This window comes from Pseudoalteromonas sp. J2K-J031 (assembly GCF_058197095.2).
Genome location: NZ_CM200280.1, coordinates 1 through 57671, shown reverse-complemented (window position 1 = coordinate 57671; position 57671 = coordinate 1). Strand labels below are relative to the sequence as shown.

The following is a 57671-nucleotide window of genomic DNA, read 5'->3' as shown; positions in this document are numbered from 1 at the left end:
TTGAAAATTTAAAAGCCGAAATCCCCGAGTGGAACTTCGCTCACGTTCGCAAACAAGCTGAACAAAAGTGGGATGGCTACTTAAGTAAATTTGAAGCGCAAGGCACAACTGCTCAAAAGCGTCAGTTTTACACTTCGCTGTATCATACGCTACAAGCACCATCGATTTATCAAGACGTGAATGGTGAATATCGTGGTGTTGATGGTGAAATACATCAAGGAAAAGATCACACCCACTATACCTTGTTTTCACTTTGGGATACTTATCGCGCGCTACACCCGCTACTGACTTATATTGCCCCAGATCGTGTTGGCGATATGGTTCAATCTATGCTTGATCACTACCAACAAAGTTACGATAAAATGCTGCCAATTTGGTCGTTTCATGGTCATGAAACATGGACCATGATTGGTTACCATGCGGTATCGGTTATTGCTGATGCCTACCTTAAAGGCATTCGTAACTTTGATACAAAACTTGCGCTTGAAGCGGTGCTTGCAACGGCCAATAGTCCAATTTATGACGCAACAACTGAGTACAAGCAATTTGGTTATGTACCAATGGATATTTTGCCTGAATCGGTATCAATTACGTTAGAGTATGCCTACGACGATTTTACCATTGCCCGATTACTCGATGCGATGGGCAAACCTAATGAAGCGAAAATTTATTACCAACGCGCACTGTCGTACAAAAATGTATTTGATAAAAATGTAGGTTACATGCGTGGGCGTGACAGTAAAGGTAATTGGGATCCCGATTTTACCCCTGAAGAAGCTAAATACATGGGGCCATTTACCGAAGGTAATGCCAATCAATATACTTTTTATGTGCCACATGATGTAAAAGGGCTTATTGATTTAATAGGCGGCGACCAAAAATTTGAGCAACGTCTTGATGCTTTATTTGATACTCATTTATCGGATGAAATGATTAAAGAGCATGAAGATATAGCAGGGCTAATCGGTAACTATGCGCATGGAAATGAACCAAGCCATCATATCGCCTATTTATACAACTACGCAGGTAAACCTTGGCGTACGCAAGAGCGCATTCGTCAAATTATGGATACTTTATCATCAGATAAACCCGATGGGTTAGCCGGAAATGACGATGTTGGCCAGATGTCAGCGTGGTATGTATTCTCAGCAATGGGATTTTATCCTGTCGCCCCTGGAGATTTAAGCTATGTCATTGGTGCTCCACAACTGCCAAGCATTGCGTTGAACCTGCCTAACGGCAAGGTGTTTAGCGTTAAAGCAAACAAGCTTAGCCAAAGCCATAAATATATTAAGGTTGCTCAGTTAAATGGGCAGGTGCTTAAGCAAAGCTTTATTACCCATGAACAAATTATGGCTGGTGGCACCTTGGTATTTGAAATGAGTGATAAACCCAATAAACAATGGGGCGAAGCACATGCACACCGTCCTCCTTCGTTGAGTCACTAACACATGCGATTAAAAATAGCTCAAAAACTAATACTATTAAGCATGCTTGCTTTGCCATGCTTGAGTTATGCGCAGCAACCTTTAAGCCTTAAACCGGTGTCATTTGGATCAGATATCGGCTGGCTTAACTTTAAGTTGCCTAATGTGAAAATTAAAACAGAAGGTCAGGTCAGTCACACAACTTGGGATAAACTCAACGTACCGTTAGTACAACAAATTAGCTTTAATGTTGCACGCTTACTGTATAGCGATGCTTTTAATGCTCCCAAGTTGCCAAGCCTTGATATCGTGTTAAGTTCATTTGATGGTGTTGCGTTTAAAGATGGCGACTTTACGGGGGCAACCATCAAAGTGAGTGTTGATTATCTTACTAAGTTTGAGAAAACCAATGGGAAAGAGGCATTAGCGCAAGAGCTGCTCGGTATTTTGTATCATGAAATTGCTCACGCATATCAACTCGACGATCACAATTATGCTGAAATTGGCCCCGTGATTGAAGGCATTGCTGATGTGGTGCGGATGCAAGCAGGCTATGTTGATTATAGTCATCGTAAAGTTGGTGGTAATTTTGATAGCGGCTATAAAACCACCGCTTTTTATCTGGACTGGTTAATTAAAACTAAGCCAGCAATCTCACTTTCAACCATAAATGCGCAGCTGGATCCCCATGATGAAATTAAATGGTCATGGCAAACGTTTGCGTCATTAAATGCCCTTGAACTGAATCAAAGTTGGCAGCAATACCAAAACAGTTTATAAAATCCTACAAGAGTGTTTGTGTGCACGCTGTAAAATCCAAAACCGCCCAAGGGCGGTTTTTTCATTAAGCTAAATTTGCCCTGTGCTTTAATACGCGCTTACAACCAACTTTGCATCTTATTCAATTACTTAACTAAGATTTTGCTAAATAAATGCTTTTAAAATAAATGCTTTTAAAATAAAAGACTGATTATAGGCATTTTAATTATCTTTAATCAGATCAATTAATTATGATGTTGGGTTATGCATATTTAAATATTAAGGCTATTGCACATGAGTAAACTCACTATTCGCCCTGCAGCTGTTGATGACGCAGCGACCATTTTACGATTTGTTACCGAGTTGGCTATTTATGAAAAAGCACAGCATGAAGTCCTTGCAACGGAGCAAACCATAAAAGACACGATTTTTGCTCCTTCGGGTCATGTTAATGCCTTAATGTGTGAATTAGAGGGGCAGCCTATTGGCATGGCGATTTATTTTTTCAATTATTCTACTTGGCTTGCAAAACCCGGGCTGTATTTAGAAGATTTATATGTCACTGCGGCACAACGTGGCAAAGGGGCAGGTAAATTATTGCTCAAACGGTTGGCGCAAATTGCAATTGAGCAAGGTTGTGGTCGATTTGAATGGAGTTGTTTAGATTGGAATACGCCAGCGCGTGATTTTTATAAATCTATTGGCGCTGTAGCCCAAACCGAGTGGATTGGCTATCGTATGGCTGGCACTACGCTTATCAATTTTGCAAATGAGGACTAATCGTTTAATGCGGTTTAACTGAGCCCCATTGACCCTTGAAACTCAGGTTCTCGAGGGGCTATCTCTGATTTTGAATGTATTTGCTGCGCTATAAGCGATGTTAAAGCAATGAAAGCCCCATCATTCTAGCCCGCTTAAATTTATTAATTTCAATATTTTAAAGCATGCTTGAAGCTCATAAATTGGGTTTTACCACATAAAGAGACTGATATCGCTTTAAATCTTGCTTAACTTGAGGGGCTAATAAATACAGTCCAATGATATTGGCAATCGCCATTGAGAAAAACATGGAGTCTGAAATGGCGATTACCGACTCTAAACTGACTGACGCACCCAGCGCGGTAAAAATACAAAAAATTAATTTATAACATAAGTCCTTAAACCGGCTGTTTCCAACTAAAAATCCCCACGCAATCGAACCATAATAGGCCCACGAAATCATAGTCGATATTGCAAACAGCAAAACCGCAATGCTTAGTAAGTAAGGAAACCACCAAATAACACTGGCAAAAGCCCGCGAGGTAAGGGCGACACCGTCAATCCCCTCAACTGAGGTGTAAGCACCTGTAATTACAATCACTAACGCAGTGATGGTACAAATGACAACCGTATCAATAAAGGGCTCAAGTAAGGCTACGTAACCTTCTCGAATGGGCTCTTTTGTAGCAGCCGTAGCATGTGCAATGGAGGCCGCACCAACGCCAGCTTCACTAGAGAAGGTGGCCCGTTTGAAGCCTTGAATAATCACGCCAATAATGCCACCCATCACGCCTTCAGGGATAAAAGCACTTTTAAAAATAAGTACAATAGCAGCAGGAATGTGATCAACGTGCCAGATTAAGACAAATAGAGCGGCGGCCAAATAAAGGCCGGCCATAATAGGCACCACTTTTTCGGTGACTTTAGCGATACTTTTAATGCCACCGATTATCACAAAGCCGATAATAGCCGCCAAAATACAGCCAAACAGCCAACCTTTATCACTAAAAAAATGCGGTTCAGACCCTAAAGTTAAAGAAAATTGCATAAATGCCTGATTCGACTGCAGCATGTTACTGCCACACAAAGAGGCAATCACGCAACAAATAGCAAAAAACACCGCTAATACCTTACCTGTTTTAGGATGGCCAAGTGCGCCTAAACCATCACGCAAATAATACATCGGGCCGCCTTGTACTTGCCCAGAAGGGCTTATTTGGCGGTATTTTACCCCCAAAGTACATTCTAAAAACTTTGTCGACATACCGAGTAAACCTGCCACTATCATCCAAAAGGTGGCACCAGGCCCTCCGATTGAAATCGCAATGGCAACCCCCGCAATATTACCTAAGCCAACAGTCCCTGAAAGCGCAGTAGTCAATGCTTGAAAGTGTGATACTTCGCCAGGATCATCAGGATGAGAGAAATCACCTTTAATAACTTTAAGCGCATGACCAAAGCCCTTGAAATTTAAGAAGCCAAAATAGGCAGTAAAAATGCATGCTGCCGCAATAAGCCAAATCACAATAAGCGGAATTTGTGTATCGTCAAATGTAACCGAGTAGAAAATAATTCGAGTAAATAAATCAGCCACAGGCGAAAGCATATTGTTAATTGTGTTGTCGATATCAGTCGCAAGAGCGTTAAAGCTTAGCAATCCTATTAGCATTAAAAGCAATTTATGCATTTTTTCACCGTCAATTGTGTGAGTGATTGTGTTGTGATCTGGCATGCAATATAAAAAACATGATCACTTAGGTGAATCGATATTAACATTTTGTAAATATTTATGCAGTTGGAATGAAGAGTTTGATCCCAATTGACTTAAAAAGTCATTATTAACAGTGTGTCGTAATTTTATTGCCACAAAATAATATGGATTACGACAACGTCATATGCATTAATAGAACGGTTAAAGCAAGGTTATTTAATCATCAAACAACGGTTAACTTCACTCATTCTGATTGTCCTCAAACCGCATTATAAATTCACATTACCACTTTTTGATTGACTGTTAGTGTGCTCAAAGTGTCCGATGCGGACACTTTATACTGTCCGCGGTCAGTGTTTAAGAAAAGCTATGTGTAAATTAACCTTGTAATTCAGTGGCTTAGGTTTTTATTTGATGTTGGCATGCATTTCGAATACTGCCTATTAAGAAAGTCATTCAAGGAATGGACATGTTATTAACCACGTTGTTTTTTGCCACGCCAGTCATAGTGATAAGCATTGCGCTCTTTATTGGCTTGATAGAGCAAAAAAGCCAGTTTTTTCGGTAATTAGAGGTCGCAAAGTATGATTAAAAATACCAGTGCGCAAGATGTGATGGTTAAAAAACCAAGACAAGCATTACGTAACAGCCTGATAGCCCTTGTTATTGTGGGTGGTGTTTTAGTTGCTGGTTTAAACATTGCACAAAATAGCCGTCATGCGCTGTCAATTCAAACGAGTAAAGTTCAACTGGCTACAGTCACTCGTGGCGATTTAATTCGAGATGTTGCTGCTAATGGGCGAATTGTTGCGGCCAATGCACCGCATGTGTATAGCCCTGAGCAAGGTTACGTCGATTTATTGGTGCAACCGGGTGATAAAGTGACGTTTGGGCAAGTGATTGCGCAAGTATCAAGCCCTGAGCTTAATAATAAGCTCAAGCAAGAAGAATCTGTTTTACAGCGCTTGAGCGGCGAGCTCGAACGTCAAAAGCTTGATGCGCGTCGACAATCGTTGGCATTAACAAAAACCCTTGATTTAGCCCAAGTCGAGCTAACCGCAGCCGATCGTGAAAGTCGTCGAGCTCATTTATCGATAGCTAAAAGTTTGATCAGCCAAATTGATTTAGAAGCGGCCGATGATAATTTAGCGCGTGCAAGGCTTAGTTTCACCCATGCAGAGCAAGAAGTGCTACTCGCTAAAGATACCCTCGCATTTGAACTAAAAGCAGTACAAAGTGAAGTTGAGCGCCAGCAGCTGGTGGTTGATGAGCTGTCGCGTCAGGTGATGAATCTAGATATTAAAGCCTCTGTTAATGGCATTGTCGGCAATCATTTAGTACAGCAAAAATCAGCTGTTGCACCGAGCCAAGCTTTAATGACATTGGTTGATTTGACTGCGTTTGAAGCAGAGTTGCAAGTGCCTGAAAGTTATGCCAATGAGTTAGGTTTAGGGATGGATGTTGAGCTTAAAATTGGTGCTACTCATATTATTGGCAAGCTGTCAGCCATTTCGCCTGAGGTCAGTGATCGCGAAGTCACAACACGGGTAAGGTTTGATGAGCAGTCAGATTTAAGTTTACGGCAAAACCAACGTGTTTCAGCTCGGATCTTACTCGAAAATCGAGAGAACGTGTTGATGGTAAAGCGGGGTTCATTTATGCAACAAGGCGGATTTGTCGCCTACAAAGTTGAGAATAATGTCGCTACTCGCACAGAAATAGCAACCGGCGCAACGAGCATCGCAGCAGTAGAATTGAGCGAGGGTGTCAAAGAAGGCGATATACTCATCGTCTCTAGTTATGAGCAATTTGCCAATGCCGAGAGCATTTTGTTGCACTAAATACTTCATAAAACCGCAACCAAACAGAATTTTAAAAAGGATTAACACCATGTTAGAAATGAAAAACATCAGCAAAATTTATCAAACCGATTTGGTGCAAACTCATGCGTTACGCGAATTTAACTTGAGTGTCAAAGAAGGCGAGTTTATTGCAGTCACAGGCCCTTCAGGCTCAGGTAAAACAACATTTTTAAATATTGCCGGTATGCTTGAACCCTACACAGGCGGGCAATATTTACTTGATGGCACAGATATCGGCAAATTGAATGACAATGGATTGGCAGCGCTGCGAAATCAAAAAATTGGCTTTATCTTTCAAGGGTTTAATTTAATCCCTGATCTTAATTTATACGAAAATATTGAAGTGCCTTTACGCTATCGTGGCATTAAATCGAGTGAGCGTAAACGTAGAATTGAAGAGTGTTTAGAGCAAGTCGGCTTGGCCGCTCGTGCTAAACATTTGCCACAGCAGTTATCGGGTGGGCAACAACAACGGGTGGCGATTGCCCGAGCGCTGGCGGGCAAACCGCGCTTTTTACTCGCCGATGAACCAACCGGTAACCTCGATAGCTTAATGGCACGTCAAGTGATGGAGTTGCTTGAACAAATTAATCGCGATGGCGCAACAATTATTATGGTGACACATGACCCCGATTTAGCTCGCCGCGCGCCGCGTAATATTCAAGTCGTTGATGGGCAACTGGCTGATTTTAGCTTGTATCAAGGTTCGCCCGAAATTATTACCCACAGCGGCCAAGTGGTCGGAGCCTAAGATGTTTATTCATTATTTAGATTTAAGTTGGCGCAGCCTAAAGCGCACACCACTGGTGAGTTTTCTCATGATTTTAGCCATAGCGATAGGCATAGGTGTTACCATGACAAGTTTGTCGGTGTACCACATGATGTCGATGGATCCCATTCCAAGCAAAAGTGACAGTTTATACGCTGTGCAACTGCAAATTATGGATGAAGGCGCGACCTGGCATTCATCCGACAACTTGCCTTATCAATTAACCTATCAAGATGCCGAAAACTTGGCCAACGCCTCTTTGCCTACAAAGAAATCGCCAATGGTACGAACAGGCTTTACGGTCTACTTAGCTGACTCTTCGATTAAACCATTTATCGAAAGTGCAAGACTTGCCACGGCTGATTTTTTTACCTTGTTTGATATAGATTTTTTGTATGGCGCACCGTGGAGCCTGCAACAAGAAGCGGATGCAGTACCTGTCATCGTAATAAATGAATCACTGAATATTCAATTGTTTAATGGTAAAAATTCATTAGGAAAACAGGTGTATTTAGATGATACGCCCTATGAAATTGTCGGTGTCGTCAAAGATTGGCACATCACAACAAAATATTATGATGTCAATAATGGCGCATTTAATGATCCCGAACAGATATTTATGCCATTTAGCTTATTAAAAGCCAAAGAGCTTAACAATTGGGGTAATACCAATGGCTGGAAACATGAAAGTGTGCGTAATTTTCAAGACAAAATTAAATCAGAAAAAGTATGGTTACAGTTTTGGGTGCAATTAAACACTCCACAAGAAAAAACCCAGTACCAAGATTTTTTAATGGCTTATATGCAAGAGCAACAAAAACTAGGACGTTTTAATCGTAAAACACTGCAATATAGCTTACGAGATGTAAATCAGTGGCTTGAATATAATGAGGTGGTAAGCGAAGACAATAAGATTTTAGTGGGGTTGAGTTTTATGTTTTTGGCTGTCTGTTTGGCCAATATTTTAGGCTTGTTATTGGCTAAGTTTTTACGCCGAGCGCCAGAAGTGGGTGTGCGAAGGGCACTTGGTGCGAGTAAACAAGATGTATTTTTACAACATGTAGTTGAAGTCGCGTTTCTTGGCTGTTTAGGAGGATTACTGGGTATCATGCTTGCGCAATTGGGGTTATGGGGAGTGAGAGAAAGTTACGGCTATTACCAATCGCTTGCCTTTATGGACTGGAAAATGTTGTTAAGTGCGCCAATTATTGCCATCGCTACGTGTGTGTTTACAGGGCTTTACCCTGCTTGGGTTGTGTGTAAAACACCGCCAGCCATTTATTTAAAATGCCAATAGGAAAATCAGACATGTTTGAAATTAAACCTATATTTAATGCAATCTGCCGGTCAAAAATTGGTGCTGTTTTATTATTGATCCAAATTGCAATCACACTTGCTATTGTCAGTAATGCTGCCTTTATTATCCACAATCGGATCCAATTTTTAAATCAAGAAACCGGTTATCCAGAAAACGAAATATTTAAATTTGATGTGCTGTCATTTGGTAAAAATCTTGACCTTAAAAAACAAATTGAACGTGATCAAACATTACTTAAATCATTACCCAATGTTGTCGATGCCACGCCAATCAGCGAAATCCCACTATCAGGTGGGGGAAGTTCAACAGATTTTAGTTTGAAACCATCGCAAGAGGAGAGTGTTAGCACTCGAGTCTCATACTTTTTTGTATCAGACAGTGGGTTAAATACCTTGGGGGTTAAATTAATCGCGGGTCGCAACTTTATGCCAAATGAGGTTGACGAAATTACATCATTTAATGAACCTGGAGGGGCAGCCAATGTGGTTATAATGACAAAAACCGCATTAGCAGAACTATTCCCAAATGACGATCCGCTTGGTAAAAAGGTTTATTTTGGCGATACGGCTTTGACCGTGATTGGTGTCATAGACAAAATGAAAGGCCCGTGGCTCAGAGACAGCAAACCGGATAACGTGGCACTTTTACCCATTATTGATGTGGCTAAGTTCACCCGTTATGTGGTCAGAACCACCCCCGACCAGCGCCAAGAAGTGATGAATAACGTTGAAACCTTATTGTTAAATTCAGCGCCTGAACGTGTTATTTCTGACTTAAAGGGACTTGATGAAAAAAAAGCTGATTATGTTGCAAAAGACAGATTAATGATGCGAATGCTTGTCGCGTTGATTTCGATTTTAGTGGTAGTCACCGCGCTGGGTATTTTTGGCCTAACCTTGTTTAATATCAGTAAACGTACCAAACAAATTGGTACCCGCCGTGCACTTGGGGCGAAAAAGTCCGATATTATCCATTACTTTATGATTGAAAATGGCTTGATAAGCAGCGCTGGATTGGTATTAGGAACCATTTTCGCTATCTTACTGGGCAATAAACTGATGACACTGTACTCGTTACCCCAATTAAGCCTTCTTTATGTGTTTGCAACCGCGTTAGGTATTTTTGTGATGAGTTTAATTGCAGTGTATGGGCCGGCTAAACGTGCAGCGAATATTTCGCCAAGTATTGCAACCCGTTCAGTGTAAATGGTGACCCTACCGACTTTGTTTTTGCACTCTTTGAGTGCTTGGTGCAAAGTCGGTATTTAAGGATATAAAAATAATAATGAGCAAAATTTTAATTGTTGATGATAATCCGGCCATTTTAGAGTCGCTGGCACTTTTACTTGAGATTCACGATTATCAGGTGGTGTGTGCCCAAACCCCGTTTGAAGCCGAACAAGTTGTGCGTTATCAGCGTATTAGCCTAGTTTTGCAAGACATGAATTTTAGCGCCGACACCACATCAGGCAAAGAAGGTGTGGCTTTGTTTCATGCACTTCGCGCTATTAATCCTGATTTACCCATTATTTTGATTACCGCTTGGACAGAGCTTGAAACCGCAATTGAATTGGTTAAAGCGGGTGCGGCTGATTATTTAGCCAAACCTTGGGACGATCATAAGCTTTTAGTGAGCGTGGCTAATTTAATTGCGTTGGGCGATGCTAAAAATCAGAACAATATGCTTACGCGTCAGCAGCAAGAACGCGAACAAAATCATCAACAGCACAATTTGGCCGGTTTAGTTTATGCCAGCACAGCGATGCAACGCATTGTTGATATGGCACTGCAATTGGCTAAATCCGATGTCTCGGTGCTCATCACTGGGCCAAATGGCAGTGGTAAAGAACGAATTGCAGAAATTATTCAAGTTAATTCGGCATTAGCACATAAACCTTTTATTAAGGTTAATGCTGGGGCATTGCCACAAGATTTGATAGAAGCCGAACTTTTTGGCGCAGAGGCGGGTGCTTATACTGGCAGTCATGGCCGTCGTATTGGCCGTTTTGAAGCTGCCGATGGTGGCACCTTATTTTTAGATGAAATTGGTAATTTGCCTCTGGCAGGGCAAATGAAATTGCTGCGGGTATTACAAAGCGGTGAGTTTGAACGCTTAGGATCGGTTGAAACACAAAAGGTGAAGGTGCGGGTTATATCTGCCACGAATGCTGCACTGAATGACGATATAAAAGCGGGGCGGTTTCGCGAAGATTTATATTACCGCTTGAATGTGATTGAACTGCAATTGCCAGCTTTAGCAGAACGTAAAGATGATATTTTGGCACTGACACAGCACTTTTTACCTGAGCGTGAGTTAAGTGTTATGGCTGAGCAGGCACTGTTGTCTCATTCATGGCCTGGTAATGTACGAGAACTCGAAAATGCCTGCAAACGTGCAGGTGTGCTTAAACAATCGGGCGTACTTGAAGCCGAAGACTTTGCATTGCATCGTTTCACTAACCCTCATGGTGGGCAAAAATCAGCGCAAGAGCCACAAAAATCTGAACTTGAGCTAGCGATGCGAGAATATCATGGTGTTATTGCTAAAGTAGCACGTCATTTTGGGCTAAGCCGCCAAGCGCTTTACCGCCGTTTACAAAAATTTGAGATTGAGTATTAATGCGCGGCTTTCATTCCATCAAGTCTAAATTACAAGCGATAGTGGTTTGTGTTACAGCCTTGCCCATACTATTACTGGTTTGGCAACAAGACTGGTCGTTTGCTTTAAGTATCTGCGCAGTGATGGGGAGCATGTCTATAATTTTGATACTGACTCATATGCTCTATCGTCCGCTCGATAAAGGCTTGAGCGCGCTAGAATCAGGCTTACTTAACTTCAAAGATGGTGAGTTTTCGACCTTGCTTGGTTACAGTGCAAGCGATGAACTTGGCGTATTGTGTCGTTTATATAACGAAACCGCGCAAAAACTGCGCAAAGAAAAACAATGGATTTACCAGCGCGAACTGATGCTTGATAAAGTATTGCAAAGTTCACCACAGGCCTTATTACTAGTAGATGACAGTCAACATTTAGTTTATTCAAACCACACCGCACGAGAGTTATTTTTAAAAGGACAGCGTCTTGAAGGCTCGCGCTTAAGTGATATTTTGGCCACTGCACCTGCGAGTTTAGCAACCGCAATAGAGCAAGGCCGAGATGGCTTATTTAGCTTTGAAATAGCCGAGAACGAAGCCCAAACTTGGCATTTATCAACAGGGCGTTTTTTACTCAACAATCAGTATCATTACTTATATTTATTTAAACACTTAACCCGCGAGCTTAGCCGTCAAGAAGTGGCGGTATGGAAAAAAGTTATCAGAGTGATAAGTCATGAACTCAATAATTCATTGGCCCCCATTTCGTCTATGCTCCACAGCGGGCAATTACTTGCGAAAAATCTCGATGAACCGCGTTTAGACCGAGTTTTTAAAACCATAGGCTCTCGCATTAGCTACCTCAGTGAGTTTATTCAAGGGTATGGCAAGTTTGCCAAATTACCGACACCACAGCCTGTGAGCATCAATTGGCAAGAGTTACTTTGCAGCTTACAAAGCCAATGGTCGTTTAATTTGCAAGGTGCTTTGCCAAAACAAAATGGTTATGCCGACCGCGCGCAACTAGAACAATTATTGATAAATTTATTAAAAAATGCCCACGAATCAGGCTCAGCTGTAAGCGAGATCCATTTAATTGTTGAGACCGCTAATGAAGGCACACAGCAAGGCCATTTGATAAGCGTTAACGATGGTGGAAAAGGCATGAGCGAAACCGTAATGAATAACGCGCTGCTGCCATTTTATTCCACCAAAAGTAGTGGTACAGGTTTAGGGCTAGCACTGTGCCGTGAAATCGCTGAAGCCCATCAAGGTAAAATTAGTATTTTTAATCGCACCGAAGGCGGCGTTAGCATCAAGGTGTGGTTACCTTTAATCAACCGACAATGAGAAAAGTGATGAAAATCTTGTGCATATATTATTTTATCTTTAGCCATCATTGTCATTTTTAAGGTGCTACTGATTTGAATTAATAACTTATTGTCTATAAATGAGTTATTAATTAATAAAATATTAGCGCAAGTAACTCACTTGTAAGGTGAGTGGTTCGTTTTACGGCCTCAACCTTTTTTAACTTTGTCTGGAGTTACTTTAATAGGATAATTTATGAAAACGTTATTATTATCAATTTGTTTTTTAATCCTCTGTTTGACAGCCTGTCGTGCTAATACATTTTATTCTGTCAATGACGGAGGATCTGGTTGTCATACAGGAATATTTGAAAATGGGGACGGCTTTGTCGTTTTAACAAAAAGAGCCAATGGTTTTGCCTATATGTTTGGAAATGGTGAGAGTGGCATTGTTGGTAAAAACAAGGGATTAAGCTGTGAATCAAATATCCTTAAAATGGCTAATGGTTCAACAATGTCAGCTAAAAAGCTCAGAGTAACAAATACTTATTTTATGGTTGATAACCTTAAGTTTGCCGGCCAACTTATCGAGCCTCAAAATGCAAATTCAAATACCACTTTAATTGTCTATGCACATGGTTCAGAAGAACTCGGTTGGATAGAACAGGCAACCGATCCTTATCAAATGGTTGCACGGGGTATTTCAGTCTTTGTTTATGATAAAAGGGGAACTGGCTTATCTGAGGGACGCTATACACAAAATTTTCCGCAGCTTGCAGAGGATTTAGTCGCAGCTTCTGTTGAAGCTAAACGACTTGCAAAAGATAGGTTCGGTCGTTTTGGTTTGTTTGGACTAAGTCAAGGGGGGTGGATTGCTCCTTTGGCTGCGGAAAAAGCACACGCTGATTTTATTGCAATTGGGTACGGATTGGTCGTCGATATTCTTGAAGAGGATGCTTCACAAGTAGAATTAGAACTTCTACAAGCTGGGTATGGTTCTGAGGTCATTTCAAAGGCTAAGCAAATCACAGATTTAACTGCGCTTGTTGCTACATCAGGATACAGCCAAGGCCTTGATGAATTAGATAGATTACGTGAAAAATTCGGTCAAGAAGCCTGGTTTTCTTCGATAAAGGGTGGTTTTTCTGGTGTGATCCTTGGTATGACATCGCAAGAACTTCGTTTAAATGGTATCCCAATGTTTGATCGTCTTAATATTGATTGGTCGCTTGTACCTTTAGATGTGCTTCGTAAAGTGAAAGTTCCTCAGCTATGGGTATTAGCCGAGCAAGATAGGGAAGCACCCATCACAAAGACACTTCAAAGATTAAAAACGCTTCGCTATGAAGGATTATCAGTCGACATCCAAGTTTTCCCTAAAACAGACCACGGGATGTGGGAATTTAAACAAAAGGCTGATGGGTCAAGAGAATATACAAAAGTGGCTTCAGGATTTCATGAACTTATGGCCGACTGGGCTAAACATGGCCAAATAACAGGCAGGTATGGAAATAGTATTAAGTATTGATGCAGTGGAAGGAGCATTGTTTGTCTAACAATGTCATAGTTTTATGAGTAAAAATAAGTTTTGACGACACGCTAGACACATAAGAAGTGTGTTGTGTATTAGGGAAATACGCAATGAGATACTCATATGCTTATAGTAATAGTGTCAGCAATATTAATAATGTTTGCATCGTATAGAATGCATTATTTTTAAGTTTAGATTAATTTAAATATGGCAAAAAAAAGCCGAGAAATATCTCGGCTTTTTTAAATGGTTAAACTGATTATTAACCAATTATTTTATTGTGCTTAGTCCACATGTACATCATTTCAAGTGCAATTGATGCACCTGCAAGTGCTGTTAATTCAGCATGATCGTATGCAGGCGCTACTTCAACCACATCCATTCCAACGATATTAATACCATCTAATAAACGAATGATCTTTAATACTTTATCAGTTGTTAAACCACCACACACTGGCGTGCCAGTACCTGGAGCAAATGCCGGGTCAATTGCATCGATATCGAACGTGAAATACACAGGTAAATCACCGATAGTTGCTTTGATTTGTTCAACAATTTGCTCTGGTGTTAAGTCATTCGCTTGCATGGCATTAATAACATTAAAACCATGATTATCTTGGGTATATTCAGTACGAATACCAATTTGGACTGACTTATGTTTATCTATGATGCCTTCATTAGGCGCATGGAAAAACATTGTACCGTGATCATAACGGCTGCCGTTACTGTACGTATCGGTATGGGCATCAAAGTGAATAAGCGCCATTTTGCCATGCTTTTTAGCATGAGCACGTAATAGCGGTAATGTCACAAAATGATCGCCACCTAAGCTCAGTAAGGTTTTACCTTGATTAATCAACTGAGTTGCCGCTTCTTCAACGATGGCAGTAAAGCCTTCAGCGTCGCCTGGAGGGTAAATTAAATCGCCCGCATCAATGATTTTTGTGTGATCGGTTAGTGCAAAATTCCACGGGAAACGTTTATGTTCCCACGCTAAATTAACCGATGCACGACGAATCGCGTCAGGGCCCATGCGTGCGCCAGAACGACCTGATGTCGCCATATCAAATGGCAGGCCTAAAACGACAATGTCCGCCTCTACAGCAAGTGGATTCTGCTGTAATGGTTGACGTAAAAAGGTCATTGGATTGCTAAATAATGACGTTTCTTCACGTTGAAATATGTTACTCATTTAACATCACGCTCCTAAGCGTTTATACATCTTCTAAGTAAGTGTAGCCTGTAAGGCCTAAATCTAACTCTTCTAAAATTGACGCGCGCTCGTGCTCTGGCAATTTACTTTCTGCAAGCTCTGCATATGCAGCACGGAACGAGTCTGGATCTAAGTGAACATAACGTAGCATGTCCTCAACAGTGTCACCTTCGTTGATTTCATCGATATGTACTTTACCGTTTTCGTCCATGTTGATAACAGCGCTGTGCGTATCACCAAATAGATTGTGCATGTCACCTAAAATCTCTTGATAAGCACCTACTAAGAAGAAACCTAGCAAATATGGTGAGTCTGCTGACCACTCAGGTACAGGTAATGTTGTTTCAATACCTTGACCGTCTACGTATTGATCAACCGTACCGTCTGAGTCACAGGTAATATCAAGTAAAACCGCACGACGTTGTGGCATTTCTGTTAGACCTGATAATGGTAAAACAGGGAATACCTGATCGATACCCCATGCGTCAGGTAACGATTGAAATAATGAGAAGTTAACAAAAAACTTGTCAGCTAGCTTTTCGTTTAATTCATCAATAATTGGGCGGTGGAAGCGGTTTTTGCTATCCATTAATTTGCTCAATTCATAGCTTACACGCAAGCTGATTTGTTCAGCCCAAGCACGTTGTTCTAGGTTTAATAAACCCATACCAAATTGGCTATGTACTTCTGCCAAATCGCTTAAACAATCGTGGAAGATTTCAATTAATGCACGATCATCAATACGTTTGTTTAATTGCACCCAAGAATGCCACATATTTTTTAATAAAATAGGTGCATTATCAGGAAGTGCAGGCACTTCTTCAGGATTATAAGACTCAGTACCAATTACATTTGAGATTAATACAGCATGGTGTGCAGTTAGAGCACGCCCTGATTCTGAAATGATAGTTGGCATTGGCTGATTGTACTGCTTACAAATATCACCAATGGTGTAAACGATGTTATTGGCGTACTCAGCAAGGCTGTAGTTCATTGAGTTGTGCGATTGGCTACGTGTACCGTCGTAATCGATAGCTAAACCACCACCTACGTCCATACATACAAGCTCTGCACCTAAACGGCGTAATTCACAATAAAAACGCGCAGCTTCGCTTACACCTGTTCTAACGTCACGAATGTTGGCCATTTGTGAACCTAAGTGGAAGTGAACTAATTGCAGCGTATCAGCTTTACCTAAGTCTTTTAATTTTTTAAGAACTGTGAGTACTTGTGATGCTGACAAACCAAATTTTGATTTTTCGCCACCACTAGCTTGCCATTTGCCTTTGCCTTGTGAAGCTAAACGCACACGTAAGCCTAAACGTGGAGAAACGTTTAATTTTTCAGCTTCAGCTAATACCATGTCAAGTTCAGAAAGTTTCTCAAGAACGATATTAACTTTGTGGCCTAATTTTTCACCAATCAATGCTAGGCGAATGTATTCAACGTCTTTGTAACCGTTACAAACGATAACTGAACTTGCTTTTTGAGCCATAGCAAGGACTGCAAGTAGTTCAGCTTTACTTCCGGCTTCTAAGCCTAGTTGTTTTACTTCATTGTTTGCTTGGCTAGCAACGATTTCTTCAACAACTTCACGTTGTTGATTTACTTTGATTGGGTAAACCAATAAGTATTTTTCTGGGTAGTTGTAATTCGCAATTGCTTCATTAAACGCAGCACATAAATTATGAACACGGTTATGTAGAATTTGAGGAAAACGGACTAATGCAGGTAAAGACAAACCTTGCTGTTGAATTTGTTCTGCAATTGACGTTAATGATACGGTTTGTTCAGGTGCATCAGCTTTTGGTGCGACATACACTTCACCGTCATCATTAATACCAAAGTAACCTTGGCTCCAATGGCGTACATTGTAACTTGCGCGAACGAGTTCAATTTCAGTCGTTTTGTTCATTTCGATCCTTATCAATTTATCGCTACACCTAAGGTGGAGCAATAGTAATAATACCAATAGTGGCCTAGAAATTTTGCGCATTAGAATAAATCGAACATTTTGAGTCCAACAAGATAAATTCATGCTTAAGATGAAAGTATCGAATCTAAATTGCAAAAAATGCAATGCTTTATTAGTTGTTTAAAATCAGATGGTTGATAATATAAAAAACGCTTCAATACTGAGCAATTATCAGTGTTGAGCGACATTTTATCTTTTCTAAGTTTTAAGTTAGTCTACCATAAAAGCTTAGCTTGCAAAAAAAATTATAATAATTAGGGTGCCTATGTTTCAACATTTAAAATTCACCACCAAAATCACCGCAGCTGCATCATTGGTATTAATGGTGATCCTTGGTTTATTTACTCTTAACAACTTTATCTCTATGCGAGCACAAACCGAGCAGCAACTAGAGAAAGTCTTACAAGAGATTTCCCAGTCTGTTACGAACAATATAGCCAGTTGGCTCAATGGCAAGTTACAAATAGTTGAATCAATTTCTAATGCTTATCAACCTTCGGATGATTTAACCTTAACTATCTCACAGCTTAAACAAGCCAATGTTGCGGGTGAGTTTAAAAACAGTTATGTCGGCACAGCCCAGGGTACCTTTATTTTAGATGACCCAACCATTAAGCTACCTGCTGATTTTGATGCAAGACAACGCCCGTGGTATCAATTAGTTGAAAATCAAAAAAATACCGCCTTTACAGCTCCTTATATTGATGTAACCACCAATGACTTAATCATATCTGCCGTTGTACCTACATATAAAAATAACCAGTTTGTTGGTGTTGCAGGCGGTGACATACCATTAAATACGATCACTAAAATTGTAAATAATGTCGATTTTTTGGGGTTTGGTTATGCGTTTTTAGTGAATGATAAAAATAATATTTTAATTCACCCTAATACTCAATTTAACAATAAATCTTTGGCTGATTTATTAGGTAAAAATATTCCTCTTAATCAACCGTTTGTTGAGCAAACCGTAGGCGATGCCGATAAGCTTATTTCGTTTGTTAAAATTAATGGTATCAATAATGTAAATTGGTATTTAGGTGTGGTGATTGATAAGGATATCGCCTATTCATCGGTTGACTCATTTCGTAACATGGCGGCAATTTATATGCTTGTTGGTGTTATCGCGATTGTAGTAATGCTGCAGTATTTATTACGTTACTTAATGCGCCCTATGAATAATGTTACCTTAGCGATTAAAGATATTGCAGAAGGTGAGGGTGATTTAACTCAGCGTTTGTTAGTGCAAAGCAACGATGAGTTTGGTGAGTTGTCGCGTTATTTCAACTTGTTTATTGATAAGATCCATACATCTATTATCCAAGTGCGTGATACTACCGTTTCCTTAGAGCATTCTGTGGAAATGTTAATTGGTTCAACGGAATCGACGTTAAATATGTATGGCGAACAAACTAAATCAACGGATAACGTTGCAACGGCTATTAATGAATTAACATCAAGCGCGACTGAAATCGCTGGCAGTGCCGACAACGCATCTAAATTGGCATCTAATGCCAATCAAGAAGCAATTGAAAGCTACAGCACACTCGATGGTAACATTCAGGCCATTGAACAGCTCTCTACTAAAATGCTAAATGCGCAGCAGGCAATTGATTCACTTAATACTCATACCGTCAATATCGGCCAAATTTTATCCGTGATTAAAGGCGTGAGCGAACAAACAAATTTATTAGCATTGAATGCTGCAATTGAAGCTGCCCGAGCCGGAGATGCAGGACGTGGATTTGCTGTAGTTGCGGATGAAGTCAGACAGCTTGCCCAGCGCACGCAGCAATCGGCTCAAGAAATCGAAAATACCATCGTTCAGTTACAACAAGGGTCAAAAGAAACCGTAGAAATTATGACTCAAAGCCAAGCTGACTCCCAATCAAGCGTGATCAAGGCGCAGCAGGCTGGTACGCAAGTGCAAGGCGTCGGTAAGCTTATTCAACAAATCGATGAGGCGAATCATTCTGTAGCTAACGCCACGATAGAGCAAAATCAAGTTATTCAATCGCTTGATAAAGATATTCACTATATCAGTGAGCTCAATACTCAAGGGCAAAATAATCTTAATAGTACCTTACAAGAGTGCACAAATTTAAAACGACAATTTGAACAACTTGAGAAAATGGTGCTTAAATTTAAAGTCTAGCGTTAAATTAGCATTAAAAAATGCCAACATTATGTTGGCATTTTTTAATTGATTTAGAATTCACATCACATCACATCACATCACATTTCGCATTTTAGAATTTTCATTGGTTTATCAGCTGCCATAACACAACCACGTGCATCATCACTGGCAGCTTTACATTGCTCGAGCATTTTTGAAGATGCAGGGGCTTTATCTCCTAAAATTGCTTTAGCATGTGCGACAACTTGGTCGCAGCTGCTAGCGGGAACCGCAGGGGCTTTTGAACAGCTTGATAAAAGAATGAGTGTGATAACTGAGATGCTAGCCAGTATTAATTTCATTTTATGCTCCATTTATTTTATACATTTCAATCTGTTTGAGTGTAGTCAGTTTTTTTAAATGGCTTTAAATCTATTTCAACCCATATTATACCAATCGTAATAAATAACTGATCACCCTAGCTTGTTAAAACACTCGATAACTTCGTTAGATTTTTTGATTGTAGAATAACTACTTATCGAAAAAATCTGCCTTGCTCTCAAGCGTTTTTCCTACGCTATTTTTGATCACTTACTTATCGTGATTGGTATTACTGCTTTGATTGTACGTATGAGCTTTTTGTGTATGAAGTTTAGAGAGGCCGTCTGATTTTATTTTCAGTGGCAGTTAAGTGACTGTGAGGTTTCTTAATTATGACACTTGTAATTAAACTGTAGCTTTACCGCAACATCTATGTAATTAAACGCCTTTAATATCCGCACCAGAAATTATTTTTGCAAACTCGTTGCTAAATTATAGGGTAGATATTATGAAGTGCATAAAGCCACTCCTTCTTGCAAGTGCCATCGCAGCATGTGTATCTGTGCAAGCAGATGAATTAAACAAAGTGATCCAATCGAGCGATAGAATCAATCAACTGGCCGCAGGCTCACAACAAAAAATCGATGGCATGGTTGATACGATGCAAACTCGATTACAGCAATTTAAGACCCTTAATAAAGAAATCGACGGGTTAGAAATCTATAACTCTCAGCTCAACAAACAAGTTAACAATCAATTAGCGGAACTGGATTCACTTGCCCAATCGATGGATCAAGTTGCTGTCATTGAACGTCAAATCACCCCTTTGATGCTTCGTATGATCAACGGCCTTGAGCAGTTTGTAAAATTAGATGTGCCCTTTTTAGCTAAAGAGCGCACTGAGCGTATAGCCACACTTAAAAACATGATGGATCGTGCTGATATCGCATCAAGTGAAAAGTTCCGTCGTGTACTTGAAGCGTACCAAGTTGAAGTTGATTACGGTCGTACCATAGAAGCCTACACGAGTTTGCTTGATGTGAACGGTGTTGAGCGTGAAGTAGATTTCCTTCGTGTTGGTCGCTTAGACCTCATTTATTTAACACGTGATGGTAAATTAGCGGGTATTTGGAATAAACAAACAAACACGTTTGATGCACTTCCTGATTCAAAAATTAGCCAAATCAATAAAGCGCTGCGCATTGCACGCAAACAACTTGCCCCAGATATGTTAACTCTTCCAGTTCAAGCTGCAGAATAAGGAATTAAAATGTTTATTAAAAAAGTATTAGCAACCGCTTTAGCTTCTGTTGCGTTAACAACGTCTGCTTCTGTGTTTAGTGCTGAGCAAGCGCTTGATTTAGATGCGTTACTGAAAACGCTGGCAAACGGTCAAACTGTGCAAACAGCGCAAAATAAGCAACGCGAAGCCGATTTTATCGCCCGTCAAAATGAGCAAGCAGTCATGCTTTCACAGGCGAAAGCTAAACGTGACGGTATGATTGCACAATCTCAAAATTTAGAAGGCCAATTTGAGAAAAATGAAATTGAATTAGCCAACGCCACTGACTTGTTATCAAAACGCATGGGTTCACTTAAAGAATTGTTTGGTGTGTTGCAACAAGTATCCGGTGATACCAAAAATAAATTCGCAACCTCGATAGTGTCTGCTGAGCTGCCAGGTCGTGGTGAGTTTATGGATCAATTAGCACAAAAAATGGGTTCAAGCTCTAAACTTGCATCAATTGAAGACATTGAAACAGTATGGTTCGAATTACAACGTGAAATGACTGAGCAAGGTAAAGTAAAACGTTTTGATACCGAAGTGATTGTTGCTGGTGGCAATAAAGTAAAACAAGAAGTGCTTCGTATTGGTGCGTTTAACTTAATTTCAAATGGTAAATACCTAGAGTACAACTCATACACAGATACCTTATCAGAATTATCACGCCAACCGGTTGACCGTTTTTTAAGTACAGCTGCTGAACTACAAAATACTAAATCGGGTTTTGTTAACTTTGCACTAGACCCAACGGGTGGTTCAATTTTAGGTTTGTTAGTCCAAGCGCCTGATACTACAGAGCAAGTACACCAAGGTGGAACTGTAGGCTACGTGATTTTAGCTGTGGGCTTAGTGGGCTTACTGATTTCAATCGAGCGTTTTATTGCCCTGTTTATTATTGGTGGCAAAATGCGTCGCCAGCTTAAATCCGATGTTGCCCGTGATGACAACCCGCTTGGCCGTGTGATGAAAGTCAAAGATCAGTTCCCTAATGTGGCTTATGACACCTTAGAGCTGAAATTATCAGAAGCGATTTTACGCGAAATGCCAAAAATTACTCGTAACTTAACCTTTATCAAAATCATTTCAGTGGTTGCACCGTTACTGGGCTTACTTGGTACGGTAACCGGTATGATCAATACCTTCCAAGCTATTACCTTGTTTGGAACGGGCGATCCTAAATTGATGGCTGGTGGTATTTCACAAGCACTAGTGACAACAGTCCTTGGTTTAGTTGTGGCCATTCCTACTGTGTTTGTTTACACCATTTTAAATACTCGCTCTAAAAACTTGTTATTGATTTTACAAGAGCAAAGCGCTGGTATTATCGCAGAACGTAGCGAAAAAGGAGCGTAATCATGGTGCTATTGATTGATGCAATCAATGCCATCCGTGAGTTCCTCGACACAGGTGGCCAAGTGTTATTGGTCATCGGTGTCCTCATCTTCGCGATGTGGTTACTGATCTTAGAGCGCTTACTGTACATCTTTGGCGGGTTCCGTCAGTACAAGAAGCTCGTTAAAAAGACATGGTTTGATCGTAATGAGCGTAATAGCTGGAATGCAGAACAAATTCGCCAAGCGTTAGTGTCTCGTGCCAAACAACGTTTAAGTCAAAACTTACCGTTTATTAATGTGATGGTTGCAGTATGTCCGCTGCTCGGTCTACTTGGCACTGTAACTGGGATGATAGAAGTGTTTGATGTGATGGCCATTACAGGCACAGGCAGTGCGCGTTCGATGGCATCTGGAGTCAGTAAAGCGACTATCCCAACTATGGCAGGCATGGTTGGCGCGTTATCTGGCGTATTTGCCTCAACGTATTTACAACGCAAAACCAAACGTGAAGCCGAATTGCTTGAAGATCAAATGGTATTAGATCACTAAATACACGTGCACAGCACACTATGATTGTTGAATGAATTAGGGCTTTGCCCACAGGAGTTAAAAATGAGAGCACCTTTAGCACAAATTTTTCAAGAAGAAGAAGCAGAAGAAATAAACATGACACCGATGCTTGATGTGGTATTCATCATGTTGATTTTCTTCATTGTAACGGCCTCTTTTGTTAAAGAAGCAGGGATTGATGTAAACCGCCCAGAAGCGGCTACCGCAGTGAAAAAAGAGCGCGCCAATATTTTAGTAGCCATCTCCGATAAAGGTGAAATTTGGATCAACAAACGCCAAGTTGATGTCCGTGCTGTTCAAGCCAATATTGAGCGCTTAAAAGCTGAAAATCCACAAGGTAGTGTGGTTATTCAAGCAGATAAAAAAGCCACCACCGATACCTTAATCAAGGTGATGGATGCATCAAGAGCTGCCGGTGTATTTGATGTGTCAATCGCGGCACAAGAAGCATAGCGGAGAGCATAATGCGATATTTACTTGCCTTAGTTATTGCTGCCGCTATCACGTTTGCATTGTTTTTTACTATGCAAGCACTCATTCAAACGGGTGAAGGCGCAATGAGCGAACCAATCAAAGGTAATGTACTTGATTTTGTTCGTTTGAAAAAAGAAGAGTCGGTTCAGAAAAAAGAACGCAAACCTGAAAAACCACCTGCACCTAAAGAGCCACCACCGCCAATGGAGTCACCACAAATGGACAGCGCTCAGGCAAAAAGTGATTCAGCAGGGTTTGATTTTAGTGCCAATGTCGATGCTGATGTCACACTTGCTGGTGGTTTGTCACTTGATTCGAGTGATGGTGAGTATTTACCGATAGTAAAAGTAGCGCCAGTGTATCCACGCAGAGCCTTATCTCGTGGCATTGAAGGGTATGTGATTGTCGAGTTTGTGGTCACTAAAAGCGGCACGGTGCGAGAGCCTGTTGTTGTAAAAGCGGAGCCTGAGAGTTTGTTTGATCAAGCTGCAAAAGATGCAGTATTAAAGTTCAAATATAAGCCTCGAGTTGTTAATGGCGAAGCGGTTGAAGTGGCCGGTGTACAAAACAAAATAACCTTTGAAATTAGTGGTTGATTGATTCAACCACTGCGAATAAACGACGATTGAGTTAGGATTAAATAAATGAAAGCATTTAAATTATCGGCATTTTATTGTGCAGCAGTACTCAGTGCTGTGACTATACCTAGCCTGCTTAGTATGGTGCCTGGCATTGACATCTCAGAGGCTCAAGCTGAAGAAGTGGCTACTAAACGCGTGCCAGCACTGCGTGAAAAAGTATATAGCCAGCTGGCGCGTGCTCAAAAGCTTGCAGATGATGGTGACACTGCCGCAGGACTTGCTGCCCTTGATACCATCAAAGATCGCAGTTCAAGTATGAACGATTACGAAATTGCCATGATGTATAATTTCTATGGTTTCATTTATTACAATAAAAATGATTTACCCAATGCCATCAGCGCATTCGAACAGGTTGTTAACCAAGTGGCTATTCCAGAGTCATTAAAGTTAAATACCTTGTTCAGCTTAGCGCAACTAGCAATGGCCAATGGCGATTATGCCCAAGTCATCACTTATCTTGAGCGTTGGGATGCACTCAATACGGTGCCAAGAAAAGACAGCTACTATGTTTTAAAATCACAAGCGCTGTATCAAGATAAGCAATACCAAGGCGCACTTGAAAACATTAATGTCGCGATAGCACTGGCTGAAAAAGACAATCAAATTCCTAAAGAAAACTGGTTAGTGTTACAGCGTGCACTTTATTATTCGCTTAATCAGCCAAAAGAAGTGGTTAACGTGCTTGAGAAAATGATCACGTATTTTGATAAACCGACTTACTGGGTGCAATTAGGCGGTATGTATGGCGAAGTGGGTGAAGAGAAAAAGCAATTGGCGGTTCTTGAAACGGCCTATCAACGTGGGTTTATTACCTCAAAAAGTGATATTCGTAACTTTGCTCAAGTGTATTTACTTAATGGTTTGGCGTTTAAAGCGGCAGAGCTAATGAATAAAGGGCTGAGTAAACAAGTGATTGAGGATACGGCTGCCAATCGTGCCTTTATTGCCGAATCCTACTTACAAGCAAAAGAAGACCGTAAAGCCATCCCACATTTTATTGCTGCGGCGCAACACGAGCAGCACGGTAAATATGAACAACGCCTGGCAGAGTTGTATATAAACATTGAAATGTTTGAAGAAGCTGCCGATGCCGCGCGGGCAGCACTTAATAAAGGCGGGCTCGATTTAGAATCTAATGCCTACATTGCTTTGGGCATGGCGCAGTATAACTTAACCAATTTTGATGCCTCAATTTTAGCGTTTGAACGCGCAGAAAAATTTAAAAAGTCAGAGAGCTTGGCCAAGCAGTGGATCAAATATGTTAAACGTGAAAAGCAAAATTCTGAACTATTAAAAACAGCTTATCTATAAGTTTTTTTAATGGATAAAACCAACTAACAACAATCGTAACCAAAAGCCACCTTCGGGTGGTTTTTTTTTGCTTTTCTGTCTTGAAAGTTATTCAAGTTACTGTTTTTAAATGTATTGGATTGTCATTTTATGTTTATGAAAGTGTAACTTAGTTGTCATGAATCTACCGTATCTTAGTCGTCGTTCGATAAGTTAAGTGACCTTAACGCAGTACTTAAACTGTTTTAACGTGACTTAAGTTTTTACTTAAAACGCTAACACATAAATAAATATTTTAATGGAGTGGACAATGAAATTATCTGGCTTTTTCAAGGTTAGCCTAGTGGCGACAGCAATTACTCTTGCTGGCTGTGGCGGTGACATCAATATTACACCAACAGTGAATGACAACAGCTCAACCGTGGATAACAGTACTAATAATTCAAACAACACCACTGGCAACACAGGTAAAACAGTCACCTGTTCAAGCTATGAGTCTGATGCAGGGAAAGTTGAAGGTGTATTTGATGGCCTTGATTGCTTATACAATGATTCATTTGCCAGTAAAAATATTCACATTGCGTCAAACATCACGTTTGAGGAGTTACCAGAAGGTGGCGTTCACTTATTTGAAGATGCACTACTGATTGGTGCTGATGGCGACACAACTGCTGGCTTCACAATTCCAGCAAATGGCCCAACAATGACAGTTAAGCCTGGTGCAACACTGGCGTTTAAATCAGGTGAAGCGATTATTCGTATCGGCCGCGGCGCTAAAATTCAAGCGGTAGGTACGTCATCAAAACCAATCGTATTTACATCGGCTAAAGCCTTCCCGCGTTTTGATGATGAAGGTAAAGGCGCGTTATATGCAGATTGGGGTGGCATTATCATCAATGGTAACGGTATTACTGACCAATGTACTGATGCAGAACGTGATGCATCAACGTGTAACGTCCCATCAGAAGGGATCACAAGCTATTTTGGTGGTAATAATAACGCAGATTCAAGCGGTAATATTAAATGGGCTAAAATTTGGTACGCAGGTTCTGGTCCAAAAGTGGGCGGTGAAGGCGATGACTTAAACTCATTGACATTGAATGCTGTTGGTTCTGGTTCTGAGTTTGATTATATCCATATTCATCAAGGTTTTGATGATGGTATCGAGATTTTTGGTGGGGCAACCACACTTAAGCATGTAGTTGTAACCGATACGCAAGATGACTCATTTGATTTTGACGCGGGTTGGCAAGGTAAAGCACAATTCTTATTTATCAAACACGGTACAGTGACCACTCGCGAAGGCGAAACAGTTGCAATGGGTAACGGTGGTTTTGAAGCTGATGGCGTTAAAGGTAAATCAAGTGCGCAAGTGGCACCTTCTAACCCAACGATTGCTAACGTAACCGTTATCACCTCTGATAGCTTGTCAGTACGCGATACGGATCCATCAATTGCCTTTAAGTTTGATGATGAATTCAATGCTAATTTCTATAACGTATTAATGACAAAAGACACCGCTACACAATCGAGCTGTATCAGTTTTTCAAGCGATGGCGAAAAACAAGCCGATAAAATCATGTTCCATAACTCTGTTATGTCATGTGCTGCAGAGTTTAATGATGCAGATGGTACATTTAATAGTGGTAAAGAACCTGCAGCATTAACCGCTACAACGTTAACCGCTTGGTTTGATAAAGAAGGGGCTAACCAACGTATTGGTGAAGGCGCTAACTTATTCGCTGCAAATGGTTTTGCTACAAATACAAAATCAACCGACATTACAATCACGGCTAATAACTTAAACGGCTTAGATTCAAGTTTCTTTGATGCAGCCCCGTACATCGGTGCGGTTTCTGATCAAGATACAACGTCTGCTTGGTACAAATGGGTTGAAGCTGCATTAAACGCAGCGGCTCAAGACTAATCCACAGCAAGTTGTTTCCAGATAGGGGCGCCATTTGCATATCGCATTTTAGGCGCCCGTTTTTTAACTGATTAGGGATCTGCAAAGATGTTAAATCAATATAGACTTCATAAATTGTCTTTGGCAATCAGTCTCGGACTTCTAGCAAGTTCAGTTAATGTGAGCGCCGCACAAGAAGAACAAAGTGAAATTGAAGAAGTGGTTGCGGTAGGCACTCGGTTACAAGGCAGCGCGGCTGCGGTGATAGAAGAGCGGAAAAATCAAGCGTTTGTGGCTGATATTTTAGGTGCTGAACAATTATCACGTACGGGTGATAGTGATGCAGCTTCTGCACTTCGTCGTGTGACTGGGTTGACCTTGGTTGACGGTAAGTTTATTTATGTACGTGGCTTAGGTGAACGCTATTCAAGTGCGCGCTTAAACGGTGCCTATATTCCAAGTCCTGACTTAACGCGTAATGTGGTACCGCTTGATATTTTTCCAGCCAGCATTATCGAAAGTATGGCGGTACAAAAAGCGTATTCACCCAATATGCCTGCCGCGTTTGGCGGTGGCAATATCGACATTCGCACTAAAGCTATTCCGTCAGAATTTACAGCTGGTTTTGAAGTCGGCGCTGCAAAAGATACCTCGGCTGAGAAAGGATTTACTTATAAAGGTGATGATTCGGGTATTTCGGACTCAATCAACGCAGCAATCGTGCAATACCGTGGCGATTTTAGCATCAGTAACATGATTGCGCGTGGTAACTTGGTCGATAACGAAAGCGGCACTCGCTCAGAGCAAGCCATTGCGATGAATAACCACTTACTCAAATCCTTACCCCGTGACTTTGCGTTAAAAGAAGAATCACTTGACCCAAGCTGGGATGTAAAAGGGCATATCGGCAATAGTGTTGAAGAAGGTCTGCTCGGTGGTAAATTGGGCTTTTTATTGTCAGGTGAATACGCAAATAGTTGGGATGCAGCAGAGCGAAAAACAGCCGTTATCGCTCAAGAAATTCAAGACGATTGTGCAACCACGCTTAACTCTGCACAAGATGTAAGCCGTTCTTGCTTTAATACAATTAAACACTCAACCACAACAACTGAAAATGAACGCTATAACGCGACATTAAACCTGGGTTATCAGATTGATACCCATAAAGTCTCGTTAATGAATTTATACTTGCGCGATAATGAAGATGAAACCAAAGTGTCTTCGTCACAAAGCCCTGCAGGCAGTACTGTGTTTACCATAGTCAATGATGGCCGAGCAAATCGTGATCATGAATTTAACTTAGAGCAACGTACACTCACGGTCACTCAGTTATTAGGTCAACATACATTTTTAGATTGGTGGGGCGTTGGTGCGGATTGGCAATATACCCGCTCAAAAGCCGAAACGGATATTCCCACTAATGTTGAGTTTAAATTTCGTGATAACTACGACACGAGTGGAAAATACCTTAATTCGCAAATTACCGGTGACGATAACCGAGCAATTTATTCATACACCAACATGGAAGATCGCGTCAATTCGTATGGCGGTAATATGACATTACCACTGACCTTTGAAGGCCTTGAAATTGAGCTTAAAGGTGGTTTCGATGCATCCGATAGAGCGCGTGTTTACAATACATCGAGTTTTGCGGTTAATAACGGCACAGGGTTAGCGCTGGGTGTGGCGACAGAACCGTTACTTGCGGCGAGTTATTTGACCGATGACTTTATTGATGGTCAGCGTATCTTAGTGGATTTTAATGAACCATCAGCACCCGATGCCGATGACTATTTAGCGGCACAAAAAATCAACGCAGGGTATGCTTCGTTTGATGTAATTTATGACAATTTCATTCGTGTTAGTGGTGGGGTGCGTTATGAAGAGTTCAAACAAAGCTCAATTGGTACTTCAAGCTTAATCTTCGATAAAGATGATTTGGATATTTATTATAATCCAGAGAAAATTGAAAGCGGCAGTATCAATCAGTCCGATTATTTTCCTGCGTTATCGCTTACTTATTTAGGCGGTGAAGATTACCAAGTTCGTTTGGGTTATGGTGAGACCATTGTTCGTCCTGATTTGCGTGAAGTTGTGCCAGTGTCGTATTTTGATCCACTTACGGACATTCGCACCTTTGGTCGTGTCGGTCTCAAAAGTAGCCCAATTAAAAATTATGATTTACGTTTTGAGCATTATGGGCAAAGCGGTGATTCATACTCAATTGCAGCCTTTTACAAAGATATTAATCAACCAATAGAAACCGTGTTAAGGATTGGGGATGAAGATTATTCAGCTTCGTTTATCAATGGTGAAACTGCTAAAGTATACGGTGTTGAAGCTGAATGGTTAAAAGACTTAACGTTTGTGACAGAAGGTCTATTCACCAGTGGTAACATCACCTTAAGTGACTCTGAGGCCACAATAGATCCATCTCTTGCAGGTAATTTAACCAACCCAACGAAGCGTATGACGGGTCATTCTAAGTATGTGGTTAATTTACAACTTAATTATGACTCAGTAGATGGCATGCACAGCAGTTCATTAGTCTATAACGTGTTTGGTGAGCGTATTCTCGCTGCGGGTGTCGGTGGTCCAGATGATGCGTATGAGCAACCATTTCATTCACTTGACTTGGTTTACACTTGGTACCCAGATTTTAATTCAAATGTTAAGTTTAAAGTTAAAAACTTAATGAATGAAGATCAAGAAGTAACGCAATCAGACGTTGTTGTCCGCTCTAAAGAAGTTGGTATGACATTTGATATCAGTTATAGCTACTCGTTTTAAATGTTATCTGTCCATAATGAAAGTAACTTAAACAAACGCACTTTTTAGCCCCGTATTTACGGGGCTTTTTTATGCTTAAATACTATGAATTCATTAATCAACTAAAGCCCAATAAGGTCAAATCGCAATTGGCAGGCTTAGCGCTGATGCACCTTGTTTTATATAAACAAACCCTCTATGAAATATTTTAAAGTTAGATTAAAAACCCTAGTTTTATCGTGCTTGCAATGCTAGATTCAATTACTTGGTTTTACCAATTTACCTAAAAACTCACGCAATTCGGGAATTGGTTTTATATATTTTTGTTTTTAGGGTGTTATATGAAAAAGTTAGGATTAGTCGGTTGGCGCGGCATGGTAGGTTCTGTATTGATGGAACGTATGCAACAAGAAAACGATTTTGCAAAATACGATGTAACCTTTTTTACCACGTCTCAAGCGGGTGAGCTTGGCCCTGATATAGCGGGTGAAGCAACGCCTTTATTAAGTGCAACTGACATGAGTTCGCTTGCGCAAATGGACATCATTATTACTTGCCAAGGCGGCGATTATACCAATGATGTTTATCCGTCGCTGCGTGCATCGGGTTGGGATGGCTACTGGATTGACGCTGCTTCAGCATTACGAATGAAAGAAGACAGCATTATTGTGCTCGATCCGGTTAATCTTGATGTGATCAAACAAGGTTTAGCGTCGGGCGTAAAAACGTTTGTTGGTGGTAACTGTACAGTTTCATTGATGTTGTTAGCCCTTGGCGGTTTATTTGAGCGTGACTTAATTGAATGGGTAAGCCCGATGACCTATCAAGCGGCATCAGGTGCGGGTGCACGCAATATGAAAGAGCTGATTGCACAGATGGGCGCAATTCATCAGTCTGTTGCTGGGCTTGTTGATGACGAACGTGCTGCCATTTTAGAAATTGATAAAATTGTCAGCGAAAAAATCGCCAGTGATGACTTACCGAAAGAACAATTTGGTGTTGCACTTGCAGGTAGTCTCATTCCATGGATTGATGTGCCAATGCCATCAGGCCAATCTAAAGAAGAATGGAAAGCGCAAGTTGAAGCAAACAAAATTTTAGGTACGCAAACTGCACCTATTCCAGTAGACGGTTTATGTGTGCGCATTGGTGCTATGCGTTGTCATTCCCAAGCAATGACCATTAAATTACGTAAAGACATTCCAGTTTCAGAAATTGAAGCAATCTTAGCCAGTCATAATGAGTGGGTTAAAGTGATCCCTAATGACCGAGCTTTGAGTGCGCAAGACCTAACACCAGTAAAAGTAACTGGTACACTCACTATTCCGGTAGGCCGTATTCGTAAATTAAATATGGGTCCAGAATATATCAGTGCATTTACGGTGGGCGATCAATTGTTATGGGGTGCTGCAGAACCACTTCGTCGCATGCTAAATATAATTGAACAACACGCTTAATTCATTACTACTTATTTTTAAACCCTGATTTTGCTCAGGGTTTTTTATTGCTTAAAATAAACCAAAGCAACCAGTGACTATTACATAATTTTACGTAAACTGAAAAAATATCTGTTCGCTAAAAGTGATCGTCAGTGACAAAGTTACAATTAAAACATCTACTGCAAAGTGATGCTTGGTTTAGTCAGTTACCAATAAATTTACAAGATTTTTTAGTTAGCGAAGGGCAGGTGATTGTCTTTGGCGAACAGCAGACTATTTTTTATCGCGACGATGAGCCCAATGGCTTTTATGCAATATTGTCTGGCTCTGTGAATATCCTAGGACTTGATCAATTTGGCAACCAAGCAATGCTTGCTTTGTTAACGTCTATTAGTTGGTTTGGTGAAATATCGCTAATTGATGCCGCACCTCGCACTCATGATGCAATGACACTTGAACAGACACAGTTATTTTTCATAAAACAACAAAAAATCACTGCCTTTTTAGCTGAAAATCCAACATGTTGGCGCTACTTTGCCAAGTTAATGAGTCATAAATTACGCATGATGTTTGTAGCTTATGAAGATTTACGATTATTAAGTGCGAAAAAAAGGATCATCAAACAGCTGTGTTTATTGTCTGAAAATTATACGTTTAGTGAACAGCCAAACTTAACTTTTTCGCTTAATCAATCTCACTTATCTGCCTTAGCTGCGACCTCAAGACAAACATGTAACCAAGTACTAAACGAATTAGTCGCAGATGATATTTTAAAACTGAGTACCTTAAAGATTGAAATTATTGATTTAACAAAATTGAAGTTACTACTGATGATTAAACAATAAGTTGTCGGCTAGCTGACATCATAGGAATAATAAAACTGCTAATATCATTTTACTTATTTAATGCAGGTAACCTTATGAAAACAATTGAACAATATTTAACAAGTTACGCCGCTTATCATCGTGATCCTCGAAATTTAATGACTCACTTTTTTGGTATTCCGCTCATTGTTCTGAGTATTTTAGTGCTAATGGCGCAAATAAGTTGGCAGATTGCTGAAGTTACGATTAGTTTATCGCTCATTGTTGTGCTTTTCTCGACTGCTTTTTATCTCAGGTTAAATAGCATAATTGGCCTGATTATGCTTGTTTTGTTGCTGCCATTGTTGATTGTAGCGGATATCTTGGCTGCTCATTACTCATGGCTGCTAGGGGCTCCTTTATTTGTAGTTGGCTGGATTTTACAGTTTATTGGCCATTATTATGAGGGTAAAAAACCAGCCTTTATTGATGATATGAGTGGTTTAATTATTGGACCCTTGTTTGTTGTGGTTGAATGGTTATTTCATTTTGGTTTCTTTGCTGCTTTAAAGGCTACGATAGAAGCCGAGGTAGGCCCACTTAAACGCCAAACAAACTAACTTAGTGAACTCACCATTATTTCATCCTCTTGTTTTGTTATCTATTATGCAACTATTGGGACTGAACCTCTTTGGCTTGATATTACCTCAGAGTCACTTTTAGTATTAGTCAACGCTGTGATGTTGACATTACTGTGGTATCGACAAAAGTCGATTCAATTTACAGAAGAAGAAAAGGAATTATACGCGACCGTTTTTGCGCGCTTTAGTGCGTTTGAGTTTTATAAGTTAATCCATGTTGGACATTGGCAAACATTTGAAGCGGGTGATGTATTAACTAAGCAAGGAAAAAAAGTACCTGCGTTGTATTTTATTTATAACGGAGAGGTCGATATTATTGTCGACAATTGTAAAAAATTAAGTTTACGTGATGGTTATTTTATTGGGGAACTTAGTTTTACTCTCGATCAAGCTGCCAATGCTGACGTAGTCGTTAGCCAACCGACACGTATTTTATATTGGCCACAGGCAGAATTACAGCAATTACTAAAACGAAATCCTGCAATGAAAAATGCTTTAGAGGCAATGATCACGCAGGATTTAGCAAAAAAACTACGGCAAGATTAAACCGAACAATTTACTTATTCGGTTTTTTCTTCGTATTTCTTCACGCGTAACACTGAACCACAGAGATTCTCACCATTTAGCGATTTAATTGCTAATTTGGCTTCGCCAACTTTAGGCATGTGAGCAATCGCAAAACCTTTAGATTGTTGAGTTACAGCATCAAGCACTATGGTACATGATTGTACGATACCAAATTGCTCAAGTTTGTTACGAAGCTCAACTTCGGTAAGTGTTTTGGCTAAATTACGAATTAATAGTTTCATTTAAATCTTATCATTTTAGGACGTGCTAAAGCACTAACACGTCATGATATCAGTAATTACAACAGCGCTATATTAATAATTGGCTGTAAATCATTTAATTTAATAAAAACGGTCTACTCGCACAATGCCATTACTTAAGTAGACCATTCTGATTTTGTCTTTTGGGTTAAACTGCATTTTTGGATCATAGTCTTGAACGACCATAAATTCGCCATCGTGTTCAGTACTGATCATTAATTCCACAAGGTTTTGCTGATAGATTCTCTGCCGAGATTGATGGTGTGAAGGTGCATTAGCACCGATCAGTGCACCTAAAATAGTGGCGGCAACACGACCATTGCCATCACCAAATTGATTACCGATAGCACCACCGATCAACGCTCCACCAAAATGATGCCAACCATTACGTCTATCAGTAACTATTTCAGTTTCAGTGATCTCACGTTTTGACACTATTTGTCCAAACAAAACCTTTTCAACAGGAACCGCTTTGTTGCGTTCATAATGTGCTTTGCTTGACGTTGCAAACAAAGCGAGTACAAACAATGACACATAAATTAATTGCCTACACATGAAATATCACTCCTGTTGTTACCAACCAATTTTAGCTTTTTGACGGGTTTTACGAATTTCCGTTTCATCAGCCCATTCAATCAAACCGCTTTCTAAATCCAATAATTTCATTGTGAATTTATAATAAACATCAGCAGTGTCTTTATTTGACTTAACAATGCTTGATAAGTTGCCATAGAGCATATATTGCGCCCCAGTTTGCTTACCAAATGCGAGCGCCTTTTTAGGGTCAACCATACCGGCATCGTTTTGGAAGGTAAGTTGTTCTTTTACCGCATCAACTCGTGTCATGTCGATAAATCGAAATTTTCCTGAGCGTAATAACTGGGTTGAAATTGAATCAGTGACAGACTCAGTATCAATGTGTTCACTGGTTTTATTTTTTAAACGCTCCACGAATACGACCGGACGATTGTTTTGGGTTAATGTGCCAACAACAGGCGACAGTAGCAATGAATTAGTCATTTCAGTCGCGACTTTTTGTAAATCTGTAGAACCAAAATTAATATCCGTCGTTTCAACGGCTTGCGCGTCACCATAACTGACAACAGCACGATTAGCACAGCCAGATACTGTGAGTAATGCCAAAGTAATCGCTGAGGTGATAAGTAATTTTTTCATAATAATTCCTGGTTTGATTAATTAAAAACGTTGAAGTTGCGTGGCTACTTCACGAATATAAAACTTAAAGCTGGTGGCTTGGCTCTGCTGAGCTGTCGCAAGTAATTCTTTATTTTGTCCGCCATGTAAATCAATGGCTTGCCAATTTTGTTTATTTGGTTCTATCTCAAAACCCTGTTGATCAAACCAACTGATCCGATACTGTAATTTTTGTGACTTGTGATAATCACTTTTTATCTGAACAGCTACATTGAGGTAATCATTTTGTTTACGAGTGAGGATCTGAGAAATATGTAAACGCGAAGCTAAACGACTATTATCGATAGCCAAATATTTTTTTAACTCGGTTTCGTCTAATTTTGATTGATTTACTGAGATTGATTCAGTGCCGAGACCGGTTGTAATAGGATTATGAATACAGCCAGTTAAACCGACTGCTAATAAGATTGCACTGGTTATCTTTACTAACGTTAGGTGTTTCATCATGACTCCTTTTATAAATAATAAATAGTGTTTTGCAGTATTTGGCCATGCGATTTTACCAACAGTAATAAAGTGGCATTTGGCTTGATTTCAACGACTACAGTCTGTTGTTTTCCATCAATTGATACGATTAACTCGGTACTACCAATAGGCTCTAAGCTACTGATTATTTGTGCGTTGTTAGGTAAACTGAGCCAACTTCGTGTATCGGCTCTTTCAGAGGCCAAGTTATACAAAGCGGCAATAACATTACCCACATCACCGCCTTCTTTTGCCATAGACCTTCTAACTTGTTCTTTTGCGATTAGCCGACCTAATTGCCTTGTGATGAGGGTCGAAATATTGTCTTTTAAGTTCGCGGCCGCTTGGGCGTTAAACTTGGCAACTTCACTGCCTTTAAGTGATTTATTGTTGAGCGCCACAGACAGTGGTCGGGTAGGGGCAATATACTGATAAGTAGGCAGCGCAACACTGTAAAAACGCATATCACCGCTTGAGGTATAAATGGGTAAGCGCAGCATCAATTCATCTTTTGGCGTAATTAAATCTTGCTCATAGAGGATCACAAACCGACCATGACTCGCCGAAGTGGAAAGATAGGCAGCGTTGTTGCCTGCTTGCTTCAAAGTCAAACGCTCGACTTGCTCACGTAGATAAGGGTTGGCTGGATATAATACAAGCGCTGCTTTTAAATCAATTAGCGCATCGTCGATTTGTCCAAAGCTTTCATACATTAATGCTGATAACACTAGCATAAATCCATTTTGCACACCGTTAAGGGTGGAACCAATAACGTCTTCCATTTGCGGATAGGCTTGATTAACACTTTGCCAGTCAACACCAAAACCTTTTTCATCAGCTAACGCACGGGCTGATAAATCGAGGTTTTTTTGTTGGAGCAGCTGGTTTTGTACAATATGTGCTTGGCGGATTTCAACCATAGCAGCTTCATTGTTTTTTATAGATAAATAATTAATTGCTTGATAGGTATGCAGTAAGACTTGTTCATGTAGAGGTAAATGATATGACAAGGCATTATCATTGCTTAGTAAAGAGCCAAGGTGTTCACCCGTCTTACTAATTTGAATTTGAGCTTTTAATTGCTCATTTTTTATTTTTTCAATTGCTGAATTAAAATATTCAATACTTTGTGTGTACTCTTGGGCCAGTTGGGCAATTTTGCCTTTCTCAACCAAATTGAGCTGATAATTTGTGTCTGAAGGCGAATTTACATTAATTGAATCTTGTGCGGCGCCTAAATTATTTGAACCAATAGCAATGCGCGTGTTTTTATACTGATCGCTATAGGTACTGAACATGTTTGAAAGACTTAAATTGGCGCAACCAGTAAGTAACAAGGAAAGTAAAACGATAAAAGGGCGTTTAAACATCTTAAAAATACACAAAGGCTAGTTAATGACATTCTAACTCATTGGATTGTATTTACAGTCAGCAATTGTATTTAAATTGTAAAAAAACGTAGAGATTATTTTAAATTTAACCTGTATGGTTTAATTTTAAGCTTGCTATATATCCTTGATTTTTTCTGTGTTTTACCCCTGTTTTATGGTATTTTGTGGCACCCAATTTGGAGCTCTCTATGATCAATAATTTAGTCCTACGTCGTTTACGCTATGCCCTTAATCTTCGTGAAGAAAGTATGCAGGCAATTTTTTTACTTTCCGATCACAAAATTAAACCTTTTTCGATTAGCTGTTTACTTAAAAAAGAAGAAGAAGAGGGGTTTATCGAATGTACCGATGTGGTACTAGAAAAATTTTTAGATGGACTGATCATTCAAAATCGTGGTGTGAAAGAAGAAGCTGCGACAGATCCGGCTACAAGTGTGCCAAGTACAGAACGTGTTCGTCTTAATAATAATATTATTTTGAAAAAGATCCGCGTTGCTTTAGAACTACGTGAAGAAGATTTATTAGATATTATGGTTAAAGCAGATTTTCGCGTCACGAAAGCTGAGCTAGGTGCGTTTTTCCGTAAACGTGGCAGTCGTAATTTTAAGCCATGTGGCGATCAATTTATGCGTAATTTTTTAACGGGTTTATGTTTGAAATATCGCCCAACCGATAAAAAAACTAAGTAAGTATTTTCTTAAAAAAAACCGGATAAAATCCGGTTTTTTTTGCTTTAAATTTTCTCAAATTACAGGCAATAAAAAAGGTAGCATAAGCTACCTTTTTTATTGTTAGTTTTGATTAACCTTCAAAACTTGGACGGCTACGGCCTTCGCCACTTGCTTTAAAGCTACGCACTGGCTTTTTATCGCCACGGTCATTGTTGCGGTCGTTACGACGACGTGGTTGGAAATCACGTGGTGCACGATCGCTGCGGTCTTGACGCGGCGCACGCTCTTCACGATGTGCGTCAGCAGCTGCAACTTGTTCTGCAGTGACAAGACTTGGAGAAATCTTGTGCTTACGGATTAATACTTGCTGTAATTTTTCAAATGCTGGTTTTGGCATGTTTTTTGGTAAATCAACATGAGTGAAACCATCAAATAAACGAATTTGACCAATGTCGTTTGAATCAATTTTGATTTCGTTTGCAACAGCACCCACGATATCACCTGGGCGAACACCATGTGTACGGCCAACATTGAAACGGTATGTATCAAACTCACCGTTGTCACGACGTGGGCGTTCAGAACGTTCACGTGGCGCACGTTCACTACGCTCAGCGCGGTCGTTACGGTCAAAACGATCATTTCTATCACGGCTTGAACGTTCGTTGCGTCCACCAAATTCACGCTCAACCGGATCCGCTTTCGGGTGGAATGGTAAGGCAATTTGACGGTCAAATAATAACGCAGCTGCAAGTTCAAGAGGCGTAGTATTACTTTGCTCAGCCATTTGACTTACGATAGCTTGGAAGTTTGCTAAATCATTTACTTCCATAGCTTTAACTAATGCAGCTTGTGTACGTTCAATACGTGCTTGGCCAAGTTGCTCAGCAGTAGGCATATCGAATACTTCAATCTTACCTTCAGTGATGCGCTCTAAACGGCTTAAGCTACGTACTTCACGATGCGAAGCAAATAAAATTGCTTCACCTTCACGACCAGCACGGCCTGTACGACCGATACGGTGTACATAAGACTCTGAGTCATGTGGTAAATCGTAGTTAATTACGTGAGTAATACGTGGTACGTCAAGTCCACGTGCTACAACGTCAGTGGCAATTAGAATGTTAATGCGGCCATTTTTTAATTGCTCAACAATACGTTCACGATCTTGTTGTTGCATGTCACCATTTAAAGCAGATGCTTTGAAGCCTTTGCTTACTAAGTGCTCAGCCAATACTAACGTATCGTTACGTGTACGTACGAATACAATCATTGCATCGTAATCAACAACTTCTGCAATACGCTCTAAACCAACTGTTTTACCGATACGGCCAACAGTCCACGATTTTTGCGTGATTTTTGGTTTATCTGATTTTTGCACAGCAATTTTTACATGTACTGGATCTGATAAAAATTGGTTAGTGATTTTCTTAATTGGTGCTGGCATTGTTGCAGAGAAGAACGCCATTTGAGTTTCATCAGGAATTTGATTCAAGATCCATTCAATGTCTTCTAAGAAACCCATGTTTAACATTTCATCAGCTTCATCAAGAACACATGCTTTAAGATTGTCTAATTTTAAACGACCTTTTTTGATGTGATCCATCATACGACCTGGCGTACCAACAACAATTTGTGGGCCACGGGCTAAGTCACGAAGTTGAGGAGTATAAGATTGGCCACCGTACACAGTCGCAACGAATAAACCACGAATATGTTTAGCGAAATCAGTCAGGGCTTCAGCAACTTGGATTGCTAATTCACGAGTAGGGCATACAACCAGCATTTGTGGTTGTTTTAAATCTGCGTTTAAACGTGATAACAAAGGCAGACCAAAAGCCGCAGTTTTACCAGTACCAGTTTGCGCTTCACCCAATACATCTTTGCCTGCTAATAAAGAAGGAATAGCTTGTGATTGGATTGGAGTAGGGCTGATGTAACCCATTTCATTAATAGCTTGTAGAACAGGCGCAAGAAGGTTTAATTGGTCAAAACGGACTTGAGTAGTATCTGTCATGTATGTCTCTTATATTAAGTGAAAATCAAAATTGATTTTCAGTATTTTTGAACGAGGTCAAAAAACCTTAAAAGACATCCCCTTGACCTATCAACAGTCGCATTTCTCACCATGAAGTTATTCAAAAGAATAATTTCTATAAACGCGTAATCTCAGTCTTGATATGGCATCAAACTAAAGTAGTTTGTGCACGGGCTCTTTAAACCTCGGCTAATATTTTTACTGCGACCCTTTCGGAACACTAGTAAAACCGACCTTGGCTTAAATGTGTTTAATAAATAAACAAGCACCTGTCGGAGTAGGTGCGCACTATACAGGGTTGAGGATTTATTGCAAGCATAAAGCCCGTTATTTGCAATATTAATAAATATGGCTCGTTTAAAAATGGGGTTCGATTATTGGGCATGTTAGATAAGCCTTTTTTAAGCTGTGGCTATTTATTATGAGTGATTTGTAATCAAATTGTTCATTTTGTATGTAAAATGGAAATGAATTTTTAATGCGATTATTTTTCATTAGTTGGCTAATTTATTTAATTGACGCACAAAAAATGCTCGCTATAATCTGCGCAAATTTCGTTCACTCGTTCAAAAAGGTTGTATATGTTAAAGTCTCTTATCGCTGTTAGTCTTATTGCTGTTTCTTCTCACGCAGTTGCACAAGTTAATACAGATAAATTTTTTACAGTAGATAATTCAATCGACAGCAAAATTTGTTTAACAGCTGCTGAGCAAGGCTTTGCTGCAGCACGTAAATTTGCAAATTCTAACGGTTTATATATCAGCCGTTTTGATACAAATTTTTACTGTAATGGCCAACCAATTGATCAATTTGCAGCTAAATTTGCCAAAAACAATGCTGTTGATGTTGTGAATACGCCAAAAGTATCCTTTTATGCTGCTGACACTAATACAGAATCGAACTTATGTATTAAAGCGTTAGAAGAAGGCTTAAGTAGCTTAAAAACAAATCGTCAGTTGAAATCACTAGAGTGTAACGGCGTAAAAGTTGAACAATTCATCAAGCGTAATAGCGACAAAGTTGCAATTTAATCTTCAGTAGCTTGAAAAAAAACCGACTTTCGTCGGTTTTTTTATGCTGAAATACGTTTGATTGAAGCGTAATAAAACCCATCAAAGCCTGTTTTTGCTGGGCTAATGATTGTTTGTTCTAACAGCTCAAAATTAGGGTTTGCAGCTAAAAATGCATCCACTTGATGCTCATTTTCGCTAGGTAAAATAGAGCAGGTTGCATACACTAAAATTCCCTCAATTTTGAGCATTTTACTATAACGTGTAAGAATATCCTGCTGAAGTAACCGAAGTGTTGCAAGTGATTCGTTCATGTTACCATTCCATTTTGCATCAGGATTACGCTTTAACACGCCAAGCCCACTGCAAGGCACATCAAGTAATACTCTATCGGCACTTTCTTTAAGTCTTTTAATTGTTTTACTGGAAGTAATTAAACGTGTTTCAATATTGTCGGCACTGGCTCGTTTTGCACGTTGCTTTAATGCGTTAAGTTTATGTTCTTCAACATCCATCGCTAACAGGCGTCCCTTACCTTTCATATGAGCAGACAAACCTAAAGTTTTTCCGCCTGCACCTGAGCACGCATCAATCACTCGCATACCTGGTTTTACATCAAGTGCTTTTATAATAAGCTGAGAGCCAATATCTTGTTGTTCAAATAATCCATTTTTAAATGCTAAACTTTTAAATAAGGCACTGTTTGATGTGACTTCCAATGCAGTATCACAATCGGTAATTAAACGTGTCTCAATGTGTTCTTTAGCCAATGTTTTTTGCAATTCAAGCGCATTTGTTTTTAATAAATTGACCCGCAAAAAACGTTTAGGCGGCATACTTAACGCATTGCGTTCTTGTGGCCATCTATCTCCTAGTTCGTTATTCCCTAATATATTTAGCCAAGTAGGGCAGCCATCAAGTAATGCTTCGTCTTGCTTAGCACTTTCAATTAATTCATTTACCGATTCAGCCTCAGTTGATGTGAACTCAATAAAGTTTGGTAATCGCTGGCCTTCTATTTTCGACCAAGCATAAAATAGTTTTGTCGGTTTTGAAGTGATATTTTCGATGGTACTGTCAGTTAAAAAGCTATAAAGATTTAACTTTCGGACAAATTCGCCGGTGATCTGGGTAATGCTTGCATGATCTTGAGGGGCGTAATCAAAGTTAAAAAAATGCTGCGCGTAGGCTTTGTCTAATGGGCATTTAGCATGTGCAACATTATTTAAGATAGTGAGCACAGCATCATAAATTCGGGGTGTGACAGTGAGTTGAGACATAGGTTCTACCATTTATGAAAATCGCGGAGATCATAGGAGTTATGGAGCTGTTAGGCAAATTAATATTTCAAATTTAATAAAATGTACTTTTTAATGACCTAAATATATTAAAGTATAAAATAAATAGGTGATATTTATACATGTACCTTACCCATTGTTATTATTTATAACTGTATTGTACTTTTATGTGTGTATTATATTCCGATAAAAATAAATTATATAAAATAAAGTGTAAATCCATGTTTTTAAATTTGTTTTTTAATTTATCACTGTCACTAATATATTAATTTAAAATAATAAATGATGTCTTTTATATTTTAAAAATGCGGGTTTATTAAATTAATTGTTATCAAAATAGAATTTTAATACAGAGTTCTTTTCTTATACAAAAATGCCTAGTTTACTATTATAAGAATCAATAAGCAGCTTGGTGTAATGATATATGGATTTAATGTCTCATAATTAAGATTATGTTAAATATATGTGTTTTATAACAACTCAAACATCTTGAGCGCTTTAGATTAATGCTATGACGCTAAATATGTTCGTTTTTAAGAGAAATTTTTCTTGTAAATTAATTAAGTCCAATACTAGACAGTATTGGACTTAATATTATAATAGGTAAAATTCTAAACATCGTATTTAACTTATTTATGCTCATTGCCTTAGTCGATACATTAAAACAGCTACGTTATCAAATCGCTCACTTAGAGGATGATACCTTGAATTATGAATATCCTGAATTAAATCAATTTATTAGCTCTATATTTTACGATGTTCCACAAGTGAAAGCTGATTTGAGATTCTTATATTTATTTTTATATGTTTATGGTCGAAAATCCGAAGCAACTTATAGTCGGTTTAGGAATGAGATCGAACGTTTTTATTTATGGTCATGGTGCATTCAAAAAAAATCGATTTTTGATTTAAAACGTGATGATATCGAAGCTTATGTAGAATTTGTTATGGAGCCATTACCTGCTTGGTCAAGTAATTCAGTGCAATGGCGTTATAAAGATAAAGAAGGACAACGTATATTTAATAAAAACTGGCGCCCTTTTATGGTCAAAACAAGTGCTGTTAGCCAACAAACAATTTCATCTATGTTTACAGCGCTAAATGTTTTTTATAAATTTGCAATTTTAGAAGAAAAAACGTTTGCTAATTATGTCCCTGTTGTAAAGAAAAATAGCCCATTTCTTGTCGTACAATCTCAAATAAATCAACCCGACACCTTAAGCGATATTCAGTGGGAATATGTTTTTGGTGTCACAAAAGATTTATGCACAATAGAGCCTGATTATGAGCGAAACTTATTTACGCTTGCCTGTTTAAAAGGATTATATTTACGCATATCCGAATTATCAGAAAGACCACAATGGTCACCAGTTATGTCACATTTTTGGCAAGATAATGATGGGTTTTGGTTTTTAAGGGTAATGGGTAAAGGCAATAAATTACGTGATGTTACTTTGTCGGATGATTTTTTAGGTTACTTAAAACGTTATCGATTATATCGAGGATTGAGTAGTTTGCCGACAGCCGATGAGCCCTTCTCTATTATTCATAAAATTCGTGGGCAAGGCGGTATGGAAGTTAGGCAAATCCGACGTTTGGTTAAACAAAGTTTTGATTTAGCGGAACATTCATTACGAAAAGATGGTTTTGTCGAAGACGCTGAGCAATTAAGTTCGGCCACTGCCCATTGGCTTAGGCATACCGGTGCAACACATGATGCACAAACTCGACCGTTAAAACATCTCTCTGAAGATTTAGGCCATGCAAAGTTGGCGACAACAGATCAAATTTACATTCAAACGAATGTTAAAGAGCGAGCAAAATCTGGGATAAATAGGAAAATCTAAGATGGAATATCAGGTTTTATTTTTTGTTGCGTTTGCTGCTTTTATTTACTCTGTGGCCGTGCGGCAGTTTTCATCGGCTGAAATTACCGGGCCGATGTTTTTTATGTTTATTGGTTTATGTATTCATTTTTATATTTTTACTTTGCCAATTGATTTAAAATATTTTCAACCTGGCTTGCAATTATTTGTTGAATTGACACTTGCGTCAGTTATTTTTATTGATGCGTCTAATTCTAATTTAAAAACGTTACGCACCAGTTGGTTGATCCCCGCTTTATTATTATTAGTTGCCCTGCCGTTAACTTTTTTATTTGCAGCGTTGATGGCGTACTTTTTATTTCCGCATTTATCATTTTGGTACGTAGCACTTTTGGCAATTATTGTATCGCCTACTGATGCTGCACTTTGTAAAGGATTCATCATCAACAAATGGGTGCCGGAAAAACTTCGTGAAGGAATTAATTTTGAAAGTGGTTTGAATGATGGATTGTGCGTTCCCTTTTTTTTACTGATTTTATTTATGATCAATCAACCGGTTGAGCAACAAAGTGCGAGCTGGATTTGGCAAATCTTTTTTCATGAAATAGGCATTGCTTTGTGTACAGCAACTCTAGGCATGGCTATCACTTTAAAAATTATATCATTTTCAGAGCGTAGGCATTTATTTGCGAAAACGACTAGCCCATTTTTGATGACGTCTTTGGCGATTTGTTTATATTGTTTAACGCAATATTTTCATGGTAGTGGTTTTATTGCAGTTTTTGTTGCGGGTTTATTATTTGATTGGTTTTATAAAGGAAAGGTTAAAACAAAGCTACTGACAGATTCAGAGCAACTTTCAGATTTTATGTCGTCATTAATTTGGTGTGTATTTGGATTTTTAGCTGGCGCACTTATTTTTACGCAATTGAGTTGGCCAATAGTGTTGTTTAGTCTTGCTTCACTGACTTTTGTAAGAATGGTGCCGGTATTTTTAGTTCTCACAGCCACTGAATTAACAAACAAAGATAAAATGACACTTGCTTGGTTTGGTCCTCGGGGAATGGCTTCAATTGTTTTTACCCTGATGGTTTACCAAAGTGATATTGAAAATAAAAATGAAATTGTGTCGATAGCATTTACGGTTATTTTGTTAAGCGTATTGTTACATGGTATATCGACTCGCCCTTTGATCAATTTATTTAAGCAGGCTAAATAGAACTAGCCTGCTTACGATCAGTTGGCTTTATAAAGCCTCAGCCAAAAATTCAATTGGGTGTTTGGCTTTTTGTTTTTCAAAACGCTTTATTTGGCTTCGACAAGAAAAGCCAGTTGCTAAAATAGTTTCTATTTTTTTATCTGCAATAATCGGTTGCCAACTCATTTGATATAACTTTTTTGAGTTTTCCTGATTTTGTATTTCATGGCCATACGTACCTGCCATACCACAACATCCTGTTGCTGGAGTATTTAACTGATAGCCAAGTTGCGAAAAAATAGTTTTCCAAACATGTGTTGCTTGCGGCAGCGCGGTTGTTTCGGTGCAATGACTTAGCAAAGTTAAAGTTTGGTCTGATTTTTTACGTTGTGACGAAACTGTTTGAGTAGCCAACCATTCGTGCGCTAACAATACTGAAAAATTCCCGCGTTGTTTATTTAAGATACTATGGTATTCATCGCGATAACACATTACTAAAGATGCATCGAGTCCCACGAGAGGAATATTTAATTGGCTAATTTGATTTAAAAATTCAGCTGCGTTTTGTGCTGTTGTTTTAAATTCCTTTAAAAATCCTTTCACATGTTGCGCTTTACCATTGGGCTTAAAAGGTAAAACAAAAACATGTTTGTTCATTTTTTTTAGTAAAATAACAAAGCTTTCAACTAGCTCGGCTTCATAAAAACTAGTGAATGGATCTTGGACGATTAAAACTGTTTGCTGCTTTTGTGCGTCACTTAATTGCGATACTTTTTCAAAATCAAATTGCTCATTTTGAATTAGCCTTTGAGCAAGCGTTGGCTGACTTAAAATTGGGGTATCTACATACCCTACTGATTGTGTAATTAGTTTTTGAACTACTGAGTTTTTCAAAAAAGGGTTGATTAACCACGAAAACTTCGCCATCAGAGGCGCCGTTTTTTCAATATTACTGACAATATAATCTTTAAAAGGTCGGTTATAGAGGCTGTGATAATAATTTAAAAATCGAGCGCGAAACGTAGGCACATCAACCTTAATTGGGCAGGCTGTCGTACAGGCTTTACAAGCTAAACATTCATCCATTGATTTTTTAACTTCATGATTAAAATCATAGAATTGTTTTACTTTATTTTTATCGTTACGACGACGCATAAACCAATTTGTTGTTTTACCGTCAATTAAATCTTGTTCACTTTTTAAAATATCGATATTTTGTTCGCTTTGTAACCGCAACCATTCGCGCATTAATGTCGCTCGCCCTTTTGGGGAATGGCGTCTATCGCCCGTTGCTTTATATGACGGGCACATTGGTGACGCTTCATCGTAATTAAAACATATGCCATTACCATTACAATTCATCGCGTTTTCAAAACTAGTTTTTATTGGGGTTGGGATTTGTCGATCGAACCAAGCTCTTTTTTGACCGTCAACACTCACTAACTGCGCATTGGTATCAAGGGGTGTACAAATTTTACCTGGATTAAAGCGGTTTTGAGGATCAAATACGGTTTTTATTTTTCGAAGTTGTAAGAATAAGTCATCACCAAAAAATGCTGGGCCATATTCACTGCGGTAACCTTTTCCATGTTCCCCCCACATTAATCCACCATACTTGGCTGTTAACTTAACTACTTGATCAGAGATAGTTCGTAATAACTTTTCTTGAATTGGATCGCACATATCAAGTGCTGGCCTTACATGTAAAACACCAGCATCAACATGACCAAACATACCATATTGCAGATCATGACTGTCTAATAATGCTCGAAATTCAACAATAAAATCAGCTAAGTTCTCAGGAGGTACGGCGGTATCTTCTGCGAAGGCCAGTGGTTTTTGTTGTCCTTTGGTATTGCCCAATAAGCCAACTGATTTTTTACGCATAGTATAAATTTTTAAAATATCAGCTTTATTCGTGAGTACTTGATAGCCGATAATGCCATCTTGTTGCTGGATTATTTTTTCATCGAGTTGCTGACATAATGTCACAACTTTTGCGTCCATGTCTTCTTGGCGTTCTGCATTAAACTCCACCATATTGAGTCCAAGCATTACTTTATTTGGAACATCGGTTATTAAGTCCGATACTGAATGCCACACTATATCTTCACGGGCTAAGTTAAGGACTTTACTGTCAACGGTTTCAACAGAGGTTGCATGAGCCGAAACTAAAAAAGGTGAGTTACGCAGCGCAGAATCAAAACTATCATATTTGATGTTGATTAAGGTTTTAAAAGTGGCAATTGGTGTAATATTTAATTTTGCTTCTGTCACTATACCGAGCGAGCCTTCAGAACCGGTGATCAGACGAGATAAATCAAATTTTGTTAAATCAGAATTTAAAATATGTTCAAGATCGTAGCCGGTTAAAAAACGATTCAAACGAGGGAATTTAGCTAAAATATCCGCGCGTTTTTCAATGCCAATTGCTAACGCTGTTTGGTAAATAGTGCCTATCATACCCGGTTGTGCAGCTAGCTTTTGTGCGTCTTCTATCTCAACTTGCTGGGTACATAATTCTTCACCTGTGATTAAGCTAGTTGTTAAACCTAAAACATGATCACTGGTTTTGCCGTAAACAAGCGACCCCTGACCTGATGCGTCTGTATTGATCATCCCGCCAATTGTTGCTCGATTACTAGTTGATAAATCGGGTGAAAAGAAAAAACCAAAAGGTCTAAGATAGTCATTTAACTGATCTTTTATAACACCGGCTTGCACTTTAACCCAGCGTTCTTCGATGTTAATTTCAATGATTTCTCGCATATATCGCGATAAGTCAATCACGATCCCTGGGGTTAAAGACTGACCATTAGTGCCTGTACCGCCACCGCGCGGGCCAAAGGTTAAAGACTGAAACTCAGTGTTGTTGGCTATTTTTAGCGCTAGATTGATATCAGCTTTGTGTTTTGGAAATAAAACAGCTTGAGGGATTTCTTGATAAATGCTGTTATCAGTTGCGGTGACTAATCGTGTGCTATAACTGCTATCACATTCTCCGGCAAAACCTTGTTTGGTTAGCTGTTGAATATAAGTATTGATTAGCTCAGGTACGATTTTCTCTTGATCAATTATTGCTATCATGACGGCGTTTATTTGTGACTGCTTGTGGGCATTATAACACGGGTTTTTACTTTGAAAATTAAGCCATTGATGTTTTGTAACATCATTTAATACTTTGTAAATTCTTAGTTGTTATACTCAAATAAACATGGAGTGAATAATTATGAAAAAAACGATTTTTACCTTTTTAGCAATTGTATGTCTCTTACTCGGGCTGATTTTTATAATCGTGCCTGGACCGTCATTATTATTGTTTATGGTGGGCTTGGTATTGTTGTCTTTTTATTATCCTAAAGCTCGGGTTTACCTAAAACACTGTCAGAGTTTGTTTCAGCGTTCATGCCGTGCACTAGATAAAGTTTTGCAAAAATAAAAAGGGAGCTCTTAAGCTCCCTTTGTGCAAAATAGTAAAACTTATTTTTTAAGCTGTTTTGCTAAATACAACCAAGTTTCAAGTACTGTGTCAGGATTTAAAGAAACAGAATCTATGCCCTGCTCTACTAACCAGGCAGCAAAGTCTGCATGATCTGAAGGACCTTGACCACAAATTCCTACATACTTACCTTTAGCTTTTGCGCTTTGAATAGCCATTGATAGTAACTTTTTGATTGCAGGATTACGTTCGTCAAATAAATGCGCGATTAATCCGGAGTCACGATCGAGCCCTAAGGTTAATTGGGTTAAGTCATTAGAACCAATCGAAAAACCATCAAAATGCTCTAAAAACTCATCAGCTAATAAGGCATTTGAAGGAAGTTCACACATCATAATTACTTTTAGACCATTTTCACCACGTTTAAGTCCATGTTCTTCAAGTAATTCTATGACACGCTTCCCTTCTTCTAATGTGCGTACAAATGGGATCATGATTTCAATATTTTTCATGTCCATTTGATTACGAACGCGTTTAATTGCTTCACATTCAAGAGCAAAACACTCACGGAAGTCATCAGAAATATAACGCGCAGCTCCTCGAAAACCGATCATTGGGTTTTCTTCTTCTGGCTCATATTGGCGACCACCAACAAGGTTGGCATATTCATTTGATTTAAAATCAGACATACGCACAATTACACGCTCTGGTGCAAATGCACAACCAAGCGTTGCAATACCTTCAACCAATTTAGCGATATAAAATTCTACAGGTGATTCATAACCCGCAATCATATCGTTAATCTCGGCTTTAATTGCATCAGGCTGTTTATCAAAGTTGATGAGTGCTTTTGGATGAACACCAATCATACGGTTAATGATAAATTCTAAACGGGCTAAGCCAACGCCTGCATGTGGTAAACGTGCAAAATCAAAAGCACGCTCAGGATTACCAACGTTCATCATGATTTTCATTGGTAATTTAGGCATTTCATCAACACGTGAGGTGATAACTTCGTGTTTTAATTCGCCTTCGTAAATGAATCCCGTGTCACCTTCAGCGCATGATACGGTGACATTTTGACCATTTTTGATTAAATCGGTTGCATTACCACAGCCCACTACCGCTGGAATGCCGAGCTCACGTGCAATTATTGCAGCGTGACATGTACGGCCACCACGGTTGGTGACAATTGCAGCTGCACGTTTCATGATTGGTTCCCAATCAGGATCTGTCATATCGGTCACTAAAACGTCACCGACTTGTACTTTGTCCATTTCAGAAATTGAGTTCAGTACACGTACCACACCCGAGCCAATCTTATGACCTATTGCCCGACCTTCAACGATAACATTCGATGTTTCATTTAGTTGGTAACGCTCCATCACATTGGTATCTTCGTTAGAGCGCACAGTTTCTGGACGCGCTTGAACTATGTATAACTTACCGTCGTTGCCATCTTTAGCCCACTCAATATCCATTGGGCGGCCATAATGCTTTTCAATGATAACAGCTTGTTTTGCAAGCTCCATCACTTCTGTGTCTGTAATTGAAAATCGATTGCTACGCGCAGGCTCAATATTCACAATTTCAACTTGCTTACCGTGGCTTAAATCTGATGAGTAAATCATTTCAATAGCTTTAGAGCCAATGTTACGACGTACTACCGCTGGCACATTCTTAGCTAGCGTTGGTTTATGAACATAAAATTCATCAGGATTAACAGCACCTTGTACAACCATTTCGCCTAGGCCGTAGCTTGATGTAATAAATACAACGTCTTCAAAACCTGACTCAGTATCAATACTGAACATAACACCTGAAGATGCTTTATCAGAACGTACCATGCGCTGAATGCCTGCTGATAATGCAACACCACGATGGTCATAGCCTTGGTGTACACGATAAGAAATGGCACGGTCGTTAAATAAGGAAGCAAAGACGTGTTTTATTGCAATCATCACTGCATCTAAGCCACGTACGTTTAAAAAGGTTTCTTGTTGGCCAGCAAAAGAGGCATCTGGCATATCTTCAGCAGTAGCTGAAGAGCGTACTGCAAAAGAAACATCAGCGTGTGAATCACCATGCAAAGTTGCATAAGCTTGTTCAATTGCTTGATTTAATTGTGGTTGAAATGGAGTGTCGATAATCCATTGACGAATATTGGCACCCACTTGTGCGAGTTTATTAACATCGTCTACATCTAATTTATCGAGTACATCATAAATTTTAGCATTCAAGCCTGATTGTTCTAAAAAGTCATTAAATGCCAATGAAGTTGTTGCAAAACCACCTGGTACTTGTACGCCTGCGTTTGCTAAATTTGAAATCATTTCACCTAAGGAAGCATTTTTTCCGCCAACGCGCGGTACATCATGCATGCCTAATTCTTGATACCAGAGAATGTATTCTTGAGAGAGAGTAGTACTATTTGAAATCATTTAATATTTCACTATATAGTTAAAGGGTTAAAATAAATCACATGCTTGTTTAGTTATTTTAATCAATCCCTAGATTTGAACGGGGTTAATAAAGCTTTGCCACTTAATTAAGTTACTTTTAAAGACTTAGTAACTTTAGTAAAGATTAAATAAACCTTCCATAAAGCGCACCCTAATTCTACACTGTGCCACATACATACGTAAACAGACGTATTAAAATTAGCAACTTGTAATTAAATACTCATGCATATTTTTTGCATGATTAAGGAGAATTTGTGCGCACTGCTTTTTATATTTCAGACGGGACAGCCATTACAGCTGAAGTGTTTGGTCATGCAACACTGTCACTGTTTCCTGTTGAATTTAAACATATAACGATACCTTTCGTAGAAACGCTCGAAAAAGCACTTGAAGTAAAAGCACAAATTAATGCCTGTGGACGCGGTTCGGGTGAAAAGCCGTTAGTTTTTTTTACTTTTGTAAACCCTGAATTATCTGACATTATCAATACATCGGATGCAAAATGTTATGATTTCTTAAATACTATCAGTGGGCAAGTTCAAGCGGAGCTCAATGTTGCGCCTGTTCCTCGTACACATCGCACGCACAGCATTCACGAAAAAAATTACGACTTTAGAATAGATGCTGTTAATTATGCATTAGCGAATGATGATGGTGCGAATTTAAAAAATTATGATGAGGCCGATATCATTTTAATAGGTGTAAGCCGATGTGGAAAAACACCAACTAGTTTGTACTTAGCACTTCAATATGGAATAAAAGCGGCAAATTACCCTTTTACCGAAGATGACATGGATGAATTAAAGTTACCTAAAGCGCTGGTTCAACATAGGAAAAAATTGTTTGGTTTAACTATCGATCCAGAGCGATTAGCTGCTATTAGAAATGAACGTATGGCTAATTCACGTTACGCTTCACTTAGGCAATGCCGGATTGAAATTAGAGAAGTCGAAATGTTATATAAAAACCATAAAATTCCATACTTAAGTTCTACTCACTACTCTGTTGAAGAAATATCTGCAAAAATTATTGCTGAAACAGGATTAGAAAGGCGAAAGTATTAATGAAAAAGGCACTTTACAGTGCCTTTTTTTTATCGATTATTTCTTGCGTCTTTGAGTAAATCTGCGACTAAGAAACCGAGTTCTAAAACTTGATCGGCGTTTAATCGAGGATCACATTGTGTACGATAACGCTGGGCCAAATCATGTTCTGATAGGCCATATGCACCACCCGTACATTCCGTCACATGTTGACCAGTCATTTCTAAATGAATACCACCAGGATATGAGCCTTCTGATTTATGGACGGCAAAGAACTGGCTAATTTCACGAAGAATATTATCAAAGCTGCGCGTTTTATAACCGTTATTTGCTTTCTCTGTATTGCCATGCATTGGATCAGAACTCCAGACTACCTTACGACCTTCCTCTTGTACTTTACGAACAAGGAGTGGTAATTTTTCTGGCAGGATATCAGCACCCATTCGAGTGATCAGTGTTAATCGACCTGGGATATTATTAGGGTTAAGTGCATCAATCAGTTTGATTAAATCATCAGGCGTCATACCAGGACCCACTTTAACGCCGATTGGGTTTTGAATGCCTTTAAAAAACTCAATATGAGCGTGGTCAAGTTGACGGGTGCGCTCACCAATCCAAACAAAATGTGCTGAACAATCATACCAATCACCTGACAGGTGATCACGACGTGTTAAGGCTTCTTCATACCCTAGTAACAGCGCTTCATGCGAAGTATATAAATCAGTTTCTTTAATGCATGGTGCATTGGTCGAGTTAATCCCGCAAACTTCCATAAACTCTAAAGAGTCTTGAATACGTTCAGCTAAACGTTGATATTTTTCTTTGAGGGGGTTTGCCGCTACAAAGCTCATATTCCAGCGATTAACTTGATGTAAATCAGCAAGGCCGCCTTGAGCAAAGGCTCTCAATAAGTTTAATGTAGCTGCACTGTGGTGATATGCCGTCATCAAACGTTGTGGATCTGGAATACGTGATTCTGGCGTAAAATCAAAGTTGTTTATGATATCACCACGATACGAAGGTAAACTTACACCATCGATGGTTTCATAATCAGTTGAGCGAGGCTTAGCATACTGGCCAGCCATGCGAGCGATTTTTACAACTGGGCATTTACCACCGTAAGTTAAAACCACAGCCATTTGCATGATAGTTTTGAATGTGTCACGAATATTTGCAGCATTAAAGTCAGAAAAAGATTCTGCGCAATCACCACCTTGTAATAAAAATGACTTTCCTTCACAAACAGAAGCGAGTTGTTTGTATAAACTACGGGTTTCCTCAGCAAAGACCAGAGGTGGCACGCTATTGAGTTGTTTTTCTACTTCAGTTAATTTTTCAGCATCAGGGTATTCTGGCTGCTGTACAATTGGTTTTTGTCTCCAACTGTTTGGGTTCCAATTTTCCACGTTATCTTCCTCATTCCTATAACCTAGGCCTTGAATTTACAGGTCTTGCCGTAAAATTCAAAGTAAAAAACACCTTAAATCCCATTTATTTGTTTAACCCCGTCATTTTCTATAGTTATTGCTTTTTCAGGGATACCAAAAATGGACTTTATTTCTTCTATTGAAATGCAAGAAGCTTCTTCATACTGTGCATGAAGTTTGCCTTTATTGATTAAGATACACGACTGATTTGAACGTAACGCAAAATTTATTTCATGATGACTGATCAGAACACAACAAAAACTTTGCAGTTTGACTAAAAAGTTATTAAGCCAATATCGATGTTTTATATCTAGGCCCGTGTAGGGCTCGTCGAGTAGAATAATATAGTTATTTAACATTGTGATGTTTATAAATACGCGTGCTAATTGTGCCCTTTGAAGCTCGCCCCCAGACAGCTGGTTGACCGACCTCTGTAATAAATATTGTAGGTCTAGCCCTACAATAATCTCCTTGTTTAAGGTTTCTTCTAAATCTAAATTTGGATGTGCAATTTCAAGCATTTCAAGCACGGTAAGGGAAAAATGTATGTGCTGTTTTTGCATTAAATATCGTCTTATATCGATTAATTGTGCAAAATTAAAAGGAGTAACATTGATATCCAGTAGCGAAACTTCCTGATTATTTGTTGTAGATAAACCACTAATGATATCCAACAAGGTGCTCTTGCCTGCACCATTTGGCCCTATAAGATGATGAACCCCTGCATTGAGATGTAATTTTTCGACCGTAATCCTAAAATTGTCACTTGTTTGCTTGTTTAAGTTTTTAATTTTAAGCATCAGAGCCCTTGATCCTTAAAGTGTTTGTAAAGTATAAATAAAAATAGAGGCCCACCAATTGTGGTCGTGACTAAACTTAAAGGTAATTGCAATGGTGTCATCGTTCTAGATAACCACTCAACAAACACCATACATAAAGCGCCATTAATGATAAGGCTTGGTAGCAATACCTTATTGTTATGCCCTATTAGAAATCGAGTTGCATGGGGTATTAATAACCCTACAAAGGTTAGGATCCCGCCTAAAGTCACCGAAGCAGCCGTTAAAATACTTGCAACAATAAGCATTTTTTTTCTGAAATGTAATACATTAACACCATATAACTGGGCATTTTTTTCGCCTAGATATAAGCAATTTAGCGCTTTTGTTTGCGATAAAACATACCCAATTAAAGGCGCAACAATAATGCTAATGATGGATAACTGTAAATAGCCCACATGTTCAAAGCTTCCAAGCATCCATAAGCTAAAACTTCTCAACTGATCGTTATTTGTATAATAAACTAACCAACTAGTGATGGCTGAAGTGATTGTGGTTAAGCAAATACCGGTCAGGATCAATGACGCGCTTGAATAGCTGCCAATTCGTTTTGCTATGTTAAAAACAATATATATTGAAATACAGGCACCAGTAATTCCAAATAACAGAATAGAGAACACATCATACTTTAAGTTGTAATAAACGAATATCGAAGCACCAAGTACAATAAATAAAGATGAAAAGCCACTCACACCAAGTAAACTCGGTTCTGCTAAAGAGTTTGAAAGCATCACTTGATATATATGCCCCGCCAAAGATAAGGATATACCAACAATTACAGCGGTTAATATTTTTGGTAACCTTAGTTCGAATGCGACAATTTGATCTATTTTGGATAAGTGAAATAGATCTAAACTTTCACTATGAATTCCTCCATAAACTAAAGACATTATTATTACTATTATTAAAGTTAAAGCACTCGCTCCTATTTTCCGCTCGACCAATTAATATCCTCCAAGATAAAAAAGGTTATTGTACCAATAAATAAATTATCCGTCTCCCATAACAAAGAACACATCATACTTATCTAAATAATAAAGTTTTATCTCAAAAACTGAGTCAACTAATAAAAGGAATTTACAAAAACAAGATTGGTTGAGATACTCACTTTTTAAATTTTGTATGATGTGTTCTTATGAGTCTTAAATTATCTATCCATAGTCAATTTGACTTGATTATTGAATTAACTCACCACTTAATTGAAGAGATCAATAATCTTGAAACTGTACATTCTAGTTACTTTCAGTTACCTGGTGTTTTAGCTCAAGATGAAAATGAATGTCGTGCACATATTCCTGTTACACCTTTTAAAGGCACAGTTGCCTTACCATATATTAAAAATGCTTATTTAGATGTTTTTAAAAATCATGATATGAGTGGTCGTGTATTAACTCGCCATCCTGGCATTCTAGTAGTTAATACTGATAATCCTGATGCATTAATTAAGCGTATCAACCAAATTAATAACGCTAAAATAGATTTTAAAAACTTCATTTTAAGTTTAGGTAATAATGATGCCAGATTTAATGCTGTACACGAAGCAATCCCGAATGTCATTACTCTTGCTGTGTACCGCCAAATTCATTATGAAGTTAATTCGCCCTATTCAATTCGTTTTACTTGGATGCATAAGCATTCAGTTAAAACATTTACTAAACAAGAAGCCTTAGTACTTTTAAATAATTCTGAACATTTTGGCTGTGTTAACAAAATTAACGAAGAGGCTTGGCGTGCAATGGTAAATCAAGAACAATTAAGAGTTGCGGCTTTGCCAGACAAACAAGTTCTTAGAATTAGAAGGCCTACGCCTGTCAGCCCCCAAGTTAACGTACGCTTTAATGCTACTCATCGTTATCATGTAAGTGCAGCATTACCTTTCATTGTTATAAATCCATCGCCCGATTTAAAACTAGGTAACTTGCCAGATTATAATAAACCGACTCAACATCCAAGGAAACTAGAAAAACAGTTTCTAGTCGATCGCCTTTATTTGGAAGCTCTAAATAATTAATAAAAAGGGCTTAATTATGTTAAATTAAGCCCTTTTTATTTTTTAAGCAATTAGGTAAGTATTTAGATACTGTTATTTAGATACAATTTCCTCTAACTGATCACCATCAATCGTCAGCGCCTCTTCAACAATTCGCTTACCACTTTGAATTTCTAAACGTTTATTTTGCTTATTTAATGCTAAAATTTCTTCACAAAATTGCTCTGATGGATGCATTTCATAGGTATAGTCGACAATATTTCCTGTTTTATCATCTTTAACATTTACGATTGTGTAATCAGAAATAACCGATTTATTGATTAAATCTTTCATTGTCGTTGTCATATCACGTCGTAAAGCTTTTAATTTATTTTCTGTAATAACATCATTAGCGTAAATAGAGCCATATTTTTCCATAATCGATAATAATCTAAAATGATGAGTTTTACCCGGAGCTGCATAGCGCCATAAATGGTAAAGCCTTAACATCATCCAGCGACTCAATCCCCGTTTTAGTTCTTGAGCACGGTTAAAGTAGTAACCTTTGTAATCTAAGTTATCAATCATGTTATGCACAAATGCATTAAGGCAAGCCACACATTTTACATTCCCCCCCTGACCTTTTTTTCCACTAAAGTGTAAAGAAGATAGGAAGTTCATATTTGATTCATAAAATGAATCATCAACGTTGGTATTTTTTGTATCTATTGCCGTATATTTAAAAGAGAGTTTAGAGCCTTGTAACGCTTCAAGTGATTCTTTAATTTGTGGAAATGGCATTGATTGACCGACACCTTTGAGTTCTTGTGCCAATTCATTCATTGAAAAAACAACAGCGTATTGTATTCCCGACTTAAAGTTTATTTTTACAATTTTTCCTTTTGAAGCCAGTCGTATTAACGCACGTTCAACTTTTTCTTCACGATCAGAAGGCCAAACAAGATATTCTCTTTCTTCACCTTCTTCACGAGAACTGACGACTGCAGGTGTTATTTTTATTTCACCATTATATTGAATACCATCAATTTTTTCAGAAATTCGTCGTGTTACGATAGTTCTCTTAGGCGCTTCTTCAACCGGTAATTTTTTATGCCCAGAGCGAACAAATCGCCCCCAAAGATCATAATGATTAAACGTATTTGAATAAGCTCTTAACGCATGGCTAGAGTTTTCAACAGGCACTCGAACATCTTTATTATCGGTAAAAAGGGCTAAGCTCTCATTATCATTAGCACTTTCGACTCCATGTATTTGGCCTCTCAGTGTATCTGGTAGGTTTTCAACAGAAATCTTTACCTTGCTCGACATTGTTTTTTCCGTATAGTTTTAGCTGACGTTGTATAACAACACATAATTTCAAAAAAGTTAATTACTTATGTTAGTAAAAAAGTGATCCGAAATAAAAAACTAAAAATGGATCATTATTTAACTAACAAAGATTATTAAATCGCTCTTTTTACAATTCAATAGATCATGTTCTTACTAACACTGGTTTTACAGATCACTTTAATACTAACTAAAAGCTCTTATTTTGTCTTTTACGGCTTAATTTTGTATTTTTATTAACCACAATTCGAAATAAAATAGCTTTAGTTAGTAAAAAAGAGATCTGAAAACTTAGTTTTAAGCCCTTTAAACCTATCATTGTTGATAACTCATATTCTTCTTAGTAAGGATCAGATCTAAAGTAAGTTAAGATCTGATCTTTATTAACCTAC

At 38.9% G+C, this 57671-nt stretch carries 47 protein-coding genes (1 of these 47 running past the window's edge); 30 read left to right on the top strand and 17 right to left on the bottom strand.

Annotated elements, in window-relative coordinates; translation table 11 throughout:
• From AC3KZC_RS17545 to AC3KZC_RS17535, 3 genes are all read left to right on the top strand, one after another.
• Positions 1 to 1448 carry the 3' portion of a GH92 family glycosyl hydrolase gene (locus tag AC3KZC_RS17545; RefSeq protein ID WP_490577256.1) on the top strand. 925 nt of this gene lie to the left of the window's left edge, so the window shows 1448 of its 2373 coding nt (coding positions 926-2373); the start codon falls outside the window, past its left edge; its stop codon occupies positions 1446 to 1448.
• Positions 1449 to 1451: 3 nt separating this feature from the next.
• On the top strand, positions 1452 to 2207 hold the full coding sequence (locus AC3KZC_RS17540; RefSeq protein ID WP_518525931.1) for a basic secretory protein-like protein: 756 nt from the start codon (positions 1452 to 1454) through the stop codon (positions 2205 to 2207).
• Between the two features lie 273 nt (positions 2208 to 2480).
• Positions 2481 to 2966: a GNAT family N-acetyltransferase gene (locus tag AC3KZC_RS17535; RefSeq protein ID WP_490577254.1), complete on the top strand. Its 486-nt coding sequence runs from the start codon at positions 2481 to 2483 to the stop codon at positions 2964 to 2966.
• 175 nt (positions 2967 to 3141) lie between these two features.
• On the opposite strand, the gene AC3KZC_RS17530 is transcribed toward AC3KZC_RS17535, so the two are convergent.
• Positions 3142 to 4632 carry an alanine/glycine:cation symporter family protein gene (locus AC3KZC_RS17530; protein ID WP_490577253.1) on the bottom strand — a complete coding sequence of 497 codons (1491 nt, stop codon included), beginning with the start codon at positions 4630 to 4632 and terminating at the stop codon, positions 3142 to 3144.
• 608 nt (positions 4633 to 5240) lie between these two features.
• Here AC3KZC_RS17530 and AC3KZC_RS17525 point away from each other — a divergent pair.
• The 7 genes from AC3KZC_RS17525 (at position 5241) to AC3KZC_RS17495 (ending at position 14037) form a co-directional block, all read left to right on the top strand.
• Complete coding sequence (locus AC3KZC_RS17525) at positions 5241 to 6497, top strand: efflux RND transporter periplasmic adaptor subunit (RefSeq protein WP_490577252.1); 1257 nt, start codon at positions 5241 to 5243, stop codon at positions 6495 to 6497.
• A 49-nt stretch (positions 6498 to 6546) separates the two neighbouring features.
• Positions 6547 to 7269 carry an ABC transporter ATP-binding protein gene (locus AC3KZC_RS17520; protein ID WP_490577251.1) on the top strand — a complete coding sequence of 241 codons (723 nt, stop codon included), beginning with the start codon at positions 6547 to 6549 and terminating at the stop codon, positions 7267 to 7269.
• Position 7270: 1 nt separating this feature from the next.
• Complete coding sequence (locus AC3KZC_RS17515) at positions 7271 to 8584, top strand: ABC transporter permease (protein WP_490577250.1); 1314 nt, start codon at positions 7271 to 7273, stop codon at positions 8582 to 8584.
• An 11-nt stretch (positions 8585 to 8595) separates the two neighbouring features.
• On the top strand, positions 8596 to 9810 hold the full coding sequence (locus AC3KZC_RS17510) for an ABC transporter permease (RefSeq protein WP_490577249.1): 1215 nt from the start codon (positions 8596 to 8598) through the stop codon (positions 9808 to 9810).
• A gap of 79 nt (positions 9811 to 9889) precedes the next feature.
• Positions 9890 to 11224 carry a sigma-54-dependent transcriptional regulator gene (locus AC3KZC_RS17505; RefSeq protein ID WP_490577248.1) on the top strand — a complete coding sequence of 445 codons (1335 nt, stop codon included), beginning with the start codon at positions 9890 to 9892 and terminating at the stop codon, positions 11222 to 11224.
• Positions 11224 to 12549, top strand: coding sequence for a sensor histidine kinase (locus AC3KZC_RS17500; RefSeq protein ID WP_490577247.1), 1326 nt, complete (start codon positions 11224 to 11226; stop codon positions 12547 to 12549). Before AC3KZC_RS17505 ends, AC3KZC_RS17500 begins: the two co-directional genes overlap by 1 nt.
• Before the next feature lie 216 nt (positions 12550 to 12765).
• Complete coding sequence (locus AC3KZC_RS17495; protein ID WP_490577246.1) at positions 12766 to 14037, top strand: alpha/beta hydrolase family protein; 1272 nt, start codon at positions 12766 to 12768, stop codon at positions 14035 to 14037.
• A 265-nt stretch (positions 14038 to 14302) separates the two neighbouring features.
• Here AC3KZC_RS17495 and speB read toward each other — a convergent pair whose 3' ends face one another.
• The gene (speB, locus tag AC3KZC_RS17490; protein ID WP_490577245.1) at positions 14303 to 15232 is read right to left on the bottom strand and encodes an agmatinase; all 930 of its coding nucleotides are present in this window, start codon (positions 15230 to 15232) and stop codon (positions 14303 to 14305) included.
• Between the two features lie 22 nt (positions 15233 to 15254).
• The gene (gene speA / locus AC3KZC_RS17485) at positions 15255 to 17168 is read right to left on the bottom strand and encodes a biosynthetic arginine decarboxylase (protein ID WP_490577244.1); all 1914 of its coding nucleotides are present in this window, start codon (positions 17166 to 17168) and stop codon (positions 15255 to 15257) included.
• Between the two features lie 325 nt (positions 17169 to 17493).
• On the opposite strand from speA, the gene AC3KZC_RS17480 reads away from it, so the two are divergent.
• Complete coding sequence (locus AC3KZC_RS17480) at positions 17494 to 19383, top strand: methyl-accepting chemotaxis protein (RefSeq protein ID WP_490577243.1); 1890 nt, start codon at positions 17494 to 17496, stop codon at positions 19381 to 19383.
• A gap of 80 nt (positions 19384 to 19463) precedes the next feature.
• Here the strand turns inward: AC3KZC_RS17480 and AC3KZC_RS17475 are convergent, their stop codons facing one another.
• Positions 19464 to 19706 (bottom strand): hypothetical protein, encoded by a 243-nt coding sequence (locus AC3KZC_RS17475; RefSeq protein WP_490577242.1) that lies wholly within the window; start codon positions 19704 to 19706, stop codon positions 19464 to 19466.
• 467 nt (positions 19707 to 20173) lie between these two features.
• Here AC3KZC_RS17475 and AC3KZC_RS17470 point away from each other — a divergent pair, with 467 nt between their 5' ends.
• The 12 genes from AC3KZC_RS17470 (at position 20174) to AC3KZC_RS17415 (ending at position 33363) form a co-directional block, all read left to right on the top strand.
• Complete coding sequence (locus AC3KZC_RS17470; protein WP_490577241.1) at positions 20174 to 20926, top strand: DUF3450 domain-containing protein; 753 nt, start codon at positions 20174 to 20176, stop codon at positions 20924 to 20926.
• A gap of 9 nt (positions 20927 to 20935) precedes the next feature.
• Positions 20936 to 22303 carry a MotA/TolQ/ExbB proton channel family protein gene (locus AC3KZC_RS17465; RefSeq protein WP_490577240.1) on the top strand — a complete coding sequence of 456 codons (1368 nt, stop codon included), beginning with the start codon at positions 20936 to 20938 and terminating at the stop codon, positions 22301 to 22303.
• Positions 22304 to 22305: 2 nt separating this feature from the next.
• Complete coding sequence (locus tag AC3KZC_RS17460) at positions 22306 to 22833, top strand: MotA/TolQ/ExbB proton channel family protein (RefSeq protein ID WP_490577239.1); 528 nt, start codon at positions 22306 to 22308, stop codon at positions 22831 to 22833.
• 63 nt (positions 22834 to 22896) lie between these two features.
• Positions 22897 to 23307 carry an ExbD/TolR family protein gene (locus AC3KZC_RS17455; RefSeq protein WP_490577238.1) on the top strand — a complete coding sequence of 137 codons (411 nt, stop codon included), beginning with the start codon at positions 22897 to 22899 and terminating at the stop codon, positions 23305 to 23307.
• Positions 23308 to 23318: 11 nt separating this feature from the next.
• The gene (locus tag AC3KZC_RS17450; RefSeq protein ID WP_490577237.1) at positions 23319 to 23924 is read left to right on the top strand and encodes an energy transducer TonB; all 606 of its coding nucleotides are present in this window, start codon (positions 23319 to 23321) and stop codon (positions 23922 to 23924) included.
• 48 nt (positions 23925 to 23972) lie between these two features.
• Positions 23973 to 25280: a tetratricopeptide repeat protein gene (locus tag AC3KZC_RS17445; RefSeq protein ID WP_490577236.1), complete on the top strand. Its 1308-nt coding sequence runs from the start codon at positions 23973 to 23975 to the stop codon at positions 25278 to 25280.
• A 289-nt stretch (positions 25281 to 25569) separates the two neighbouring features.
• A complete protein-coding gene (locus AC3KZC_RS17440; RefSeq protein WP_490577235.1) occupies positions 25570 to 27186 on the top strand; it encodes a beta-helix domain-containing protein in 1617 nt (538 codons plus the stop codon).
• A gap of 87 nt (positions 27187 to 27273) precedes the next feature.
• Positions 27274 to 29955 carry a TonB-dependent receptor plug domain-containing protein gene (locus tag AC3KZC_RS17435; RefSeq protein ID WP_490577234.1) on the top strand — a complete coding sequence of 894 codons (2682 nt, stop codon included), beginning with the start codon at positions 27274 to 27276 and terminating at the stop codon, positions 29953 to 29955.
• Positions 29956 to 30275: 320 nt separating this feature from the next.
• On the top strand, positions 30276 to 31391 hold the full coding sequence (asd, locus tag AC3KZC_RS17430; protein ID WP_490577233.1) for an aspartate-semialdehyde dehydrogenase: 1116 nt from the start codon (positions 30276 to 30278) through the stop codon (positions 31389 to 31391).
• 134 nt (positions 31392 to 31525) lie between these two features.
• Entirely contained in the window at positions 31526 to 32218 is a 693-nt protein-coding gene (locus tag AC3KZC_RS17425; protein WP_490577232.1) for a Crp/Fnr family transcriptional regulator, read from the top strand.
• A 74-nt stretch (positions 32219 to 32292) separates the two neighbouring features.
• Positions 32293 to 32796 carry an Mpo1 family 2-hydroxy fatty acid dioxygenase gene (locus AC3KZC_RS17420; RefSeq protein WP_490577231.1) on the top strand — a complete coding sequence of 168 codons (504 nt, stop codon included), beginning with the start codon at positions 32293 to 32295 and terminating at the stop codon, positions 32794 to 32796.
• Positions 32797 to 32811: 15 nt separating this feature from the next.
• Positions 32812 to 33363, top strand: coding sequence for a Crp/Fnr family transcriptional regulator (locus tag AC3KZC_RS17415; RefSeq protein WP_490577324.1), 552 nt, complete (start codon positions 32812 to 32814; stop codon positions 33361 to 33363).
• 14 nt (positions 33364 to 33377) lie between these two features.
• Here AC3KZC_RS17415 and AC3KZC_RS17410 read toward each other — a convergent pair whose 3' ends face one another.
• From AC3KZC_RS17410 to AC3KZC_RS17390, 5 genes are all read right to left on the bottom strand, one after another.
• The gene (locus AC3KZC_RS17410) at positions 33378 to 33626 is read right to left on the bottom strand and encodes an RNA recognition motif domain-containing protein (protein ID WP_490577230.1); all 249 of its coding nucleotides are present in this window, start codon (positions 33624 to 33626) and stop codon (positions 33378 to 33380) included.
• Between the two features lie 99 nt (positions 33627 to 33725).
• Positions 33726 to 34199 carry an outer membrane lipoprotein gene (locus tag AC3KZC_RS17405; protein WP_490577229.1) on the bottom strand — a complete coding sequence of 158 codons (474 nt, stop codon included), beginning with the start codon at positions 34197 to 34199 and terminating at the stop codon, positions 33726 to 33728.
• Positions 34200 to 34217: 18 nt separating this feature from the next.
• Positions 34218 to 34820 (bottom strand): penicillin-binding protein activator LpoB, encoded by a 603-nt coding sequence (lpoB, locus tag AC3KZC_RS17400; protein ID WP_490577228.1) that lies wholly within the window; start codon positions 34818 to 34820, stop codon positions 34218 to 34220.
• 21 nt (positions 34821 to 34841) lie between these two features.
• Positions 34842 to 35303 carry a YcfL family putative periplasmic lipoprotein gene (locus AC3KZC_RS17395; protein ID WP_490577227.1) on the bottom strand — a complete coding sequence of 154 codons (462 nt, stop codon included), beginning with the start codon at positions 35301 to 35303 and terminating at the stop codon, positions 34842 to 34844.
• Positions 35304 to 35314: 11 nt separating this feature from the next.
• Entirely contained in the window at positions 35315 to 36694 is a 1380-nt protein-coding gene (locus AC3KZC_RS17390) for a COG3014 family protein (RefSeq protein ID WP_490577226.1), read from the bottom strand.
• Positions 36695 to 36903: 209 nt separating this feature from the next.
• On the opposite strand from AC3KZC_RS17390, the gene AC3KZC_RS17385 reads away from it, so the two are divergent.
• A complete protein-coding gene (locus AC3KZC_RS17385; protein ID WP_490577225.1) occupies positions 36904 to 37404 on the top strand; it encodes a YehS family protein in 501 nt (166 codons plus the stop codon).
• A gap of 112 nt (positions 37405 to 37516) precedes the next feature.
• Here the strand turns inward: AC3KZC_RS17385 and AC3KZC_RS17380 are convergent, their stop codons facing one another.
• Positions 37517 to 39400 (bottom strand): DEAD/DEAH box helicase, encoded by a 1884-nt coding sequence (locus AC3KZC_RS17380; protein ID WP_490577224.1) that lies wholly within the window; start codon positions 39398 to 39400, stop codon positions 37517 to 37519.
• A 602-nt stretch (positions 39401 to 40002) separates the two neighbouring features.
• On the opposite strand from AC3KZC_RS17380, the gene AC3KZC_RS17375 reads away from it, so the two are divergent.
• Positions 40003 to 40452: an exonuclease III gene (locus AC3KZC_RS17375; protein WP_490577223.1), complete on the top strand. Its 450-nt coding sequence runs from the start codon at positions 40003 to 40005 to the stop codon at positions 40450 to 40452.
• Positions 40453 to 40493: 41 nt separating this feature from the next.
• On the opposite strand, the gene AC3KZC_RS17370 is transcribed toward AC3KZC_RS17375, so the two are convergent.
• A complete protein-coding gene (locus AC3KZC_RS17370) occupies positions 40494 to 41711 on the bottom strand; it encodes an RsmB/NOP family class I SAM-dependent RNA methyltransferase (RefSeq protein WP_490577222.1) in 1218 nt (405 codons plus the stop codon).
• Between the two features lie 653 nt (positions 41712 to 42364).
• Here AC3KZC_RS17370 and AC3KZC_RS17365 point away from each other — a divergent pair.
• Positions 42365 to 43576 carry a tyrosine-type recombinase/integrase gene (locus AC3KZC_RS17365; RefSeq protein ID WP_490577221.1) on the top strand — a complete coding sequence of 404 codons (1212 nt, stop codon included), beginning with the start codon at positions 42365 to 42367 and terminating at the stop codon, positions 43574 to 43576.
• Between the two features lies 1 nt (position 43577).
• Positions 43578 to 44774, top strand: coding sequence for a cation:proton antiporter (locus tag AC3KZC_RS17360; protein ID WP_490577220.1), 1197 nt, complete (start codon positions 43578 to 43580; stop codon positions 44772 to 44774).
• Between the two features lie 27 nt (positions 44775 to 44801).
• Here the strand turns inward: AC3KZC_RS17360 and ydiJ are convergent, their stop codons facing one another.
• Positions 44802 to 47840: a D-2-hydroxyglutarate dehydrogenase YdiJ gene (ydiJ, locus tag AC3KZC_RS17355; RefSeq protein WP_490577219.1), complete on the bottom strand. Its 3039-nt coding sequence runs from the start codon at positions 47838 to 47840 to the stop codon at positions 44802 to 44804.
• 142 nt (positions 47841 to 47982) lie between these two features.
• Here ydiJ and AC3KZC_RS17350 point away from each other — a divergent pair, with 142 nt between their 5' ends.
• Positions 47983 to 48192, top strand: a complete 210-nt coding sequence (locus AC3KZC_RS17350; protein ID WP_490577218.1) for a PGPGW domain-containing protein — start codon at positions 47983 to 47985, stop codon at positions 48190 to 48192.
• Positions 48193 to 48233: 41 nt separating this feature from the next.
• On the opposite strand, the gene ppsA is transcribed toward AC3KZC_RS17350, so the two are convergent.
• Entirely contained in the window at positions 48234 to 50633 is a 2400-nt protein-coding gene (ppsA, locus tag AC3KZC_RS17345) for a phosphoenolpyruvate synthase (RefSeq protein WP_490577217.1), read from the bottom strand.
• Between the two features lie 275 nt (positions 50634 to 50908).
• On the opposite strand from ppsA, the gene ppsR reads away from it, so the two are divergent.
• Positions 50909 to 51718, top strand: coding sequence for a posphoenolpyruvate synthetase regulatory kinase/phosphorylase PpsR (ppsR, locus tag AC3KZC_RS17340; RefSeq protein ID WP_490577216.1), 810 nt, complete (start codon positions 50909 to 50911; stop codon positions 51716 to 51718).
• A gap of 29 nt (positions 51719 to 51747) precedes the next feature.
• Here ppsR and AC3KZC_RS17335 read toward each other — a convergent pair whose 3' ends face one another.
• From AC3KZC_RS17335 to AC3KZC_RS17325, 3 genes are all read right to left on the bottom strand, one after another.
• Complete coding sequence (locus tag AC3KZC_RS17335; RefSeq protein ID WP_490577215.1) at positions 51748 to 53103, bottom strand: class II 3-deoxy-7-phosphoheptulonate synthase; 1356 nt, start codon at positions 53101 to 53103, stop codon at positions 51748 to 51750.
• 74 nt (positions 53104 to 53177) lie between these two features.
• A complete protein-coding gene (locus AC3KZC_RS17330) occupies positions 53178 to 53924 on the bottom strand; it encodes an ATP-binding cassette domain-containing protein (RefSeq protein WP_490577214.1) in 747 nt (248 codons plus the stop codon).
• A complete protein-coding gene (locus AC3KZC_RS17325) occupies positions 53924 to 54907 on the bottom strand; it encodes a FecCD family ABC transporter permease (RefSeq protein WP_490577213.1) in 984 nt (327 codons plus the stop codon). Before AC3KZC_RS17325 ends, AC3KZC_RS17330 begins: the two co-directional genes overlap by 1 nt.
• Positions 54908 to 55098: 191 nt before the next feature.
• On the opposite strand from AC3KZC_RS17325, the gene AC3KZC_RS17320 reads away from it, so the two are divergent.
• On the top strand, positions 55099 to 55974 hold the full coding sequence (locus AC3KZC_RS17320; protein ID WP_490577212.1) for a DNA replication terminus site-binding protein: 876 nt from the start codon (positions 55099 to 55101) through the stop codon (positions 55972 to 55974).
• A gap of 72 nt (positions 55975 to 56046) precedes the next feature.
• Here AC3KZC_RS17320 and AC3KZC_RS17315 read toward each other — a convergent pair whose 3' ends face one another.
• Positions 56047 to 57261, bottom strand: coding sequence for a replication protein A (locus AC3KZC_RS17315; protein ID WP_490577211.1), 1215 nt, complete (start codon positions 57259 to 57261; stop codon positions 56047 to 56049).
• Positions 57262 to 57671: the final 410 nt, after the last annotated feature.

Excerpts from the sequence above, each read along its gene's own strand:
- AC3KZC_RS17540 (WP_518525931.1), top strand. The coding sequence starts at position 1,452 with ATGCGATTAAAAATAGCTCAAAAACTAATACTATTAAGCATGCTTGCT.
- AC3KZC_RS17535 (WP_490577254.1), top strand. The coding sequence starts at position 2,481 with ATGAGTAAACTCACTATTCGCCCTGCAGCTGTTGATGACGCAGCGACC.
- AC3KZC_RS17530 (WP_490577253.1), bottom strand. The coding sequence starts at position 4,632 with ATGCATAAATTGCTTTTAATGCTAATAGGATTGCTAAGCTTTAACGCT.
- AC3KZC_RS17525 (WP_490577252.1), top strand. The coding sequence starts at position 5,241 with ATGATTAAAAATACCAGTGCGCAAGATGTGATGGTTAAAAAACCAAGA.
- AC3KZC_RS17520 (WP_490577251.1), top strand. The coding sequence starts at position 6,547 with ATGTTAGAAATGAAAAACATCAGCAAAATTTATCAAACCGATTTGGTG.
- AC3KZC_RS17515 (WP_490577250.1), top strand. The coding sequence starts at position 7,271 with ATGTTTATTCATTATTTAGATTTAAGTTGGCGCAGCCTAAAGCGCACA.
- AC3KZC_RS17510 (WP_490577249.1), top strand. The coding sequence starts at position 8,596 with ATGTTTGAAATTAAACCTATATTTAATGCAATCTGCCGGTCAAAAATT.
- AC3KZC_RS17505 (WP_490577248.1), top strand. The coding sequence starts at position 9,890 with ATGAGCAAAATTTTAATTGTTGATGATAATCCGGCCATTTTAGAGTCG.
- AC3KZC_RS17500 (WP_490577247.1), top strand. The coding sequence starts at position 11,224 with ATGCGCGGCTTTCATTCCATCAAGTCTAAATTACAAGCGATAGTGGTT.
- AC3KZC_RS17495 (WP_490577246.1), top strand. The coding sequence starts at position 12,766 with ATGAAAACGTTATTATTATCAATTTGTTTTTTAATCCTCTGTTTGACA.
- speB (WP_490577245.1), bottom strand. The coding sequence starts at position 15,232 with ATGAGTAACATATTTCAACGTGAAGAAACGTCATTATTTAGCAATCCA.
- speA (WP_490577244.1), bottom strand. The coding sequence starts at position 17,168 with ATGAACAAAACGACTGAAATTGAACTCGTTCGCGCAAGTTACAATGTA.
- AC3KZC_RS17480 (WP_490577243.1), top strand. The coding sequence starts at position 17,494 with ATGTTTCAACATTTAAAATTCACCACCAAAATCACCGCAGCTGCATCA.
- AC3KZC_RS17475 (WP_490577242.1), bottom strand. The coding sequence starts at position 19,706 with ATGAAATTAATACTGGCTAGCATCTCAGTTATCACACTCATTCTTTTA.
- AC3KZC_RS17470 (WP_490577241.1), top strand. The coding sequence starts at position 20,174 with ATGAAGTGCATAAAGCCACTCCTTCTTGCAAGTGCCATCGCAGCATGT.
- AC3KZC_RS17465 (WP_490577240.1), top strand. The coding sequence starts at position 20,936 with ATGTTTATTAAAAAAGTATTAGCAACCGCTTTAGCTTCTGTTGCGTTA.
- AC3KZC_RS17460 (WP_490577239.1), top strand. The coding sequence starts at position 22,306 with ATGGTGCTATTGATTGATGCAATCAATGCCATCCGTGAGTTCCTCGAC.
- AC3KZC_RS17455 (WP_490577238.1), top strand. The coding sequence starts at position 22,897 with ATGAGAGCACCTTTAGCACAAATTTTTCAAGAAGAAGAAGCAGAAGAA.
- AC3KZC_RS17450 (WP_490577237.1), top strand. The coding sequence starts at position 23,319 with ATGCGATATTTACTTGCCTTAGTTATTGCTGCCGCTATCACGTTTGCA.
- AC3KZC_RS17445 (WP_490577236.1), top strand. The coding sequence starts at position 23,973 with ATGAAAGCATTTAAATTATCGGCATTTTATTGTGCAGCAGTACTCAGT.
- AC3KZC_RS17440 (WP_490577235.1), top strand. The coding sequence starts at position 25,570 with ATGAAATTATCTGGCTTTTTCAAGGTTAGCCTAGTGGCGACAGCAATT.
- AC3KZC_RS17435 (WP_490577234.1), top strand. The coding sequence starts at position 27,274 with ATGTTAAATCAATATAGACTTCATAAATTGTCTTTGGCAATCAGTCTC.
- asd (WP_490577233.1), top strand. The coding sequence starts at position 30,276 with ATGAAAAAGTTAGGATTAGTCGGTTGGCGCGGCATGGTAGGTTCTGTA.
- AC3KZC_RS17420 (WP_490577231.1), top strand. The coding sequence starts at position 32,293 with ATGAAAACAATTGAACAATATTTAACAAGTTACGCCGCTTATCATCGT.
- AC3KZC_RS17410 (WP_490577230.1), bottom strand. The coding sequence starts at position 33,626 with ATGAAACTATTAATTCGTAATTTAGCCAAAACACTTACCGAAGTTGAG.
- AC3KZC_RS17405 (WP_490577229.1), bottom strand. The coding sequence starts at position 34,199 with ATGTGTAGGCAATTAATTTATGTGTCATTGTTTGTACTCGCTTTGTTT.
- lpoB (WP_490577228.1), bottom strand. The coding sequence starts at position 34,820 with ATGAAAAAATTACTTATCACCTCAGCGATTACTTTGGCATTACTCACA.
- AC3KZC_RS17395 (WP_490577227.1), bottom strand. The coding sequence starts at position 35,303 with ATGAAACACCTAACGTTAGTAAAGATAACCAGTGCAATCTTATTAGCA.
- AC3KZC_RS17390 (WP_490577226.1), bottom strand. The coding sequence starts at position 36,694 with ATGTTTAAACGCCCTTTTATCGTTTTACTTTCCTTGTTACTTACTGGT.
- AC3KZC_RS17385 (WP_490577225.1), top strand. The coding sequence starts at position 36,904 with ATGATCAATAATTTAGTCCTACGTCGTTTACGCTATGCCCTTAATCTT.
- AC3KZC_RS17380 (WP_490577224.1), bottom strand. The coding sequence starts at position 39,400 with ATGACAGATACTACTCAAGTCCGTTTTGACCAATTAAACCTTCTTGCG.
- AC3KZC_RS17375 (WP_490577223.1), top strand. The coding sequence starts at position 40,003 with ATGTTAAAGTCTCTTATCGCTGTTAGTCTTATTGCTGTTTCTTCTCAC.
- AC3KZC_RS17370 (WP_490577222.1), bottom strand. The coding sequence starts at position 41,711 with ATGTCTCAACTCACTGTCACACCCCGAATTTATGATGCTGTGCTCACT.
- AC3KZC_RS17365 (WP_490577221.1), top strand. The coding sequence starts at position 42,365 with ATGCTCATTGCCTTAGTCGATACATTAAAACAGCTACGTTATCAAATC.
- AC3KZC_RS17360 (WP_490577220.1), top strand. The coding sequence starts at position 43,578 with ATGGAATATCAGGTTTTATTTTTTGTTGCGTTTGCTGCTTTTATTTAC.
- ydiJ (WP_490577219.1), bottom strand. The coding sequence starts at position 47,840 with ATGATAGCAATAATTGATCAAGAGAAAATCGTACCTGAGCTAATCAAT.
- AC3KZC_RS17350 (WP_490577218.1), top strand. The coding sequence starts at position 47,983 with ATGAAAAAAACGATTTTTACCTTTTTAGCAATTGTATGTCTCTTACTC.
- ppsA (WP_490577217.1), bottom strand. The coding sequence starts at position 50,633 with ATGATTTCAAATAGTACTACTCTCTCTCAAGAATACATTCTCTGGTAT.
- AC3KZC_RS17330 (WP_490577214.1), bottom strand. The coding sequence starts at position 53,924 with ATGCTTAAAATTAAAAACTTAAACAAGCAAACAAGTGACAATTTTAGG.
- AC3KZC_RS17320 (WP_490577212.1), top strand. The coding sequence starts at position 55,099 with ATGAGTCTTAAATTATCTATCCATAGTCAATTTGACTTGATTATTGAA.
- AC3KZC_RS17315 (WP_490577211.1), bottom strand. The coding sequence starts at position 57,261 with ATGTCGAGCAAGGTAAAGATTTCTGTTGAAAACCTACCAGATACACTG.